This window comes from Sphingopyxis sp. HIX (assembly GCF_001468285.1).
GTDB lineage: Bacteria > Pseudomonadota > Alphaproteobacteria > Sphingomonadales > Sphingomonadaceae > Sphingopyxis.
Window position 1 is genome coordinate 56,474 of record NZ_LNSB01000013.1, and the last position, 43,007, is coordinate 99,480.

The following is a 43,007-nucleotide window of genomic DNA, read 5'->3' on the forward strand; positions in this document are numbered from 1 at the left end:
GGGAAGCTCCCGCCGCTACAGCAAAGCAGGCGAGCAGCACCACGGGTTGAGCGGTTGCAGGCGAATTGCACCTTGCAGACCCATACCATCGATATGCTTGAAAGATATCTGGTAGCGGAGGAGGGACTCGAACCCCCGACACGCGGATTATGATTCCGCTGCTCTAACCTGCTGAGCTACTCCGCCCCGAAAGGCCGCCCCTGCGGGCGAGCAGCGCCTATAGGCAGGCGGCGGGGTCTGGTCAATATCATCTGCGCGGCCCCCGGAAATTGCGGGCGAAGGCGCTTTCCCACGGGCCGCCGCGGTAGTGATGCGCGGCGAGTCCCGCGACGATCAGCGGGCGCGGGCGGAAATCGCGGGCGAGGTCGGCCTGCAAGGCATGCGCGGCCTTCGCCGTCACCTTGTTCTGGACGGTGATGTGGAGTTTGGGCGTGCCGCGGTCCTGCGCGGTGAGCATGCCGGCAAAATGGTCGGCGATGCGCGCACGGATTTCGAGCAGTTCGGGACTGTCGATGCGGAAGGCGGTGCCGTTCCCCAGCGAATAAACCTCGGCCAGCCGCGCCGCGGGCGGGGGCGTGTCGGCGGCGATGGCGCGGATCAGGCCTTCGAGCTCGGCGAGCGCCGAGGGCGGGAGCTGGTGGAAGAGCGTGATATGCGCGGCGAGATGATTACGCTCGGGCGGGAAATTTGCGGTGCGGAGCGTGTCGAAGAGATGCTGGTCGGCCGCACCCATCGTCGCAGTCACGATGATGGGCGCGGCGCCAGAGACCCGGTCGGGAGGGGGGATGACCGGATCGCCTGTCACGAGCAAAGATGGGCGCGGCAAGCGGGAGGGGGATGGCCGTCGTCCATGGGACACTCTGTCTCGCTCGCCACCCAAATGGCTAATCCCGCGGAAAATCGCCAATCGAAAAAGTGCATGACAATAATCGTATAAGGCGATGACATATTATTATCCGGGCCTTAGCCGCTGTTCCAATGCGCTTTCAGCGCCGCGGCGACCGCATCGGGGCGCTCGGCGATGGCCCAATGGCCGGCCTTTTCGATCACCGTCAGCGGCGTGCCGGTGTTCGCGGCATAGCGCTGCGCGACCGACAGATCGACATAGGGATCGCCCTCGCCCCAGATCAGTGCACCCTTCGCGGGGAGCTTCGCGATGTCGAGCGCCCAGTCGTGCGCGAAGCTCAGCCCCTTGGCCGAGCGGTAGAGCTTGAGGATCGCGCGGCGCTTGTCCTTGTTCGCCCATTGCGCCGCTTCCTCCTCTGCGATGTCGGCGGGCATGCCGGCGGCGGCGAGCCCCTCGGCGAGCTTGGCGGGCTTGCTCAGCGCCATGAACAGCTCGCCGAGGATCGGCGTGTTCCAGATGCGCGCGAGGCGGTGGCCGCGATAGTCGGGCTCGATCACCGCGTTCGAAATCGCCCAGCTGCGGATGAGGTCGGGGCGCAGCATCGCGACGCGCTGTGCGATCAGCGCGCCCCAGTCGTGGCCGACGATATCGATCGGCCCGTGCCGCGCGACCAAGGCCTCGGCCTGCCCCACCGCCCAGCCGGCATAGGCCTCCTTGGTTGCGGCAAAGCCCGCGGGGAGCGGGCCGGTGAAGCCGGGCAGCGCCGGAACCGCGACGGGCGTGTCGCCGAGCCCCAGCGCGGCAAGCAGGGGCTGCCAGATCAGCGGGCTGTCGGGGACGCCGTGGAGAAAGAGTTTCGCGGTGGTCATGGCGCTATCCCTTCGGCAGATGGACGATCCAGCTTTGCGCGGTCGGCTCGATCCGTCCCTCGCGATAGCCGCCCGCGAGCAAGGCGGTGTTCGCATCGGCGCGGACCAGCGTCATATAATTCCACTGGCCGCCGAGATCGTAATCGAGCCGCCGACCGGCGCCGGTCGCGATGTCGAAAATCTCGGGCGCGCTATCGCCCGCCGCGACGAGGACGCGGCCCCCGGGAAGCAGCAGCAGCCCGTCGCCGATCTTGAAGCGCGGATCGGCGAGATGGCCCGCGGGGACGAAGCGGCCCGCCGCGACGTCGTAGCGCTCGACCGAGCGGAGCTTGCCGCCATAGTCGCGGATGTCCGAGCCGCCGACAACGAGCACGTCGCCGTTCGCGAGGCGCACCGCGCCATGCTTGTAGCGGCCCTCGGCGAGATTCCCTGCCGCGGCGAAGCGCCCGGTTGCGGGGTCGAAGATCTCGGCACTGGCGAGGGCGCGGCGCGGTTCGCGGTCGGGGCGACCGCCGCCGACGATCAGGATACGGCCGTCGGTCAGCAGGGTGCCGGTCGCGCCGCTGCGCGCGGCAGCGAGCGATCCGGTGCGGGTCAGCTTGCCCGTCGCGGGATCGAAGATTTCGGCGTCGGTGCGGACGTCGCTGCCATCATAGCCGCCGGCGATCAGGATACGGCCGTCGGCGAGCGCGGCGACGGTCGGCGCGTTGCGCGGCGCGGCCAAGGCGGGACCGGCGACCGAGCGCCCGGTGGCGGGATCGAAGATTTCGGTCGCGGCGCTCACGCGGCCGTTCACCCAGCCGCCGAGGATCAGCACCCGGCCATCGGCGAGCGCGGCCGCCGAGGGCTGGATGCGCGGCGCGAGCAGGCGCCCGGTCGCTATGACCGCCATGCCCGGCGCTTCGATGATGTCGACGGTGGCGCTGGCGGGGCCGGCTTCGCAGCCCGCTTCGACGCAGCCGCCGATGGCGAGCAAGGTGCCGCCGCCCGCCGCGATCAGCTGGTGCGTCGCGCGCGGCGCGCCGAGGCCGGGGCCCTGCTCGAAACGGACGTCGCTCGCCGCCTTCTCGGCCGCGCCGCCGCCGCTCATGCAGGCAGCGAGCGCAAACGCCGCGGCGGATAGTCCCAACAGGCGTCGCATCGGCATCCCTCCCTCCGCGCGGCTACTCCATCTCCCCGCGGTCGCGGCGCAGCTGGTACCAGCGCTGGACATTGGCATTATGCTCGGACAGCGTCCGCGCGAAGATATGGCCGCCGTCGCCCTTGGCGACGAAGAAGAGGAAGTCGTTCGCCTCGGGGTCGAGCACCGCGGCAATCGACGCCTTGCCGGGGTTGGCAATCGGGCCCTGCGGCAGGCCCGCCATGCTGTAGGTGTTGTAGCCGTTCACCGCCTGGATCTCGGAGCGCAGGATGCGGCGGCCGAGCGGCTTGCCCTTGGTGATCGGATAGATGATCGTCGGGTCGGCCTGGAGCTTCATGCCGACGCCGAGGCGGTTGGTATAGACCCCCGCGACGGTGCGGCGCTCGGCGGCGACGCCGGTTTCCTTTTCGACGATCGAGGCCAATGTGATGGCCTCATTGCGATCCTTGACCGCGGTTCGCGCGGTGCGTTTCTTCCAGAGTTCGTCGAAGGCCTTGTCCATCGCGGCCTGCATGCGCTTGATCACCGCGGCGCGCGTCTCGCCAGTGGTGAAGGCGTAGCTGTCGGGCAGGATGCTGCCCTCGGCGGGCACGGGAATTTCGCCCTTGAGGCGCTTTTCGGCCATCAGCCGGTCCCAGACCATGATCGAGGGCATGCCCTCGGGGATCATCACGAGGCGCTGGATCGTCTTGCCCGACTGGAAGAGTTCCAGGATGTCGCCCGCGTCCATCCCCTTTTCGACCTTATACTCGCCGGGCTTGATCGGGTCCGACGAACCGAAGAAGCGCGCCTCGTTGCGGAAGCTCGAGGCCGAGACGAGCCCGGCCTTTTCGAGGATCTCGCCCGCTTTGGCTATGCTCGCGCCTTGCGGAATCACGACCTCGGCATCCTTCGGTGCGCCGCCCGAGCAGGCGGCGAGGAGGAGAGCGAGAATCGCCATCGTCAGCCAGCGGAACGGATGCACGCTAATCTCTCCAATCGGCGCTTAAGGAGACAAAGGATACGCACGCACGCATCGAAACTGTCTCCTTTGTCGCCTTAACGCCAGTCACCCGGCGGGTCGTGCCGAGGGGTAAAGCATGGCGGGATAATGTAGGAAAGAGGTTTTAATCCTCCCTGTGGCGAAGCCATGGGGAGGTGGCAGCGGCGCAGCCGCTGACGGAGGGGCGGTAGCGCTACGTCGCTGACCCCTCCACCATTCGCTTCGCGAACGGTCCCCCTCCCCACGGCTTCGCCGCGGGGAGGATTAAGTGTCAATCGACCGCCTTGACGATCAGGCTGGCGTTGGTGCCGCCGAAGCCGAAGCTGTTGTTGAGCGCGGCCTTGACCGTGCGCTTCTTGGCGACCTTGGGGACGAGGTCGGCGCCCTCGGTGCCCTCGTCGGGATTGTCGAGGTTCAGCGTCGGCGGGACGATCTGGTCGCGGATCGCGAGGATGCAGAAGATCGTCTCGACCGCGCCCGCGCCGCCGAGCAGATGGCCGATCGCCGACTTGGTCGAGCTCATCGACACATTGCCCATCGCATCGCCGAACAGGCGCTTCACCGCGCCGAGTTCGATCGTGTCGGCCATCGTCGAGGTGCCGTGCGCGTTGATATAGTCGATGTCGGCGGGGGTCATGCCCGCCTTCTTCAGCGCCGCGCTCATCGAGCGGAAGGCGCCGTCCATTTCGGGATCGGGCGCGGTGACGTGGTACGCGTCGCCCGACAGGCCATAGCCGACGACTTCGGCGTATATCTTGGCGCCGCGCGCCTTGGCATGCTCATATTCCTCGAGCACGACCACGCCCGCGCCCTCGCCCATCACGAAACCGTCGCGGTCCTTGTCATAGGGGCGGCTCGCCTGCTCCGGCCGGTCGTTGTAGGTCATGTTGAGCGCGCGCGCCTGCGCGAAGCCCGCGATGCCGATCGGGCAGATCGTCGCCTCGGCGCCGCCCGCGAGCATGATGTCGGCATCGTCGTCGCGGATCATCCGCGCGGCGTCGCCGATCGAATGCGCGCCGGTCGAGCAGGCGGTGACGACCGCGTGGTTCGGACCTTTGAGGCCATATTTGATGCTGACCTGGCCCGAGATCAGGTTGATCAGGCGGCCGTGGACGAAGTGCGGGCTGACGCGGCCCGGGCCCTTTTCGGCGAGCAGTAGGCTCTCGCTCTCGATGCCCGGCAGGCCGCCGATGCCCGAGCCGATCGAGCAGCCGGCACGCACCTTCAGTTCCTCGGGCATGTCGGTAAGGCCGGCGTCTTCGAGCGCCTGGCCCGCGGCGTCGATGCCGAAGATGATGAAGGGGTCGACCTGGCGCTGGACCTTGTGGTCGACGCGCTTGCCGGGATCGAAACCATATTCATGGTCGGGGCCCTTCACCTCGCAGGCGATGGTGCATTTCTGGTCCGACGCGTCGAAATGGGTGATCGGGCCCGCGCCCGATTTCCCGGCGATCAGATTGGCCCAAGTGGTCTCGACGTCGCCACCCAGCGGCGTCACCAGACCCAGACCCGTCACCACAACCCGGCGCATAAACATTCCTTTCGTCGGTTCCCGCCCCCGCAGAAACCCGCATCACTTCGGTCGGCGCGCTTCTAATGAAGCTTGGCGCATAAAAAAAGCTTCCCGGTCTCTGCGCGCGAGCGCTCGGGACCGGGAAGCCGGAAACGCGTGGGCGGCGTCGCCGCCACGTCCGGCAACGCCGGACAGGGCGGATCAGCCCTTGTTCGCTTCGATATAGTCGATCGCGTCCTTGACGGTGGCGATCTTTTCCGCCGCGTCGTCGGGGATTTCGACGCCGAATTCTTCTTCGAACGCCATCACCAGTTCGACGATGTCGAGGCTGTCGGCGCCCAGATCGTCGATGAAGCTCGCTTCCTCGGTGACCTTGTCGGCTTCGACGCCCAGATGTTCGACGACGATCTTCTTAACCTTTTCGGCCGAATCGCTCATGCGCTATTCCTTTTCTGACTAAGCCGTGAATGTTGAAATTTGCCCTAGTGCGCGCCAGCGGGGCTGGCAAGAGGGCTGGCGTCGGGGTGCCCGGCGCGTGCGGTATCGACCAATGCCTCCTCTGCGGCGCTATGGGCCGACCGCTTCCCTTTCTGCCCCTCCGGCACCTGCGTGACGAAATAGGCAATGCCCTGCCCCGGTTCAAGATCGAACCGCCGCGGGCGGATGCGCCGTCAATCGGTCGCCTTGGCGGTCGCGGGGCGCGGGCCCACCACGCCGGATTCGCGCAGCGCCATCGAAGCGCGCGCGATCACCGCGGGCGTGATCATGAACTGACGCAGCACCGTCTCGGGTGGCGCGTTCGCAGGCTGGCCGGTATAGTCGAGCAGGCGCCGCCAGAGGCCGCGCGCCTGGTCGACCTCGCCCATCCGCGCCAGCACGATCGCACGCACCATCAGATATTGCGGCTCGAGGTTGCTGGGCGAGGGCATGCGGTCGAGCAACGCCAGCGCCTCGGCCTGCTCGCCGCGCTGCGAATGGATAAAGGCGAGCGTCACCGCGGGAACCCCCGCGTGCGAATCGTCGAGCATGACCGACCGCGTGAGCAGCGCCTCGCCCTCGTCCGCGCGGCCGCACGAGGTGTTGAATAATCCGAAAAAGCCCGTGAGGTCGGCATCATAGGGATTGAGCGCGAGCGCCGCGCCGCCCTGCCCGATCCCGCGCTGGCAGTCGCCTCCATAGAAATGCGCGCGCGACATCGCGAACAGCCCCGCCGCGCTGTTCGGCCCGACGCTATAGGCACGCCGCGCCAGTTCCTGCCCCTCGGCATAGGCTTCCTTGCCCTCCGCCGTCGCGCGGCGCTGCTGCCAGTCGCCGAAGCGGAGCAGCGACAGCGCGTTCAGCGGCACCGCATCCTGCGGCATGTCGGCGATCGTCGCGCGCAGGCAGCGGTCGACGCGCGCGGCGGTGGCGGGATTGCGCATCTGGCGCAGGCGGTTGAACTGCGCGAGGCAGGGGAAGCCGGTGGCATAATTGTCGGGCTCGCGCTGCAGCTGGTCGCGCACGATGACGCCATAGTCGCCGGCCACTCGGGCAATCGCGGGTTCGAGCCCGGTGAATTCGGGGATGTCGTCCGCGTCCACGCGGATCTGCTGCGACCAGATGGCGCGCTCGTCGGCGACGCGGTTGAGCACGAGGGTCACATCGACCGCGCCGCCTTCCAGCCGGCGCACGAGCAAGGCGTCGAGGCGATAGTCGGCACGCTGGCGCGGTCCCGTCGCACCGGCCGGACGCGAGGCGAGGAGCTGGACCAGCTCGAAGCGCCGGAAGCCGTCGCGCAATTTTCCGTCGAGCCCGCGCGCCATCGCCCGCGACGGCCCGCTGTCGCCCGACGCGGGCGCGCTGAGCTCGAGCGTCGGCATCGGCACGGAATCGCCGCCGAGCAACGGGCGGCCCGAATGCGCGAACCACCAGCCGGCGAAAGCCGCGAGCGCGAGCGCCGCGGCAAAGCCGAGCCACAGGAGCAGGCCGGGCTGCCGCGGCGCCCCCGCGGGACGCGCCGTGGAGGGCGGCACCGGTGTCACGCCGCCGGGCGCGGACGCACCGGCTTCGCCGGCCGGATGGCCTTCGCGCACCGCCTCGCCCGCGTCACCGCCGCGCGCCGCCGGCGGCGCGGCGCGATGCTGGACGACGATCTCGTAGCTGCCCTGCGGCACGCGCAGCCGGTGAAGCCATGGCGTCTCGGCATAATAACGGTCGAGCAGGTTGCGCAGCCGGCCGACCATGACGCGGGGGTAACTGTCCACGGCGGGGTCGAAATCGGCGCTACGTCCGAGCGCCTCGGTCGCGATCGCATAGGCCTTGGGCGCGGTGCGGTTGCCCTGCAGCCGATGGTCGGCGAGATATTGCAGCAGGCGTGTGAGCACCGGCGAACGCACGAACAGCGGCGAGTCGAGCAGGCGCGCGAGTTCGTCGGCTATGATCCTGTCGGCATCGCCTTCCTGCTGCTCAGCGCTCGGCTTCGTCCGGTCCATACTACCCCCAAATGCCCCCAAGCGAGCTGCTGCGCGGTAGATACGCCAATAACTGGGCGCGACCAGCCGTTGTCACTTCGTTGTAACGGTAACAACTGAGCCAGTCTTCATAACATAAAATTGCGTGAGCGCCAAATAGCGGCGCAAAAAGCGGAAACGAGGTTAATAATTTCCTAACGGATTGCGACAACCCGCTACGTGACCCGATGTAACTCATCTTGTTGTCCCATTTCGGGCATCCCTTGATCGTGGTGACGTCCTCGTGACGTCGCCGTCTGGTCCGGGCCTTGGTTCGGTATGACGAATTGAGGTCGGAAGGCCGACGGGTGCGAGCTGGTCCCTGGCACTTGTCGCATGGTCCTCCGGCTTCATACACAGCGACTTCGCCGGGCGGAAAAATGGCCCCACCCGTTTTTCCGCCCGGCAAGTCCACCGCCACCGCCATCCCGAAAATCGTCACGCACCCATCGCTGTTGCCGGCGCGTCAACGGCGCCCAAGCCGCGCATAGAGCCGCAGGCCGAGCGCGGCAAGGAAGAGCGGTGCCAATATGCGACCTTCGACGTGATAGGCCGGGTCGGCGTGCACCGCCCGGCTCGCATAGCTGATGGTGAAGATCAGCCAGATATAGTGGATGCCGATCCTGTGCAGCCATTTCCACCACCGCCCGAGCAGCCGCTGCGACGCGTCGTTCGAGGTGAGCGCCATCAGGTAGATCAGCGCATAGGCAAGCCCACCGCCGATCAGCGTTGCGGCGGGCCGCGGGCGGAAGGCAATGATGTTCACCAGCAGCGCCGCGAGATGGATGCTGTGCGCGAGCGCGAAGCCGAGCCCCCATTGGCGGCGGCGCTTGAGCAGCGCGGCGGTGAGAGCGCCCGGCCACAGCCGCCACAGGGTCGAGGCGAGATAGGCGACGAGGAAGACCGGTGCCGCGGTGCGCGCCGTCCAGCGCGCGGCGAGCAGGGCTTCCTGCGGCGCGCCCTGCCCCGCGACCAGCGCAGCCGCCACCGCGACCAGCCCCGCGGCGAGTCCGACGAGCAGCGGCGCCCAACGCTGCCCGATCCAGGCGGCGGCGCTCAGGCCGGGCCGATCCGGAAGGCGCAGAGCTTGTTGCCGTCGGGATCGCGGAAATAGGCGGCGTAAAAGGCCTGATCGCCCTCGTCGCCGCGCACCCCCGGCGCACCTTCGCAGCTGCCGCCGAGTTCGAGCGCCTTGGCGTGGAGGGCATCGACCTTGGCGCGCTCGTCGACGACGAGCGCCGCCATATGACCGTTGCCGCGATCCGCGGGCTGGCCGTCATAGGGCCGCGTCACCGCGATCCCCGGCTGGCCCCAGCCGGTGCCGTACAGCGTGAAGCCGTTGGCCTCGGTGTCCGACATGCGCATCAGTTCGCTAGCGCCGATCGTCCCGAGCAGCGCGGAATAAAATCCGCGTGCCCGGTCGAGGTCGTCGGCGCCCATGGTCACATAACCGAGCATGGGCGTTTCCGATCAGCTCTTGGCGGCGGGCGGGTTCGGCGGCGTGATGTCGTTCGGGCCGCATTCGCCCTTGCGCTCGGCGGTGATGCGCATGACCATCTCGCCTTCCTTGCTGCCGTCAGCCTTGTTGGCGAGGATCGTCATCGTGATGTCCTGCGCGGTGGCGCCGCTGGTGCCGGTCGCGCTCATCTTCATCGACTTGCCGCCATCGCCCTTGCAGGTGGCCGAGAAATCGACGGTCTTGCCGCTGAAGACCTTCTTGTCGAAGGTGCAATTCTCGCCCTTCGAGCCCATTTCGGACAGGTTCTTGGCCATGTCCTCCTGCTTCGCGGCTTCGGGGGTCAGGCAGACGGTCATGCCGCTGAGCATCGAGAACATCTGCTGCATCTGCGCTTTGGCCTCGGGGGTGACGTCGTCGCCCTCGAGCTTGACGATCTCGATCTTCTGGCCCCAGCTGCCCGGCTGGCGCAGTTCGGGGGGCTCGTTCGACGCCGTCTTGCCGGCCTCGCCGTCCTTTGCCGCCTTGTCGCCGCACGCGGCGAGGACGAGACTGCTCGCGATCGCCAGCATCAAAGTCTTTTTCATGGCATTTCCCCTGTCGAGTCCGATTGTGGACCGGCTCCATCCTCACCATATTGGCAGCAATGGCAATTCAGATTCGCACCTCGCTCGACGAAATCGACACCGCGGCCGATTATGTCCCCCACCGCCCCGCGCGCCCCGACAAGGTCGAGGGCGGCAAACGCTTCGAGCTGGTCAGCGACTATGAGCCCGCGGGCGACCAGCCGACGGCGATCAAGGAACTGGTCTCGACCGCGCGCGACGGCGAGCGCGACCAGGTGCTGCTCGGAGTCACCGGGTCGGGCAAGACCTTCACCATGGCGAAGGTCATCGACGAGCTGCAGCGCCCGGCGCTGATCCTCGCCCCGAACAAGATCCTCGCGGCGCAGCTCTATGGCGAGTTCAAGAGCTTCTTCCCGAACAATGCGGTCGAATATTTCGTCAGCTATTACGACTATTACCAGCCCGAGGCCTATGTGCCGCGCAGCGACACCTATATCGAGAAAGAGTCGAGCGTAAACGAGGCGATCGACCGCATGCGCCACTCGGCGACGCGCGCCTTGCTCGAGCGCGACGACGTCATCATCGTCGCCTCGGTGTCGTGTCTCTACGGCATCGGCTCGGTCGAGACTTATTCGGCGATGATCTTCGACCTCAAGAAGGGCCAGGTCGCCGACAATCGCGAGATCATTCGCAAGCTCGTCGCGCTCCAGTACAAGCGCAACGACCAGGCGTTCGCGCGCGGCAATTTCCGCGTTCGCGGCGACAGCCTCGAAATCTTCCCGTCGCACTATGAGGACATGGCGTGGCGCGTCAGCTTCTTCGGCGACGAGATCGAGGAGATCACCGAGTTCGACCCGCTCACGGGCAAGAAGATCGCGAGCCTCAACTATATCCGCATCTATGCGAACTCTCACTATGTGACCCCGGGTCCGACGCTGAAGCAGGCGACCGAAGCGATCCGCCACGAGCTCGCCGAGCGCCTCAAGGAACTCGAGGCCGAGGGCCGGCTGCTCGAGGCCCAGCGGCTCGAACAGCGCACCAATTTCGACCTCGAAATGATCGCCGCCACGGGCAGCTGCGCGGGCATCGAGAATTACAGCCGCTTCCTGACCGGCCGCCTCCCCGGCGAGCCGCCGCCGACCCTGTTCGAATATCTGCCCGACAACGCCCTGCTCTTCGTCGACGAGAGCCACCAGACGATCCCGCAGATCGGCGCGATGTCGAAGGGCGACCATCGCCGCAAGATCACGCTTGCCGAATATGGCTTCCGCCTGCCCTCGTGCATCGACAACCGGCCGCTGCGCTTTTCCGAATGGGACATGATGCGCCCGCAGACGGTGAGCGTCTCGGCAACCCCCGGCACCTGGGAAATGGACCGCACGCAGGGCGTCTTCGCCGAACAGGTGATCCGCCCGACCGGCCTCATCGACCCGCCGGTGTTCATCAAGCCCGTCGAGGAGCAGGTCGACGACCTGATCATGGAGGCGAAGGCGACCGCCGCGGCGGGCTACCGCACCCTCGTCACCACGCTCACCAAGCGCATGGCCGAGGACCTCACCGAGTTCCTGCACGAGGCAGGGCTCAAGGTCCGCTACATGCACAGCGACGTCGAGACGCTCGAACGCATCGAGATCATCCGCGACCTGCGGCTCGGGGTATTCGATGTGCTCGTCGGGATCAACCTGCTGCGCGAAGGGCTCGACATCCCCGAATGCGGGCTCGTCGCGATCCTCGACGCCGACAAGGAAGGCTTTTTGCGCAGCGAGACCAGCCTCGTGCAGACGATCGGCCGCGCCGCGCGCAACGTCGACGGCCGCGTGATCCTCTATGCCGACCGCATCACCGGCAGCATGGAACGCGCGATGCGCGAAACCGACCGCCGCCGCGAAAAGCAGGAAGCCTATAACGCCGAGCACGGCATCACCCCGACGACGATCAAGCGCAACATCGGCGACATCATCGCGCATGTCGCATCAAAGGACGGCGTGACGATCGACATCGGCGAGGACAAGCCCGCGCATATGGTCGGACACAACCTCCGCGCCTATATCCAGGAGCTCGAAAAGAAGATGCGCGACGCCGCCGCCGACCTCGAGTTCGAGGAGGCCGGGCGCCTGCGCGACGAAATCCGCAAGCTGGAGGCCGACGAACTCGGCCTGCCCCCCGACGAGCAGGTCGCACCGCGCGTCGGGCGCTCGAACGAAGGCAAGCCGGGCACCCGCAAAGGCCGCTTCGGCAAGCAGAGCAAGACCAAATGGGGACGGTGACAGCGCGATGACCCTCGTCCGCTGGGGGATGATCGGCTGCGGCGACGTGACCGAGCGCAAGAGCGGCCCCGCCTATCGGCAGGTCGAGGGCTTCGCGCTCCACGGCGTGTTCAACCGCACTTTAACGAAGGCCGAGGATTATGCCGCGCGCCACGGGGTGCCGCATGTCTTCGCCAGCGCCGGGGCGCTGATCCATTCGCACGACATCGACGCCGTCTATATCGCGACCCCGCCCGATAGCCACGAGGCCTATGCGCTCGAGGTCGCGCGCGCGGGCAAGCCCTGCTGCATCGAAAAGCCGATGGCGCCCGACCACGCCGCCTGCGTCCGCATCCGCGATGCCTTTGCGGCGCGGGATTTGCCGCTCTTCGTCGCTTATTATCGCCGCACGCTCCCGCGCTTCCGGCAGGTCAAGGCCTGGCTCGACGAGGGCGCGATCGGGGCCGTGCGCCACGTCCACTGGACGCTGACCAAGCCCGCCAGCCCCGCCGATGTCGAGGCGACCAACTGGCGCGTCGACGCCGCGATCGCGCCCGGCGGCTATTTCGACGACCTCGCAAGCCACGGCCTCGACCTTTTCGGGTGGCTTTTCGGCGAGGTCAGCGACGTCGCAGGTTTCGCGGTCAACCAGCAGCGCCGCTACAGCGCCGCCGACGCGGTGACGGGCTGCTGGCTGCATCGCGGGGGTGTGACGGGATCGGGCGCCTGGAATTTCGGCGCCGCCGAGCGCGAGGACCAAGTCGAGATCATCGGCAGCAGCGGCCGCATCCTCTTTTCGATCTTCGACGATGCCCCCTTGCAGCGCGTGCGCGACGGCGAGGTCGTCGAAACCGCGGTCGAGCATCCGCCGGTCATCCAGCATTTCCACGTCGAGGCAATGCGCGATCATCTCGCGGGCAGCGGCGTGCATCCGTCGACCGGCGAAAGCGCGGCGCATACGGCGTGGGTGATGGACCGGATATTGTCGCGGCGCTGACGGAGCCAGTTCGGCGCGCTGGCCAGGTCAAATGGGAGCGTCGATCGCATCCATTTGGGACCAGTCGGACGCGCTGCCGGCTAGCTAGCGCCGACAACAGCCGCCAGAATTCCAGGGCACGCGATCCGCGGAAGGATCACCGCCCATGGACGAACCGATTGACGATCCTTCGCCTGTCCTTTATACAGGACATATTGAAATTCTGCAGACGATCCAATTCGACAGATGGATCGTCGGCTTACGCGACCGGCGGGTTCGGCTACGTATTGACGATCGGCTGAGGCGCCTTGCGTCGGGCAATGCGGGAGATACGAAGCCTGTCGGCGATGGTGTTCAGGAACTGCGGCTGGCTTTCGGGCCCGGTTACCGTATCTATTACATCTGGCGAGGCAGCACGCTCGTCCTGCTGTTGAACGGCGGCGACAAGGATAGTCAGACTCGCGACATCGCGAAAGCCAAACGACTGGCAAAGGAAGCAGACGATGGCATTGAAGACATTAGCTTTTGACCCGGCCAATCATATCGAGACCCCCGAGGACATCCGCTTCTATCTGGAAGCCGCGATGGAAGGGAATGACCCGAAACATATTGCTCGGGCACTCGGCGATGTCGCACGCTCGAAGGGCATGAGCGAGTTGGCGCGTCAAACAGGCCTGGGCCGGCAGGCGCTCTACACGGCGCTTTCCGAAAATGGCAATCCGACCCTGGAAACGCTGATGGCCGTGCTGGATGCACTGGGCCTGCAACTGTCGGTGCAGCCGAAGGCGGCATGAGGCATAGCGCGAGCGAGAGGTAGCGGAACCCGTCGAACGAGCATAGAATGACGTCCTTCGGGTGAGGGTTCTCGGTATGAAGCGGGCGTGGCGGCTATTCGCGCTTATTCCCTTGGCGGCGACCGCTGCTCCGGATGCCCGCGCGCAGCAATTGCGGACCCCGGCGGAGCTCGCGGCGATCGAAGCGAAGACACCGCGCCAGCCCTGGTACCCGCCGGGCTATTATGAAGCGCGGCTCGGGGCCGAAGCCTATGTCGCCGAATATCCGCGGCCGCTCGACGAGATGCTCATACCTTCGCCGAACGGAAAGGGCGAGGTCTATGACGTCACCGACGCGGAAAAGCAGGGCTGCGTGCTGCAACCCGACTATTATGACGACCTCGATCCCGAGACGCAGCGATGGGGCGAACTGGCGCTGGAGGTGGCGCGGCTGCGCGCCGAGATGGCGCGGCTCGGCTATCCCGAAGCCGTCTATGCCGAAACGCTCGCGGCCTATGAACGCGAAAGGATCGAGGAGCATGGCGATGCGGCGAGCGCGGCGGCGCCCGAGCCGCCCTCGCTCGCCGACCCCGACGCCGAGGCGCTCGGTGCGACCGCCGAAAACGGCTATCTCGACCTCGGCCTGACGCAGCGGCTGAACGCCGAACGGCGCAGGCTGGCGCCGAAGAAGCCGCCGATCGTCGCGTCGATGACGATATGCGCCGACGGGCGCGAGGACGTCCGCCCGACCTTTCGCACCAGCCCCGACGGCGGCGAAATCTGGATGATCGACGCCTTTGCGTTCAACGTTTGCCTGCGCAAGCAGGGCGATCCGTGGGACCGGACGGCGTGCCGCTGGAACGAGGTCCAGACCGGCACCGCCTTCCCCTATGCCGGGCGCTTCGTCTATCAGGTGCTGTGGCCCGACGGCGCGACGAAGCGTGGCACCCGCCACATCAGCGACCAGCCCGGCGCCAGGACCGCGCCGGTGATCGTCTTTCGCAAGACGGGCAGCTGACCGCTTCGACCAATAGTCTTTCGAGACCGACCAGCGCCCTTGCCCCCTCCCCTTGCGCGGCCTAGCGTCCGCGCCTCAACCGGGGAGAAATATCCAATGAAATCGGGTCCGTCGCTCATCACCCTGGCGCTTGCCTTCGCCGCGCCTGTCGCCGTCCACGCGCAGGATGCGCCTGCCGACGAGGCGAAGGCCGAGAAGCCCGCCGACGTTAGCCCGCAGGTCCGCACCACCAAGCTCAGCGGCACCTTCGGCGGCCAGCGCATCAACTATGCCGCGACGATCGGCGAGACGATCATCAAGAACAAGGACGGCGTGCCCGAGGTGGCGGTGGTCACCACCTCCTATGTCAAGGAACCGCGCGACCCGAACCGGCCGGTGACCTTTCTGTTCAACGGCGGCCCGGGCTCGGGCACCGTGTGGCTGATGATGGGCGCCTTTGGGCCCAAGCGCGTCGCGATTCCCGGCACCGGGGTCGACGACGGCGCCCCGCCATACCCCATCGTCGACAATCCCGACGCCTTGCTCGACGTCACCGACGTGGTGTTCATCGACCCGCCGGGCACCGGCTTCTCGCACCTGATCGGCAAGGCCGACCCCAAGGATTATTACGGCGTCACGCAGGACGCGAAGCTGGTCGCGCAGGTCATCCGGCTGTGGCTCAACGACAATGGCCGCTGGAACAGCCCCAAATATCTCGGCGGCGAAAGCTATGGCACCACCCGCTCGGCGGCGGTCGCCAACGAGCTGATGAACGACACCTATAACGATGTCGCGCTCAACGGGATCATCCTGATCTCGACCGTGCTCGATTTCGCGGCGGGCGCCGACACCCCGGGCAATGAACTGTCGCCGATCACCAACCTGCCCTCGATGGCGGTCACCGCGCTCTACCACGGCAAGGCGCAGGGTTCGTCGCCCGAGGCCTTTGCCGAGGAAGCGCGGCAATGGGCGATCGGCCCCTATGCCACCGCGCTGCTCAAGGGCCAGAAATTGCAGGGCGAGGAACGCGCCGCGATCCGCCGCGACCTCGCGCGCTTCACCGGCCTCTCCGAAACCTATCTCGAACAGGCCGACCTGCGCGTCACCCCCAGCCGCTTCTACAAGGAACTGCTGCGCGACCGCGGGCTGACCGTCGGGCGCCTCGACAGCCGCTATACCGGCAAGGATTATGACAATGCCGGCGAAGGCCCCGACAACGACCCCAGCTTCTATGGCATCGACGCGTCGTATACGGCCGCGATCAACAGCTGGAGCCGCGACGGCCTCGGCTTCAAGACCGACCGCGAATATCAATCGATCGGCGGCATCGGCGGGCAATGGGACTGGCGTATCGGCGGGCGCGACACCAACGCGTACCTCAACGTCGCGCCCTATATCGGGCAGGCGCTGCGCGAGAATAGCGGACTGAAGGTGCTGGTCGCGCAGGGCTGGTACGATTTCGCGACGCCCTTTTTCGCCGCCGAATATGCGCTCTCGCGCACCGGCATCCCGCAGGACCGCATCCACTACACCTACTATGGCGCGGGCCACATGATGTATATCCGCGACGAAGACCGGCATAAATTGTCCGAGGACGTGCGGGCGTTTATCCGGGCGCGGTGAGCGGAGAGCGAGCCGCCCTCCTCCCCCTTGCATTTCGCGCCCATCCGCGGACAATGGCCCCTCATCGCGCCGGGGGGCCCGCATGCACGACGACCTGATCGACCGGATCTACGAATGCTCGGTGGTTCCCGAGGCATGGCCGACGGTGCTCGACGATGTCGCGGCGCTCGCGCAGTCGACCGGGGGGCTGCTCTTCTCAGCGCGCAAGGCGCTGCACTGGACCGCGTCGGAGAGCGTCGCCGACGCCTTCGACGCCTATGTCAACGACGGCTGGTTCGGGAAATGCAGCCGCCGCGTCTGCATCATGAGCCAGGAGGCGCCGTCCTTCTTCGTCGAGCATGATTTCTGGGATGAGGAGCAGCTGAGCGCCGATCCGGTGTACCGCGACTTCTTTCGCCCGCGCGGGCTCGGCTGGTCGGCGGGAACAGGGCTGCATTTGCCCACCGGCGACAATATCGTCTTCAGCGTCGAACGCGCGTTCGACGGCGGGCCGATCGAGCCCGAGAATGTCGCGCGGCTGAACGGCATCCGCCCGCATCTGGCACGCAGCGCGCTGGTCAGCGCGCGCCTGCAGCTGAAGCGCGCGCAGGGCGCGACCGAGGCGCTCGCGGCGCTGCAACTGCCCGCCTTCCTGCTCAGCGACGCCGGCGAGGTGGCCGAGGCGAGCGCCATGACCGACGCCGTCGCCGGGCAGATCGTCTGGGGTGCCAAGGGGCGGCTGCGGCTGAACGACAGGAAAGCCGATGCGATCCTGACCGACGCGCTCGCGGGGCTGGCGCAGGGCGGTGAGAGCATAGTGCGGTCCTTCCCGATCCGCGGCGCGTCGGGGCAGCCCGAGCTGGTCGCGCATATCGTCCCGGTGCGGCGCAGCGCGCACGATGTGTTCGGCGACTCCTACGCCTTGATGCTGCTGGTCCCCGTCGCCTCGGAGCGTGCGCCGTCGGCGACGCTGATGCGCTCGCTATTCGACCTGACCCCGTCGGAAGCGCGCGTCGCCACGGGGATCGCGGGCGGCGAAACCCCCGAGGCGATCGCCGCGGCGGGCGATGTCGCGATCAGCACGGTGCGCAGCCAGCTGAGCCGCGTGCTCGAAAAGACCGGCTGTACGCGGCAGGCCGATCTCGCGTCGCTGCTCGCGCGGATCGCGGTCACGACGCCGCACTGAGAAATCGCGATCCATCCTCCATATGAAGGATGCGGGCAGCGTCCAGGGCATCGATAAGGCCTGCAACTGCCGGCCCTTCTGCGACCCTGGGACGTCAGTCAGCGGCACTCCGGCAGCGATGCGGGGGTGCCGCTTTTCGTTTCGGGCACGCGGAAATCGCGCCGCCCCTTCCCTCGGCTGTCGAGTTAATTTACAGTTTACCATAAGCCCGCGGCGGTGAATCCCCGATTTGCGTCACTGGCACGGCTCTTGCTGGATAAATGGTGATGCTGAAGAAAATCGGACGCCTGTTCGTCATCAAGACCAAGTTCGAGGCTTGCCTCATCATCTATGCGCTCGGCGTCGGCGCGATCGCGCGCGGGATGATCTATATCGACGAATATCCAGGGTTCGGCGGCAAGCTGCTGCTGCTCGCGTGCAGCGGCTCGGTGTTCCTGGCGGGGGCGAAGATCTTCGACTGCCTGCGCTACGAAAAGGCCGAGCGCGAGGCGGCGGCGGCGCAGCAGCCCGCCTGACGACCAAAGCGGACTTTCGCCGGTCACCAAAAACTGCCAAGGCACGGGCCATGAGCAGGATCAGCGGCAAGCCCGTCCTCAGCACAGAACATGTCTATGGCCTGACGCTGCGCGTCGCGCGCTGGCGCGTCGGGGCGCCGGGCACGCCTTTGCTGTTCCTCAACGGCATCGGCGCCGATATCGGCGCGGCGGCGCCGCTGCTCGCACAGATCGTGGGGCGCGAGGTGTGGACGCTCGACATGCCCGGCGTCGGCGGCTCGCCCGACGCCCTGATCCCCTATGGCGCGCCGACGATGGCCGCGGTGGTGATGGAAATCGCCAGCCGAATGGGCCAGCAGCAGGTCGACCTCGCGGGGTTCAGTTGGGGCGGCGCGTTGGCGCAGCAGATTGCGGTGCAGTTTCCGGGGCGCGTGCGCCGGCTGGTGCTGATGGCGACGACGCCGAGCGTCGCGGCGCCGGGGATCGGCTGGGCGGCGCTGCTCGACGACGACATGCTGGCGAGCGGGCTCAAGCTGCCGACCGCGACGCCGCTGGGGCTCGCCTATCAGAGCATGGCGATGGCGGGCTGGACGAGCGCGCCGCTGCTGCCGCAGCTGAGGGGCGTGCCGACTCTTATCCTGATGGGGCAGAATGACGGCGTCGTGCCCGCGTGCCACGGCCAGACGATCGCCGAATTGATCGACGGCGCGGAGCTGGAGGTGGTGCCGGGGTCGCACCTCTTCCCCTTCACCCATGCGGCGGCGATTTCGACGCGGATCAGTTCGTTTCTGGACCAGCCGGCGCGGGCACAAGCCGCCGCTTGAGGAAGTCGGCGATCGCCGCGGCGGTCGCATCGGGGGCTTCCTCCATCGGCAGATGACCGATGCCGTCGAGCAAGACGACTTCCGACCCCGCGATCCGCTCGTGGAAGGTCTGGGCGGCGGTCGCGTTGATCAGCTTGTCCTGCTTGCCGAAGAGGATCAGCGTGGGCGCCTTGATCTCCCCCACCCGCGCCGCCATCGCGGGTTCGCGGTCCAAACGCGCGCGCAGCACCGTCGCCTCGCGGTTGCCGGGGAAGCGGAGCAATTCCCAATAGCGGTCGATCATCGGCTCGTCGACGATGCCCTGTTTTTCGACCGAGCCGCGCAGCGACTGTTCGACGAGCATGCGCGGGGTGATCCGCGTCGCGAGCCAGCGGCCGAGCGGATATTCGAGCACGCGGAAGCCGATGTTCGATTCGGGGCGCTTCTCGCCCTTGCGCAGCGGCATGCCGCTAGCGTCGAGCAGCAGCAGCGCGTCGACGCGGCCCGGATGGCCGAGCGCATAGCGCCACGCGACCCAGCCGCCCATCGAATTGCCGCCGAGGACGAAGCGGTCGAGCCCGAGCTTCGCCGCGACGACGTCGACCGCCGCGGCCATGCCGTCGGCGCCATAATCCTTGTCGGGGGTGCCGCCGGTGAGGCCGTGGCCGGGCAGGTCGAGCGTGACGACCCGGTAGTCGGCGCCGAGCCGCTTCACCAGCGGCTCCCAGGTGTGGAGGCTGGCGTTCGAGCCGTGGAGCAGGATGATCGCGGGGCCGTCGCGCTTGCCCTGATCGCGGTAGTGGATGCGCTGGCCGGCGGGGCCCGCGACGAAGGTCGCCGCGGGGCCGCCATATTTGGCGATCATCGCGTCGCGGTCGGTGTCGGGCGTGCGGAGCCACAGAAAGGCGGCGAGGAGCGCGAGCAGCAGCCCGAGCGGGATCAGCACGCGCTTGCGCCGCATCATCGGGCGCGGCGGCAGCGGCTCATATTCGTCGTCGTCGCTCATCGTGCCTCCCCAGACCCTGGGGAGACACTAAGGACCGGAGGCGGGGCGCGTCAACCGACGCGCTTGACCGCCCCCTTGTGCGCACCGACCTTGCCGCCGCGGGGGCGGAAGCGCCGCTTGCGCTGCGGCTGGCCGTCGGCGGCGCCGTCGCGGCGCGGGCCACGGTCGCCGCGCGGCTGACCGTTGCCACGATTGCCCTCGCCGCGCCCGGCGAGCGCGTCGTCGCGCTGGCGCTGCGGGTTGCGGCCCTTGCTGCCGGTGTCGCGCGGCGGGGCCGCGGGCTTGGGCAGGTTGCGCACGAGTTCGTTGAAACCCTCGGGCAGCGCCATCGGTTCGGACTTGGTCCGGGTGACGCGCTCGATATCGCGAAGATAGGTGCGCTCGTCGGGGGCGACGAAGCTGATCGCGATGCCCTCGGCACCGGCGCGCGCGGTGCGGCCGATGCGGTGGACATATTGTTCGGGCACGTTCGGGATCTCGAAGTTGATCACATGGCTGACCCCCGACACGTCGATGCCGCGCGCGGCGATGTCGGTCGCGACGAGCAGGCGCACCTGGCCCGAGCGGAAGGCCTGGAGCGCGGTGGTGCGCTGCGCCTGGCTCTTGTTGCCGTGGATCGCATAGGCTTCGATGCCCGCACCCTTCAGGTGGCGGACGACGCGGTCGGCACCATGCTTGGTGCGCGTGAAGATCAAGGCACGGTCGATGTCCGACGTCTTGATGACGTGGTGGAGCAGCGCCTGCTTTTCCTTCTGTTCGACGAAGGTCGAGAACTGGCGGATCTTTTCGGCGGTGGTCGCCTGCGGCGTCACCGACACGGTCACCGGATCCTCGAGGAACTGTTCGGCGAGATGCGCGATTTCCTTCGGCATCGTCGCCGAGAAGAACAGATTCTGGCGGCGCGACGGCAGCAGCTTGGCGATGCGGCGCAGCGAGTGGATGAAGCCCATGTCCATCATCTGGTCGGCCTCGTCGAGGACGAAGATCTCGACATCGTCGAGGCGCAGCGCGCGCTGGTCGATCAGGTCGAGCAGGCGGCCCGGCGTGGCGACGAGGATTTCGACGCCCTGGCTAAGGTCGCGGATCTGCTTGTTGATCGGCACGCCGCCGAAGACGGTCGAGACGCGCAGCTTGGTGAAGCGGCCATAGTCGCGGCAGCTCTGCGCGATCTGCGCGGCGAGTTCGCGCGTCGGCGCGAGCACGAGCATGCGGCAGCTGCGCGGGTTGGTCTTGTGCGGATAGGTGATCAGGTGATGGATCGAGGGCAAGGAAAAGCCCGCGGTCTTGCCGGTGCCGGTCTGCGCGATGCCGCACAGGTCGCGGCCCTTCATCAGCGGCGGGATCGCCTGCATCTGGATCGGGGTCGGCTGGGTATAATCCTTGGCGGCGAGCGCACGGTTGATGTCGGCGTGCAGGCCAAAGTCGTTAAAAGTCGTCATAAGATACTCACAATGGGCGACGCGCACAGCGTCCGTTCGCGTCGAACGGACGGCGCACGGCCGCGGGTTCGAAACGACCCGCGTGAAAGGGTGCCTCTGGGGACAAAGCGCCGGTCCGGCTCGTCCCGCACCTGAAAGCGGGCGGGAAAATCACGCTGCCGGTGGTTGCGGCGGGGAAGCCCGCCATGCTGCGCTGCACAACATATGGCATGGGTTGCGCGAAATTGCAAGATTATTGCTTGGGTATCACGGGAAGAAGGAAAAGGATTCGCGCAAAGGCGCAGAGCTCGCCGAGATTTGGTTCACGCGGAGGCGCGGAAAAAAGGGCTGATTGGCGGCTTTGCCGCTATTTTCTTTTCCCTCTGCGATCTGTGCGCCTCTGCGCGCAATTTTCATCCCCGCGTCTCCGCGCCTCCGCGTGAACCCTTGTCCTGACCCAACGCCTTTGGCAGACACTCCGGCAAAGAGAGGGGATGTGTTTTGGCCGAAAAGATCATCGTCATCGACGAGGGCACGACCTCGACCCGCACGATGCTTTTCGGCGCCGACGGCACCCCGCTCGGCAGCGCGCAGCGTGAGTTCAAACAGCATTATCCGGGGCCGGGGCTCGTCGAGCATGACGCGGCCGAAATCTGGGACGCGACGCTCGCCTGCACGCGCGAGATGGTGGCGCAGGCGGGCGGTGCCGACGCGGTCGCGGCGATCGGGATCACCAACCAGCGCGAGACCGTGGTGTTCTGGGACCGCGCGACCGGCGAGCCGCTGGCGCCCGCGATCGTGTGGCAGGACCGGCGCACCGCCGCCGACTGCGCCGCGCTCAAGGAGGCTGGCCACGAGGCAGCCGTTCAAGCGAAGTCGGGACTGCTGCTCGACCCTTATTTTTCGGGCAGCAAGATCGGCTGGGCCCTCCGGAACTGGCCGCAATTGCGCGAGGCAGGCGACCGGCTCGCGGTCGGGACGATCGAATCCTATCTCGTCTATCGCCTGACCGGGGGGGTGCATGTCAGCGACGCCAGCAATGCGTCGCGCACATTGCTGATGGACATCAACGGCAGCGGGGGCTGGGACGGCGAGCTTTGCGACCTGCTCGGCGTGCCGATGGCACTGCTGCCCGAAATCACCGGCTGCACCGCGACCGTCGGCACGACCGACCCCGCACTCTTCGGCGGCGCGATTCCGATATCGGGCATGGCGGGCGACCAGCAAGCGGCGGCGATCGGCCAGGCGTGCCTCGCGCCGGGCCAGACCAAGGCGACCTTCGGCACCGGCGCCTTCATCCTGTCGGCGAGCGGCACCACGCGCCCCGTTTCAAACAACCGCCTGCTTGCGACGGTGCTGGTGCAGGAAGGCGATGTCCGGTCCTACGCGCTCGAGGGGTCGGTGTTCGTTGCGGGGAGCCTGATCAAATGGCTGCGCGACGGGCTGGGGCTGCTCGCGAGTGCGGGCGAGAGCGAGGGACTCGCGCGCTCGGTCGACGACAATGGCGGGGTCTATCTGGTCCCTGCCCTCGCCGGGCTCGGGGCGCCGCACTGGCGGCCCGACGCGCTCGCGGCGCTGTCGGGCCTCAGCTTCGCGAGCAGCAAGGCGCATGTCGCGCGCGCCGCCCTCGAGGCGCAGGCCTATCAGGCGCACGACCTCAAAGCCGCCTTCGCCGCCGACGGGGTCGACTGGGCGGAACTCCGCATCGACGGCGGCATGGCCGCGAACGACTGGATGGCGCAGGATCTGGCCGACATGCTCGATCTGGTCGTCGAGCGGCCGGGCTTCGTCGAGAGCACGGCGTTGGGCGCGGCGATGCTGGCGGCGACGGGGGCCGGGCTCTATCCCGACTTAACGAGTGCGGCGCAGGCAATGCGCGGCACCGCTACGCGCTTCACGCCCGCGCTGGAGGCCGGGAAACGCAAAGCGCGCCTTGCCGGGTGGCAAAGCGCGCTTGCAAAGGTCCTCGGCTGACGCCGAAGCGCTAATTAACGCTTGAGGGTGAGACCACCGAAGCGCTTGTTGAACTTCGCGACCTGACCGCCGGCGTCGAGCAGACGACCGGTGCCGCCGGTCCAGGCCGGGTGCGCCGTGGGGTCGATTTCGAGCGTCATCACGTCGCCCTCTTTGCCCCAGGTCGAGCGCGTCTGATATTCGGTGCCATCGGTCATCTTGACCGTGATCATGTGATAGTCGGGGTGAATGTCTTTTTTCATGTCCTGGGCTCCTGTGCCGCTGGTTTCCGACCAGCAGCGTGAGTCGATGCTTCCCCGCCAAGGGCCGCGAAGCGGCGTCCCCTAACGGCGAAAGCTGGATTTGGCAAGTGGTGGTTAGTCGCTCGGCGGGTCGGCGATCATCGCGGTGAACTGGCATTCGGTCGCGAGGCTGTCGCCGAGCATGGCGCGGCCCTCGAACTTGCAGATGTTGCGCTTCGCCTGGAGAATATTGACGTGGAGGTCGAGCAGGACGCCGGGTTCGACCGGCTTCCGGAACTTCACCCCATCGATCCCCATGAAATAGACGAGCTTGCCCGAGCCGCCGAGGCCGAGCGATTCGACCGCGAGGATGCCGCCGGCCTGCGCCAGCGCCTCGACGATCAGGACGCCGGGCATGATCGGCCGGCCAGGGAAATGCCCTTGGAAAAAGGGCTCGTTCATCGTCACCGCCTTGACCGCGTGGATCGAGGTGTCCTTCACCATCGATTCCACCCGGTCGACGAGCAGCATCGGATAACGATGCGGCAGCAGCGTCAGGATCCGGCGGATATCCACCGGACCCATGGCGCCGTCCATATTTTCCCCGTCCGCCACGATCTTAGCGGGTGGTCGGCGCGCTGCCGGTCGGCGCCGGGGCGGCCGGGGTGCCCTGCGCCGCGCGGGCGGCGTCCATCAGCTGCTGGTTGCGCTGCTGGACGAGCTGGCCCGGCTGATAACCCGCGGGCACCGCGATCGAGACATTGGGCAGGATGCGGTTGATTTCGGTCACCACCGCGTCGGTGATGTCGACATTATTCTCGCGCGCGAGAACGGCATCGGGGTTGAGCAGCAGGTCGATCTTCTTCGCGGTCATCGCGGCCTTGATCGCCTCGTTCATGCGGACGCTGATCTGGTCCTCGACATAGGCGACGGCGAGTTCGACGGGGGCGCCGATCTGGCCGAGCTCGGTGCTCGCGGCCTGGCGCTTGTCCTGCACGGCCTTGGCCGCCGCCTGGAGCGCGGTCTGGTTCTGCGGGCTCTTCTTCGCTTCCTCGTTATATTTGGCGATGAGGACGTTGACCTCTGCCTGCAGCGTCTGCGCGCGCGTGTTCTGCTGGTCGATCTGCGCCTTGTAGGTCGTTTCGATCTGCTGCGACGCGGTGGTGAAGGCGTTCGAGCGGGCGGCGGCGACGCGGACGTCGGCGACGGCAACGCCCTTCGCCTGCGCGAAAGCCGGGGCGGCGAGCATCGGCGAAACCGACAGCGTGGCGATCGCCAGCGCCGATGCAACAAGAATTTTCTTCATTAGAATTGGGTTCCTACGTTGAATGAGAAGCGTTTGGTGTCATCGCCCTCTTCTTTGCGAAGGGCGTAAGCGAAATCGATCCGGAAAGGACCGAATGGAGAGTTCCAGTTGACGCCGGCGCCGATCGCGACGCGCGGCAGCCAGGTGTCGCCGAAGAAGCGTTCCTCGAACGGATCGAGACGCGTGAAACTGGTCGGACAGGTCGTATATTGCCCCGTTCCGGTCGTGACCCCGTTGACCGTGGTCGTCGTTTCGGTCGCGAACTGCCGGGTCCCATTGGCCGCGTTGCGGCAGAGCGACTTGGTCAGGCCGAAACCGGGCGCGTTGGGATCGGTTTCCCTGAAGTCGGCGAGCGTCGTCAGCGACGGGCGCCGCACCCCGAACACCGAGCCGACGTCGAGGAAGATCGACGGCCGCAGCCCCAGTTCCTTCGCGCCCGTTCCGAGCGGAATGTCGAGTTCGATCCGGCCCTGGTAATAGGCACGGCCGCCGAGCGCGTCGTCGATCTGTCCGCGATTGTCGGACTCGGTGATGACCACCGGGGCGGCCGGATTGGTATTGTCCACCGAATAGCGGATCACCCGCGGTCCGACCCCGCGGATGTCGAAGCCGCGCATCTGCGGCTCGCCGAGGAAGAAGCGATCGGTCAGGCGAACCTTGTCGCTCGTCGGGGTCGGGCGACCGCCGAAGGGATAGATATAGCCGCCCTCGGCCGAGAAATTGAGGATGAAACGGCTGCCGAGGTTGAAATGCTTCGACGCGTTCGCGCGGGTGCGGACATATTTGACGCTGCCGCCGAGGCCGGCAAAATCCTGGCTGAGCGAAAGCGACTGGCCGCGCGTCGGGCGCAGGCGGTTATCGCGATCGTCATAGGCGATGGTGTAACCGAGCAGCGAGGTCGTGCGTTTGCCGATCGCGTCGCACAGATAGCGGCCCGCTACGAGCGGGTCGCACTCGCCGCCGAAATAATAGAGCGAGCGGTCGAGCGTGACATCGTCGAAATTGAGGCTGTAGCGGCCGAATGCCGACAGATATTCGGTGAGCGGCACGCCGACGGTAACCTGCGCGCCGGTCGTCACCTGCTGGAAGGTCGTGCGGCGGTCGTTGTCGATGAAGTTGAACGAGTTCAGGTCGCGGCGATAGACGCTGCCGCCGATCGAGATGTTGCGGTCGAACAGATAGGGTTCGGTGAAGCCCAGCTCGACCGATTTCGAATAGCTCGAATAGTTGACCGACGCCTGCAGCTGCTGGCCGAGGCCACGGAAGTTGCGCTGGCGGACCGACGCCTGAAGCAGGAAATTCTCGATCGACGAGAAACCAGCCGACAGCGAGAGTTCGCCCGTCGGCTTTTCCTCGACATTGGTTTCGAGGATGATGCGATCGGGGGCGCTGCCCTCCTTGCGCTCGATCTCCAGATTTTCCTGGAAATAGCCGAGGCTGTTGATGCGGTTCTCGGTGCGCTTGACGCCGAAGCTGTTGAAAGCGTCGCCCTCGTTCAGGCGGAACTCGCGGCGCACGACCTTGTCCTGCGTCAGCGTGTTGCCGTTGACGTCGATGCGCTCGACGTACGTCCGCGGGCTCTCGGCGACGTTGAAGGTGATGTCCATCGTCCGCGTTTCGGGATCGCGGCGGAATTCGGGGTTGATGTCGGCAAAGGCGTAGCCGAACAGGCCCGCGGTCTCGCTGAGGCTTTCGACCGTATCCTCGACCTGCTTGGCGTCGTACCAGTCGCCTTCCTTCATCGGCAGCAGCGTCTTCAGCGCCTCCGGCCGGAAATCGCGCAGCTCGCTTTCGACGTCGACCTTGCCGAATTTGTAGCGCTCGCCTTCCTCGACCACATAGGTGATGATGAAGTCCTGCTTGTTGCTGGTGAGTTCGGCGACCGCCGAAATCACGCGGAAGTCGGCATAGCCGTTCGACAGGTAGAAGAGACGGATCTTCTGCTGGTCATAGGCGAGGCGGTCGGGATCGTAGCTGGTATTCGACGACAGGATCGTCAGCAGCCCCGATTCCTTGGTCGCCATCTCGTCCTTGAGGTCGCCGTCGCTGAACTTCTCGTTGCCGATGATGTTGATCTGGCGGACCTTCGACTTCGGCCCCTCGTTGATTTCGAAGACGACGTCGACGCGGTTCTGGTCGAGCGAGACCATCTTGGGCTCGACGGTCGCGGCGAAGCGGCCCTGGCGCTTGTAGAGCTCGATGATGCGCGCGACATCGGCGCGGACCTTCGAGCGGGTGAAGATCTGGCGCGGCGCGAGCTTGATCTCGGGCCGGATCTTGTCTTCCTTGAGGCGCTTGTTGCCCTCGAGGATGACGCGGTTGATCACCGGGTTTTCCACGACCTGGATCGTCAACGCGCCATTGTCGTCGTTGATCTGGAAATCCTTGAACAATTCGGTCGAGGCCAGGTCCTTCAGCGCCTGATCGAGCGTCGCGCGGTTATAGGTCTGGCCGACGCGGAGGCGGAGATAGGACAGGATCGTCTGCGCCTCGAGCCGCTGGTTGCCGGTGACGGTGATCGAGCGGACGGTGGTCGCCGCGGGGACGGCCTCGGCTGCGGGCGCCGGAACCGTCGGGGCGGGCACGACGGGAGGCTGGACGCCCTGCGCCAGCGCGGGGCCCGCGAGCATCGTTCCAGCCATGAGGAACGCAGCCAAACGCGCCTGCGCCGAAAATTTGTGTGAAGCCACGCTGTTCATCCCGCAAAAATACTCAAAAAAGCGACGAACCCGCTTGCCCACGGGTCCGCGCGCACTCCTGCCCCAGTCCGCTTATCCAATCAAGCGCGCGATCCGGTCCCAAACCCCGATTGAGCCCAAATCGTTGAAAGTCACGACCAGCATCAGCGTGACGATCGCCGCAAAGCCGAAACGAAAGGCCCATTCCTGAGCCTGCGGTGGCGCCGGCCGCCGCCGCACCGCTTCATAGCCGTAAAAAAGCAAATGGCCACCATCGAGCATCGGCAATGGCAAGAGATTTATGAACCCCAGATTGATGGAGATGAGCGCGATGAAGTAGATCAGCACCTGCGGCCCCAGCGACGCCGCCTCGCCCGACACCTTGGCGATCTTGACCGGGCCGCTGAGATCCTTGATCGAACGGTTGCCGGTGAGGAACTGGCCGAGCACGTCGAGCGTCTGGCGGACGATCTGGACCGTCTGGCGCACCGCCACCCGGGGCGCCTCGACCAACGGCACGGGTTCGAACACCGGCGGCCCCGGCGAAATGCCGATCACGGCGCGTTCGATGTCGTTGCCGAACGGATCCTTTTCCTTGATCAGGCGCGGCGCGAGCCGGATCGTCCGCTCGGCGCCCGCCCGATCGATCCGGATGTCCATCATCTCGCCGGGCCGGTGCTCGACGGATTTCTGGATATCGGTGAAGCGCTCCATGGCGCGGCCGTCGATCGACAGGATGCGGTCGCCCGATTGCAGCCCGGCGGCAGCGGCCGCCGACCGGGGCTCGACGGTGCCGATCAGCGCGGGGTTGGTGGCAACCCCGCCGACCCAGGCGAAGCCCGCGAGGATCAGGATCGCGAAGAGGAAATTGGTCACCGGCCCCGCGGCGACGATCAGCGCGCGCTTCCACACCGGCTGGGCGGGAAAGGTGTGCGACCGTTCTTCGGCGGGCAGCGACTGCCACTCGGCATCGGGCTGGCTGACCGCGTCGCGGTCGCCCGCGAACTGGACATAGCCGCCCAGCGGCAGCCAGCCGATCTTCCATTCGGTGCCGCGCTTGTCGGTCCAGCCGAGGATGCGGCGGCCGAAGCCGATCGAGAAGGTCTCGGCCTTCACCCCGCACCAGCGCCCGACGATATAATGGCCATATTCGTGCACGAACACGAGCGGCCCGAGCACGACGAGGAAGGCCAGCACGGTGAAGAGGAAACCCGGAGACTCAAGCATGTTCGTATCGGTCCACAAAATGCTGCGCGGCCGCGCGCGATGACGCATCGACGCTGAATATGTCGTGAAGCGATGCCGGGGCGGCGGGCGCTTCGGCATCGAGCACGCGCCGCACCGTATCGACGATCGCGGGGAAGGAAATACGGCCCGCGAGGAAGGCGGCGACCGCCACCTCGTTCGCGGCGTTGAGCTGCGCCGGGCGCGCGCCGCCCTCGGCAATCGCGGCGCGGCAGAGCGCGGTCGCGGGGAAACGCAGTTCGTCGGGCGCCTCGAAATCGAGCCGCGCGATGCTGGCGAGGTCGAGCGGCGCGCAGGGCGTCGCCATCCGGTCGGGCCAGGCGAGCGCGCTGCTGATGGGAATCCGCATGTCGGGTGAGCCCAGCTGCGCGAGCGTCGAGCAGTCGACATATTCGACGAGGCTGTGAATCACCGATTGCGGGTGGACAAGGATCTCGATGCGGTCGAGCCCGACGGGGAACAGGTGGAACGCCTCGATCAGTTCGAGGCCCTTGTTCATCATCGTCGCTGAATCGACGCTGATCTTTGCGCCCATCGACCAGTTGGGATGCGCGACCGCCTGTGCCGGGGTCACGCGCGCCATGTCGGCGGCGCTCATTGTGCGGAAGGGGCCGCCGCTCGCGGTCAGGATGATGCGGCGCACCTGCTCGATCCGGCCGCCCGCGAGGCACTGGAAGATCGCGTTATGCTCGCTGTCGACCGGCAGGATCGGTGCGCCCGAGGCGCGCGACGCGGCGGTCATCAGTTCGCCGGCAGAGACCAGAGCTTCCTTGTTGGCGAGCGCCACCGGGGTGCCCGCTTCGAGCGCGGCCATCGTCGGGGCGAGCCCCGCGCAGCCGACGATCGCCGCCATCACGAGGTCGGTGGGCGCCTGCGCCGCCGCGACCAGCGCGTCGGCGCCCGCGGCGGCCTCGATCCCCGTCCCCGCGAGCGCCTCGGCGAGGTCGGCGTAGCGCGCCTCGTCGGCGATCACCGCGATTGCGGGGCGGAATTCCTTGGCAAGCTTTGCCAGTTCGGCGACGTCGCTGTTCGCGGTGAGCACCGCGACCTGCCAGCTCTCGCCGTCGCGGCGCACGAGGTCGAGGGTCGATTGCCCCACCGATCCCGTCGCACCGAACAGCGAGAGGCGGCGCGTCATGTCAGTGCGCCGTCCGCACGATGAGGTCGCCCGCGAAGGCGAGGCCGCCGAGGATCAGCGCAACCGGCAGCAGCCCGTCGACGCGGTCGAAGACGCCGCCATGACCCGGAATCAGCTTGCCCGAATCCTTGACCCCGGCGCGGCGTTTCATCCAGCTCTGACCGAGATCGCCGAGCTGCGCGAGCAGGCCCATGATCAGGCCGATCCACAGCGGCACACCGATGATGCCCGCGCGATCGCCGAGCGTCGCGCCCGCGACGAGCGCGGCGATCATGCCGCCGAACAGCCCAGACCAGGTCTTCGACGGGCTGATTTTCGGCGCGAGCCGCGCGCCGCCGAAGGCGCGCCCGGCGAAATAGGCGCCGATGTCGGTCGCCCACACCATCGCGAACACCCAGAGCGCCGCGGTCATGCCGAGCGTGTCGCGGATGAACCAGAGGCCGCCGATCGCGCCGATCGTCAGCACGGGGCCGAGGATCATGAGCGCGCCCTTGGCGCCGCCCGAAAGCGTCATCGCGCGCACCAGCGCAAACCATTCGACGAGCAGCAGCGCCGCCCCGACGAGCAGCAGCAACGCGAAGGCGATGCCGCCGAACCACAAAGCCGCGCCCGCGATCGCGAGCAGCACGACCGCCGATCCGACGCGCACCATCAGGTCCGATTTGCCCGCCGCCATAATCTAAAGTCCCCCGTAGCGGCGTTCGCGCCGCGCAAATTGGTCGAGCGCCGCCTGCAGATCGGCGGGTGCGAAATCGGGCCATAGCTTGTCGGTGAAATAAAGCTCGGCATAGGCCGATTGCCACAGCAGGAAGTTCGACAACCGCACCTCGCCCGAGGTGCGGATGAGCAGGTCGAGCGGCGGCATGTCGGCGGTGTCGAGATGCGCCTCGATCGCCTCGGCGGTGATCGCACCCGCGGCGGCGGCTGCACTCGCCGCGCGCACCAGTTCGTCCTGCGCGCCGTAATTGAGCGCGACCGCGAGCGTCGTGCGCTTGTTGCCCGAGGTGCGCTCGAGCGCATTGTCGATCATCGCGACGACGTCGGGCGCGAGCGCGCGCCAGTTGCCGATGACCTTCAGCTTCACGTCGTTCGCGGCGAATTCGTCGAGGTCGGAGAGGATGAAGCGCTTCATCAGCCCCATGAGGTCGCTCACCTCTTCCTCGGGCCGTTTCCAGTTCTCGGAACTGAAGGCGTAGAGCGTCAGCGCCTCGAGCCCCATGTCGCCCGCGGCGCGGACGATCGTGCGCACCGCCTCGACCCCGGCCTTGTGCCCGGCGACGCGCGGCAGCAGCCGCTTCTTCGCCCAGCGGCCGTTGCCGTCCATGATGATTGCGACATGGCGCGCGCCTTGGGTCATCGGTTTAGCCCAGGATTTCCTTTTCCTTGGCGGTCGCGGCGGCGTCGATCTCGGCGATCGTGCTGTCGGTCAGCTTCTGGACGTCGGTTTCCGACCGCTTGCGCTCGTCCTCGCTGATTTCCTTCTTGTTCTCGTCGGTCTTGAGATTGTCCATGCCGTCGCGGCGGACGTTGCGGACCGCGACGCGCGCCTTTTCGGCATATTGCCCGGCGAGCTTCGACAGTTCCTTGCGGCGCTCCTGCGTCATTTCGGGGATCGGCAGGCGCAGGGTCTGGCCGTCGACGATCGGGTTGAGGCCGAGGCCCGCCGAGCGGATCGCCTTGTCGACCGGGCCGACGTTCGACTTGTCCCACACCTGCACCGACAGGAGGCGCGGTTCGGGCGCGCTGACCGAGGCGACCTGGTTCAGCGGCATGTGGCTGCCATAGACCTCGACCGTCACCGGATCGAGCAGCGCGGTGTGTGCGCGGCCGGTGCGCAGGCCCGCGAGGTCGCTCTTCAGCGATTCGACCGCGCCGTGCATGCGGCGCTCGAGATCGGCCTTGTCATATTTCGCCATGATGTCTTCCTCTCTTATGCGTTTCCGGCGGCGTCGCTGACGACGGTCGAGACACCCTCGCCGGCCAGCACGCGCGCCAGATTGCCCGGCTCGCGGATGTTGAACACCACGATCGGGATATGATTGTCGCGGCACAGCGCGACCGCGCTGGCGTCCATCACCTTCAGATTGTCGGCGAGCACGCGGTCGTAGCCGAGCGTGTCGTAACGCACCGCGGCCGGATCCTGCTTGGGGTCGGCGTTGTAGACGCCGTCGACGCTGGTGCCCTTGAGCAGTGCATCGCACTTCATCTCGGCGGCGCGCAGCGCGGCGCCGCTGTCGGTGGTGAAATAGGGCGCGCCGACGCCCGCGGCGAAGATCACGACGCGGCCCTTTTCGAGGTGGCGTTCGGCGCGGCGGCGGATCACCGGCTCGCACACCTTGTCCATCTCGATCGCCGACTGGACGCGCGTCTGGACACCGAGCTGTTCGAGCGCATTCTGCATCGCGAGCGCGTTCATCACCGTCGCGAGCATGCCCATATAATCGGCCTGCGCGCGGTCCATGCCCTTGGCGGCGCCCGCCATGCCGCGGAAGATGTTGCCGCCGCCGATGACGAGGCAGATTTCGAGCCCGCTGTCCTTGGCCTGCTTGACCTCGGCCGCCATGCTCGCGACCGTCTCGGGGTCGATGCCGAAGGGGGTCGAGCCCATCAACGCCTCGCCCGACAGCTTGAGCAGAATGCGTTTCATGCCGGGCAATGCCATGTCGGGGGGAACCTCTCGCTACTCTATATATGCGAATGGCGCGCACCCTAGAGCGGGCACGCGCCATTGCCAAGCGGACTGCCGCGCCAAGGCGCAGCAATCCCGCGTTTCTTTTTAGACGCCGGCGACCGCCGCGACTTCCGCCGCGAAATCGCTTTCTTCCTTCTCGATGCCTTCGCCGAGCTGGAAGCGGGTGAAACCCTTGAGCGTGATCGTCGCGCCGACGTCCTTGCCGGCAGCGGCGACGACTTCGGCGACCGGGGTCTTGCCGTCCATCACGAACAGCTGCGACAGCAGCGCATTTTCCTTGCGGAACTTGGCGATCGAGCCGTCGACCATCTTGGCGACGATGTCGGCGGGCTTGCCCGACTGCGCGGCCTTTTCTTCGGCGATCGCACGTTCGCGCGCGACGAGGTCGGCGTCGAGGTCGTCGCCGTTCAGCGCCAGCGGGTTGGCGGCGGCGACGTGCATCGCGAGCTGCTTGCCGAGCGGTTCGAGGACGTCGGCGCCCGCGGTCGATTCGAGCGCGACGAGCACGCCGATCTTGCCCATGCCCGGCGCCGCGGCGTTGTGGACATAGGCGGTGACGACGCCCGAGTTCACCGACATCACGGCCGAACGGCGCAGCGACTGGTTCTCGCCGATGGTGGCGATGTTCTGCGTCAGCGCTTCGGCGACCGTGCCGCCGGCCGGGTAAGCGGCAGCGGCGAGCGCTTCGATGTCGGTGATGCTGCCGGCGAGCGCCACGCTGGTGACGTCGCGGACGAAGGTCTGGAACTGCTCGTTCTTGGCAACGAAGTCGGTTTCGCTGTTGACCTCGACCATCGCACCGCGGGTGCCGTCGGTGGCGACACCGACCAGGCCCTCGGCGGCGACGCGGCCGGCCTTCTTGGCGGCGGCGGCGAGGCCCTTGGTGCGCAGCCAGTCGATCGACGCTTCGATGTCGCCATTATTCTCGGCGAGCGCCTTCTTGCAGTCCATCATGCCCGCGCCGGTGCGGTCGCGCAGTTCCTTGACGAGAGCGGCCGTAATCTCAGCCATGGGATAATCCTTTCCATAGGGGCGAGCCGATAGGGCCCGCGGGACGCCCGCGCGCATGGCGGGGCGATAAGTCAAACCGATGACAGGGACGGCGCGAGCGTGCTGTCGCGCCGTCCCGTCATGCGAGCGCGCTTAGGCGTCGCTCTGGCGTTCGGTTTCGGCGGCGGCTTCGGCCGGGACCTGTTCGTCCTCGGTCACCGGAGCGGCGGCTTCTTCGGTCAGCGCTTCTTCGGCGACGGGCTCGCCGGCCGCGCCCAGGTCTTCGCCGCGGTCGGCGCGGGCCTGCTGGCCGCCACGCGTCGCGGCCTGGGCCACGGCGTCGCAGTAGAGGCGGATGGCGCGCGCGGCGTCATCGTTCGCCGGAACCGGGAAGGCGATGCCGTCGGGCGAGACGTTCGAATCGAGAATCGCGACGACGGGGATGCCGAGGACATTGGCTTCCTTGATCGCCAGCTCTTCCTTGTTCGCGTCGATCACGAACATCACGTCGGGAATGCCGCCCATGTCGCGGATGCCGCCGAGGCTGAGCTCGAGCTTGTCGCGCTCGCGGGTGCGGTTGAGCACTTCCTTCTTGGTCAGGCCCGAGGTGTCGCCGGCGAGCTGCTCTTCGAGCGTCTTGAGGCGCTTGATCGAGTTCGAGATCGTCTTCCAGTTGGTGAGCATGCCGCCCAGCCAGCGGTGGTTGACGAAGTGCTGACCCGACGCGCGAGCCGCATCGGCGATCGGGCCCTGCGCCTGGCGCTTGGTGCCGACGAACAGCACCTTGCCGCCGGCGGCAGCCGAGGCCGACACGAATTCGAGCGCGCGCGCGAACAGCGGCACGGTCTGCGACAGGTCGAGGATGTGGATGCCGTTGCGCGCGCCGAAGATATACGGCTTCATGCGCGGGTTCCAACGGTGGGTCTGGTGGCCGAAGTGGGCGCCAGCTTCGATAAGATTCTGCATCGTGACGACAGGGGCCGCCATGGTCTTTCTCCTTCCGGTTGGTCCTCTGGAAAGCAAGAACCGGGGTCCGCAAGCGGATGACCCGGCACCGGTTTATGTGCGCCTTCCATGTGGAATGGGCGGGCCGTTAGCGGCAGCCGCGGCCAAAAGCAAGGGCCAAGCGGCACTTTTCGTCGCATCGGCACCCATCGCCCGCGACGCGGACGGACTCGTCCCGGCGACAAAATGACTCCATTCGTCGCAAAGGGCTTGAGAACAAAACAGGAACATGGAACGATTTGCGTAACGAAACCGTCACCGATGGGCATGGTTTCGCACAAAGAAACCGGAAGGACAAGATGATGGTTCAGGTCGCTGCCGCTCTCCTCTTCGCCATTGCCGCCGGGCTGGGCATCACCGTCATCCTGGCGATGCTCAAGACGAACGAGAATGCGATTCTCTCGTCGCTGCTCGGCGAAGGCGCCTTTCCGATCCAGAACACCCCGCATCCGGGACCCGCGGCCAACGTCGTCAAATTGCGCCAGCGCGGCGATCGCCGCGACGCGCCCCGGACGGTGCGCTTGACCGGCCGCGCCGAGCCGCAGCTCAGCCGCGCCGCCTGACCCGCGCGTAGCTCGCGATGCCGAAGGGCAGCAGCGTCAGATAGACCGCGCACACCCCGAGCAGCGTCCACCAAGGCGCGGTCACCAGCGCTGCGCCGAACAGCCCGACCCCGGCCAGCGCGAACAGCCTCCACGAGCGGCGCAGGCGGAACGACGACCAGCTGTAGGTCGGGATCGCCGAGATCATCAGCATCGCGACGCCGATCGCCCAGGGCATGACCACATACCATTCACGGAACAGGTCGTTCTCGGTCACCAGCCACAGATAGACCGGGACGAAGGACAGCCCGGCCCCCGCGGGCGCCGGGATGCCGGTCATGAAACCCGCCGACTTGTGCGGCTGGAAATCGGCATCCATGCGCGAATTGAAGCGCGCGAGGCGGAGCGCGCAGCAGACCGCGAGCGCGAGCGCCGCGGTCCAGCCGAATTTCGGCGCCTCGTCGAGCGACCAGAGGAAGAGGATCATCGCCGGCGCGACGCCGAAGGCGATCACGTCGGACAGCGAATCGAGCTCGGCACCGAATTTGCTCTGCGCGTTGAGCAGGCGCGCGATGCGCCCGTCCATGCCGTCGAGCACGCCGGCGAGCACCACCGCGCCCACCGCATATTCGAACTGCCCGCCGATCGCGAAGCGGACCCCGGTCAGTCCGAAGCAGAGCGCGAGGACGGTGATCGCGTTGGGCGGAAAGGCGCGCAGGCTGATCCCGCCGATACGGCGCCCCGCGGCATCCGCCGGAACCTCCTCGCGCTCGGCCATATTATTGCCCGATGCCGTCGATGACCCCGGCGGTGCCGATCCGCGCAACGACGGTCTCGCCCGCCAGCGTGCGCTGGCCGAGCAGCACCTGCGGCGTCGTGCCCGCGGGCAGATAGACGTCGACGCGGCTGCCGAAGCGGATCAGCCCGATGCGTTGGCCGGTCGACACCTCCTGCCCCATGCTGACGAAGGGCAGGATGCGCCGCGCGACGAGCCCGGCGATCTGGGTGAAACCGACACGCAGGCCATCGGCGCGCTCGACGACGAAATGCTGGCGCTCATTCTCCTCGCTCGCCTTGTCGAGGTCGGCGTTGACGAATTTGCCCGGGATATAGACGATCTTGCGCAAGGTGCCCGCGATCGGGGTGCGGTTGATGTGGACGTCGAACACGCTCATGAAGATCGAGACGCGCAGCATCGGCGCGGCGCCGAGCCCGTCGGCGCCCGCGATCTCGGGCGGCGGCGACACTTCGGCGATCTGCGTGATCAGCCCGTCGGCGGGCGCGACGATATACTCGCTGCCGACCGGGGTGACGCGCACCGGATCGCGGAAGAAGGCCGCGACCCAGACGGTCACGCCCAGCATCAGCCAGGGCACGATCGGCCAGCCGAGCAGGAAAAAACAGAGGGTGACGATCGCCGCGATCAGGACGAATTTGCGCCCCTCGGGATGGATCGAGGGCCAGTGCCACTTGATACCGCCACCGGGGCGGTTGGAAGAGATGGAAGACATGGGGGCTTCTTCTAGGGTCGCGATCTCCTACTGACAACGGAATAAGCCGCGCGACGTTCCCTCGATGAGCCACCGTGGCGTTTGACCAAAGCCTCGGCTTTGCCTAAGGCCCGCTGCAAATCGACTCCCCAAGGAAAAGGCACGCATATGGGCAAGATCAAGGTAGCGAACCCGGTCGTCGAACTCGACGGCGACGAAATGACGCGGATCATCTGGCAGTGGATTCGCGAGCGCCTGATCCTCCCCTATCTCGACGTCGATCTCCATTATTACGACCTCGGCATCGAGGAACGCGACCGCACCGACGACAAGATCACCGTCGAAGCCGCCAACGCGATCAAGAAATATGGCGTCGGCGTGAAGTGCGCGACGATCACCCCCGACGAAGCCCGCGTCGAGGAATTCGGCCTCAAGAAGATGTGGAAGTCGCCGAACGGCACGATCCGCAACATCCTGGGCGGCGTCGTGTTCCGCGAGCCGATCGTGATGAAGAACGTACCCCGGCTCGTCCCCGGCTGGACCGACCCGATCGTCGTTGGCCGTCATGCCTTCGGCGACCAGTATAAGGCGACCGACTTCCGCGTCCCCGGCCCCGGCAAGCTGCGCCTGGTGTTCGAGGGCGAGGACGGCACGCTGATCGACGAGGAAGTGTTCCAGTTCCCTTCGGCGGGCGTCGCCATGGGCATGTACAACCTCGACGATTCGATCCGCGACTTCGCGCGCGCCAGCCTGAACTACGGCCTCGCCCGCGAATGGCCGGTGTATCTGTCGACCAAGAACACGATCCTCAAGGCCTATGACGGCCGCTTCAAGGATCTGTTCGAGGAAGTGTTCCAGGCCGAATTCAAGGCGAAGTTCGACGCGCTCGGCATCGTCTACGAACACCGCCTGATCGACGACATGGTCGCCTCGGCGCTCAAGTGGAGCGGCAAGTTCGTCTGGGCCTGCAAGAATTACGACGGCGACGTCCAGTCGGACACCGTTGCGCAGGGCTTCGGCTCGCTCGGGCTGATGACCAGCGTGCTGATGACCCCCGACGGCCAGACCGTCGAGTCCGAAGCGGCGCACGGCACCGTCACCCGCCACTATCGCATGCACCAGCAGGGCAAGGCGACCTCGACCAACCCGATCGCCTCGATCTTCGCCTGGACCGGGGGCCTCAAGCACCGCGGCAAGCTCGACGACAATGCCGCGCTGGTGAAGTTCGCCGACGACCTCGAAAAGGTCTGCGTCGCGACGGTCGAGAGCGGCAAGATGACCAAGGACCTGGCGCTGCTGATCGGTCCCGATCAGAACTGGCTGACCACCGAGGGTTTCTTCGAGGCGATCGTCGAAAATCTCGAAGCCAAGATGGGCGCCTGACAAACAAGCAAAAAGCTTGAGATAGCTATCTAGCCAAGGGGGGCCGGCCTGCATAAGGTCGGCCCCTATGGTATCGGAAACCGACACTTCGGCCATCGGCAACGCGCTGGTGGTCCTCGGCGCCGCGGGCGTCGTCATCCCCGCCTTCGCGCGCTTCAAGATTTCGCCGGTGATCGGCTTCATCCTCGTCGGGCTGCTCGTCGGCCCGTCGGGGCTGGGGGCGCTCGCGGGCGATTATCCCTGGCTCGAACATGTCACCATTGCCTCGACCGAGGATATCGCGCTGTTCGGCGAGCTCGGCATCGTGCTGCTGCTCTTCTCGATCGGGCTCGAGCTGTCGTTCCGGCGCCTGTGGCAGCTGAGGAAACTGGTGTTCGGCATCGGCGCCGCCGAACTGTTCCTGGCGGGCGCGATTCTCGGCACCGCGCTTCTCCTGTTCGGCAATCATTCGACCGCGGCGGCCTATGGCCTCGGCATCGCGCTGGCGCTTTCGTCGACCGCGCTGGTGCTGCCGATCGCGGGGACCAAGTCGGCGGTCGGGCGCGCGAGCTTCTCGATGCTGCTGTTCGAGGATCTCGCGCTCGTCCCGATCATCTTCGTCCTCGCCGCCCTGTCACCCACCGCATCGGGGGACAGCGCCGAACTGCTGTTTACCACGCTATGGCAGGGCGCGGCGGTGGTCGCGGCGCTGGCGATCGGCGGCTGGTTCCTGCTGCCGCGGATCTTCGCGCAGGCCGCGCGCGCCAAGGATCCCGAGCTGTTCCTCGCCGCGAGCCTGCTCGTCGTCATCGTCGCCGCGCTCGCGACCGCCGCGGTCGGGCTGTCGCCGATCGTCGGCGCGCTGCTCGCGGGGCTGATGATCGCCGAGACCGAATATCATGAGGAGGTCGAGGCGATCACCGCGCCCTTCAAGGGCCTCGCGCTCGGGGTGTTCCTGATCAGCGTCGGCATGGGGCTCAACCTCAAAACGATCGCCGCGCAATGGCCCGCGCTGATCGGCGCGGTGGTCGGCGTCGTGCTGGTCAAGGCGTTGGTCACCGCAGCGCTGCTGCGCTTTTCGGGCGCGGCGCGGCGCGGGACCGCCGCCGAGGTCGGCCTGCTGATGTCGAGCCCGTCGGAAACCACCCTCATCGTGCTCGCGACCGCGCTGCAGGCGCAGCTGATCAGCCGCGACACCGCCGAATTCTGGCAGATCGTCACCGCGATCGGGCTGACGATCACGCCCTTGCTGGCGCGCGTCGGCCACGACATCGCGCGGCGGATCGAGATGCGCAGCGGCGAGAGCCAGGACGAGGAAACGCCCGAGGGGCGCACCGTCGTCGTCGGTTTCGGCCGCGTCGGCCACACCGTCGCGCAATTGCTGCGCGAGCATGGCCGTCCCTACATCGCCGTCGACGCCGACATCGACACCGTCGCGGCGGCGCGGCGCGAGGGGTTTGTCGTGCGCTTCGCCGACGTCGCGCGGCCGGGCAGCCTCGACAAGCTGGGTATCGAGAGCGCGCATGCGATCGTGCTCACGATGGACGATCCGGTCCAGCAGCTGCGCATGACCAAGGCGATGCGCCGCAAATATCCCGACCTGCCGATCATCAGCCGCGCCCGCGATTCGGACCATGCCGCCGCGCTCTACCAGGCGGGCGCCACCGACGCGGTGCCCGAAACGCTCGAAAGCTCGCTGCAACTCGCCGAGGCGGTGCTGATCGACCTCGGCGTCGCGATGGGACCGGTGATCGCCTCGATCCACGACGTGCGCGCCAAGATGCGCCACGACATCATGACCAAGGGCGCGTTGGAACGCGAGCCGCGCATTCGCCGGGTGCGGCGCCCGGTCGAGGGCAGCGACCCCGGCTAACTCGGAGGCTAGCGGCCGCCCGCCGCCCCCGCGGGCTTGTTTTGCGCCGACGCCTCGGCGAGCGTCATGCCCGCGGGCAGGATCGCGAGCGACCATTGTTTCGCGGGTACCAGATATTGCTTCGCGAGCCGCTGGATGTCGGCGGCGGTCACCGCGGCGATGTCCTGCTCCATCGACAGCGCCGAGGCGGCGACGCGCGGGTCGCGCGTCGCGCCCTCGAGCAGGTACATCCAATAGACATTGCCCGTCGAGGCGCGCGTCACCTGTTCGCGGATCGGTCCGGCGTTGCGCGCGAGTTCGTCGGCGCTGACCGGATTGGCGGCGAGGTCGGCGGCGATGTCGCGTGCGATCGCATAGAAGCCGTCGATGTCCTTGGGCGCGAGCAGGCTGCCGACGAGCAGGTAACCGCCCGTGTCGAAGCCCGTCGGCCAGTGATTGTCGACCACCGGACCATAGCTCGCGCCCTGATCGGCGCGGAGGCGGTCGAACAGCCGGTCGTTGAAGATCGCGCCGAGCACGTCGAACGCGCGCGCGTCGCGCGGATTGGCGAAGCCGCCGCTGGTCGGCCAGGCGGTCATCGCCGCCGCCTGCCCCTTGTCGCCGCGGTGATAGGCGAGCGCGGGGGTGGCGACGTGCGGCGCGAAGGCGACCGTCTGGCCGCCCGCAGGCAGGATCGCCTTGCGCGGCGCCAGCGCACCGAGCGTCTCGGAGAGGATTTTCCGGTAATCGACCGCCGACAAGTCGCCGAAGACCTGCACCTCGATCGGCCCGCTCGCGAGCCGCGGCTCCCAGAAGGCGCGGAAGGCGGCCGGGGTCAGCGCTTCGATCGCCGCCTTGTCGGGGGGCGACCAGCGCTTGTCGTCGGCGGTGAGCCAGCCGCGCAGATTGCGATCGAGCACCGCGTTGGGGGTCGCATCGTTGAGGTCGTAGCCGGTGAGGTAGCCGATGCGCAGCCGCTCGACCGGCGCCGCGTCCCAGCGCGGGCTGGCGAGCTTCGCCGCGATCAGCCGCAGCTGATCGTCGAGATCCTCGGGCTTGCTTTCGGCCGACAGTTCGAAGGCGTCGTCGTCGATCGCGAAGTTGAGCTGGATCTGGCGCCCGTTGGTGATCGCGTCGATCTCGTTCTGCCCCCACGGGCCGACGCCGCTCGCGACCACGGCATAGTCGCCGGTCCAGAGCAGGTTGGGCTCGTTCGCCGCAACGCTGCGGTTGCCGGTGCCGAAGCGGACATTGACGCGCACCTTGCCCGGCTCGACCATATTGTTCGAGACGAGCGCGGTGACGCCGTTGCCGAATTCGAGCCGCTCGGCGCGCAGCCCCAGCAGCCGCTCGGTCTTGACGACCGGGGTCGGGGTACCGAGCGCGGGGAGTTGGTTGAAATTGACGTCGGCAGCGGCGAGCCGGTCGTCGCGGATCACCGCGGGCGCCTTGAGCGCGGCGAGCAGCGCGGGCTGGCCGCCGGCGATCGGGGTCGGAGTGGTCAGCACGACGCGCGTGGCTTCGCCCGAGAAGATCGCCTTGCTGATGTCGAGCATGACCGCAGGCGTTGCCGAGGCGCGGATTGCGGCGAACATGTCGACCTGTCCCTGCGGGCTGGTCACCGTCTCGCCGATGTCGACCGCGCGCACCATGTCGTCGGCGAGCCGCGCGCCGGGTTCGTTGCGGGCGTTCTGGAGCTCCTTGACGAGGAACGCCTGAATCTCGTTCGCCTCGCGGTCGATATCGGCCTGCGAGGGCGGGTTCTGCGTCGCGTCGGCGATCACCCCGCGGACGTCGGCGAGCGCCGCCTTCCAGTCGCCGAGCGGCACGATCTGCGCCAGCGTGACGTCGGCGCTACGGCTGACATATTGCTGCTCGGCGGTCGCCACCAGATAGCTGCCGCCCGCGCGCGCGCGATTCTCGAGCCGCCGGTTGACCAGCGCGATCGACAGGAATTCGAGATAGAGCCGCCGCGTGTTCTCGACCGTGTCGATGCGCTTGATCCACGGGCGGACCATCGCCAGCGTCAGCGCCGGGGGCTGGTTCGCCTCGACGATCGACAGCGCGGCGGGCGCCTTCGGGTCGGGCTTGCCGAAATCGGGCTGCTTGGGCGCCGGACCATCGGCTTTCCAGTCGCCATAATATTTGGCGATCAGTCGTGCGAATTCGGCAGGGTCGCCGTCGCCGACGATGACCACGACGGCGCGGTCGGGGCGATACCAGCGATCGTGGAACGCCTTGACCGTATCGGCGCGCGCGGCGGCGAGCGATTCATAGGTGCCGATCGGCGAGCGGTCGCCGAGCAGCTGGCCGGCGAAGAGGTGCGCGTTGGTCGCGTCGGCGATTCGCTTTTGCGGCCCGTCCGATTCGCGCAATTCGGACTGGACGACACCCCGTTCGGCGGCGACGGCGGCGTCCGAGATCAGCGGCTCGCGGACCATGCCCGCGAGCAATTTCATGCTTTCGTCGAGCGTCGCCGGGGTCGCACTCGGCAGGTCGAGTTGATAGGCGGTCTGCGTCGGGGTGGTCTGCGCGTTGCTGTCGCTGCCAAAGCTGACCCCGAAGCGCTGCCAGATGCGCTTCGCCTCGCCGTCCGGAATATGCTCGGACCCGCGGAAGGTCAGATGTTCGAGCAGATGCGCAAAGCCGCGCTCGCCCTCGGTTTCGAACATCGAGCCGACGTCCATGCGCACGCGGATCGACACCTGCCCCGGCGGCACGCCGTTGTTGCGCACCGCATAGCGCACGCCGTTGGGCAGCTCGCCGAACTGCCACGCAGTGTCGCGCGGGATGTCGCTGCCTTCGTAGAGCCAGCTGTCGGGCTGGACCTGGACGGTGCCGGCCCCCTGCTGCGCGAGCGCGACGGGCGACGCCGACAGCAGGGCGGCGGCGATGCCGGCGGAAAGGAAGGAACGGGCGAAGCGCGGGGGCGGCGCGGACAGGCTGGACATTGCCCCATCTTAACGCGTGTGAACCTTGCTCGCCACTGAACTGTCACGCGGCTTGCTCTCTTCGCCGCATCTGCCTTAGGGTCCGTACCCCATTAGAGCGCCGTCGAGGTTTGAAGCAAAATGGCCCAGTGCGAGGAGAGAAGGCGAAGACATATGTCGATATTTCGAGACTTCTCGACGAAGCAATGGGCCATTTT

At 67.1% G+C, this 43,007-nt stretch carries 41 protein-coding genes and 1 tRNA gene; 13 read left to right on the plus strand and 29 right to left on the minus strand.

Going from position 1 to position 43,007, the window contains the following annotated elements; translation table 11 throughout:
- Positions 1 to 109: 109 nt before the first annotated feature.
- The 11 genes from ATE62_RS08300 to ATE62_RS08350 form a co-directional block, all read right to left on the minus strand.
- Positions 110 to 186 (minus strand) — tRNA-Met (locus ATE62_RS08300).
- 61 nt (positions 187 to 247) lie between these two features.
- Positions 248 to 733 carry a 2'-5' RNA ligase family protein gene (locus ATE62_RS08305; RefSeq protein ID WP_058806328.1) on the minus strand — a complete coding sequence of 162 codons (486 nt, stop codon included), beginning with the start codon at positions 731 to 733 and terminating at the stop codon, positions 248 to 250.
- Positions 734 to 963: 230 nt separating this feature from the next.
- Positions 964 to 1,716, minus strand: coding sequence for an alpha/beta fold hydrolase (locus tag ATE62_RS08310; protein WP_058806329.1), 753 nt, complete (start codon positions 1,714 to 1,716; stop codon positions 964 to 966).
- A gap of 4 nt (positions 1,717 to 1,720) precedes the next feature.
- Entirely contained in the window at positions 1,721 to 2,857 is a 1,137-nt protein-coding gene (locus tag ATE62_RS08315) for a Kelch repeat-containing protein (RefSeq protein ID WP_156420386.1), read from the minus strand.
- A gap of 22 nt (positions 2,858 to 2,879) precedes the next feature.
- Positions 2,880 to 3,797 (minus strand): endolytic transglycosylase MltG, encoded by a 918-nt coding sequence (mltG, locus tag ATE62_RS08320; protein ID WP_082662685.1) that lies wholly within the window; start codon positions 3,795 to 3,797, stop codon positions 2,880 to 2,882.
- 313 nt (positions 3,798 to 4,110) lie between these two features.
- Positions 4,111 to 5,370 (minus strand): beta-ketoacyl-ACP synthase II, encoded by a 1,260-nt coding sequence (gene fabF / locus ATE62_RS08325; RefSeq protein WP_058806410.1) that lies wholly within the window; start codon positions 5,368 to 5,370, stop codon positions 4,111 to 4,113.
- 183 nt (positions 5,371 to 5,553) lie between these two features.
- Complete coding sequence (locus ATE62_RS08330; protein ID WP_003039428.1) at positions 5,554 to 5,790, minus strand: acyl carrier protein; 237 nt, start codon at positions 5,788 to 5,790, stop codon at positions 5,554 to 5,556.
- A gap of 233 nt (positions 5,791 to 6,023) precedes the next feature.
- A complete protein-coding gene (locus tag ATE62_RS08335; protein ID WP_058806332.1) occupies positions 6,024 to 7,823 on the minus strand; it encodes a tetratricopeptide repeat protein in 1,800 nt (599 codons plus the stop codon).
- A gap of 484 nt (positions 7,824 to 8,307) precedes the next feature.
- Positions 8,308 to 8,829: a hypothetical protein gene (locus ATE62_RS08340; protein WP_058806333.1), complete on the minus strand. Its 522-nt coding sequence runs from the start codon at positions 8,827 to 8,829 to the stop codon at positions 8,308 to 8,310.
- A 68-nt stretch (positions 8,830 to 8,897) separates the two neighbouring features.
- Positions 8,898 to 9,299, minus strand: a complete 402-nt coding sequence (locus ATE62_RS08345) for a VOC family protein (RefSeq protein ID WP_058806334.1) — start codon at positions 9,297 to 9,299, stop codon at positions 8,898 to 8,900.
- Between the two features lie 12 nt (positions 9,300 to 9,311).
- Positions 9,312 to 9,884: a DUF3617 domain-containing protein gene (locus ATE62_RS08350; RefSeq protein WP_156420387.1), complete on the minus strand. Its 573-nt coding sequence runs from the start codon at positions 9,882 to 9,884 to the stop codon at positions 9,312 to 9,314.
- A gap of 59 nt (positions 9,885 to 9,943) precedes the next feature.
- Between ATE62_RS08350 and uvrB the strand changes: the two genes are divergently transcribed.
- From uvrB to ATE62_RS08390, 9 genes are all read left to right on the plus strand, one after another.
- The gene (gene uvrB / locus ATE62_RS08355) at positions 9,944 to 12,130 is read left to right on the plus strand and encodes an excinuclease ABC subunit UvrB (RefSeq protein WP_058806335.1); all 2,187 of its coding nucleotides are present in this window, start codon (positions 9,944 to 9,946) and stop codon (positions 12,128 to 12,130) included.
- Between the two features lie 7 nt (positions 12,131 to 12,137).
- Positions 12,138 to 13,106, plus strand: coding sequence for a Gfo/Idh/MocA family protein (locus tag ATE62_RS08360; RefSeq protein ID WP_058806336.1), 969 nt, complete (start codon positions 12,138 to 12,140; stop codon positions 13,104 to 13,106).
- A gap of 145 nt (positions 13,107 to 13,251) precedes the next feature.
- Positions 13,252 to 13,614: a type II toxin-antitoxin system RelE/ParE family toxin gene (locus tag ATE62_RS22830; RefSeq protein ID WP_058806337.1), complete on the plus strand. Its 363-nt coding sequence runs from the start codon at positions 13,252 to 13,254 to the stop codon at positions 13,612 to 13,614.
- On the plus strand, positions 13,589 to 13,879 hold the full coding sequence (locus tag ATE62_RS08365) for an addiction module antidote protein (protein ID WP_058806338.1): 291 nt from the start codon (positions 13,589 to 13,591) through the stop codon (positions 13,877 to 13,879). The genes ATE62_RS22830 and ATE62_RS08365 overlap by 26 nt, the downstream gene beginning before the upstream one ends.
- Before the next feature lie 112 nt (positions 13,880 to 13,991).
- Complete coding sequence (locus ATE62_RS08370) at positions 13,992 to 14,876, plus strand: hypothetical protein (protein ID WP_058806339.1); 885 nt, start codon at positions 13,992 to 13,994, stop codon at positions 14,874 to 14,876.
- A gap of 96 nt (positions 14,877 to 14,972) precedes the next feature.
- Positions 14,973 to 16,478, plus strand: coding sequence for a S10 family peptidase (locus ATE62_RS08375; RefSeq protein ID WP_058806340.1), 1,506 nt, complete (start codon positions 14,973 to 14,975; stop codon positions 16,476 to 16,478).
- A gap of 82 nt (positions 16,479 to 16,560) precedes the next feature.
- Positions 16,561 to 17,643, plus strand: a complete 1,083-nt coding sequence (locus ATE62_RS08380; protein ID WP_058806341.1) for a helix-turn-helix transcriptional regulator — start codon at positions 16,561 to 16,563, stop codon at positions 17,641 to 17,643.
- A gap of 266 nt (positions 17,644 to 17,909) precedes the next feature.
- A complete protein-coding gene (locus ATE62_RS08385; protein WP_058806411.1) occupies positions 17,910 to 18,158 on the plus strand; it encodes a hypothetical protein in 249 nt (82 codons plus the stop codon).
- Between the two features lie 50 nt (positions 18,159 to 18,208).
- Complete coding sequence (locus tag ATE62_RS08390) at positions 18,209 to 18,961, plus strand: alpha/beta fold hydrolase (protein WP_058806342.1); 753 nt, start codon at positions 18,209 to 18,211, stop codon at positions 18,959 to 18,961.
- On the opposite strand, the gene ATE62_RS08395 is transcribed toward ATE62_RS08390, so the two are convergent.
- The 3 genes from ATE62_RS08395 to ATE62_RS23585 all read right to left on the minus strand — a co-directional run bounded on the left by ATE62_RS08395 (position 18,915) and on the right by ATE62_RS23585 (position 21,781).
- On the minus strand, positions 18,915 to 19,946 hold the full coding sequence (locus tag ATE62_RS08395) for an alpha/beta fold hydrolase (protein WP_058806343.1): 1,032 nt from the start codon (positions 19,944 to 19,946) through the stop codon (positions 18,915 to 18,917). The two genes, ATE62_RS08390 and ATE62_RS08395, sit on opposite strands and share 47 nt — an antisense overlap.
- A 50-nt stretch (positions 19,947 to 19,996) precedes the next feature.
- Positions 19,997 to 21,385: a DEAD/DEAH box helicase gene (locus tag ATE62_RS08400; protein WP_058806344.1), complete on the minus strand. Its 1,389-nt coding sequence runs from the start codon at positions 21,383 to 21,385 to the stop codon at positions 19,997 to 19,999.
- 246 nt (positions 21,386 to 21,631) lie between these two features.
- Positions 21,632 to 21,781, minus strand: a complete 150-nt coding sequence (locus ATE62_RS23585; protein ID WP_156420388.1) for a hypothetical protein — start codon at positions 21,779 to 21,781, stop codon at positions 21,632 to 21,634.
- Between the two features lie 84 nt (positions 21,782 to 21,865).
- On the opposite strand from ATE62_RS23585, the gene ATE62_RS08405 reads away from it, so the two are divergent.
- Positions 21,866 to 23,338 carry a glycerol kinase gene (locus ATE62_RS08405; protein WP_058806345.1) on the plus strand — a complete coding sequence of 491 codons (1,473 nt, stop codon included), beginning with the start codon at positions 21,866 to 21,868 and terminating at the stop codon, positions 23,336 to 23,338.
- Positions 23,339 to 23,352: 14 nt separating this feature from the next.
- Here ATE62_RS08405 and rpmE read toward each other — a convergent pair whose 3' ends face one another.
- From rpmE to rpsB, 12 genes are all read right to left on the minus strand, one after another.
- Complete coding sequence (rpmE, locus tag ATE62_RS08410; RefSeq protein ID WP_058806346.1) at positions 23,353 to 23,580, minus strand: 50S ribosomal protein L31; 228 nt, start codon at positions 23,578 to 23,580, stop codon at positions 23,353 to 23,355.
- A gap of 114 nt (positions 23,581 to 23,694) precedes the next feature.
- Positions 23,695 to 24,156, minus strand: coding sequence for a 3-hydroxyacyl-ACP dehydratase FabZ (fabZ, locus tag ATE62_RS08415; RefSeq protein WP_058806347.1), 462 nt, complete (start codon positions 24,154 to 24,156; stop codon positions 23,695 to 23,697).
- Positions 24,157 to 24,178: 22 nt separating this feature from the next.
- The gene (locus ATE62_RS08420; protein ID WP_058806348.1) at positions 24,179 to 24,865 is read right to left on the minus strand and encodes an OmpH family outer membrane protein; all 687 of its coding nucleotides are present in this window, start codon (positions 24,863 to 24,865) and stop codon (positions 24,179 to 24,181) included.
- Positions 24,865 to 27,564 (minus strand): outer membrane protein assembly factor BamA, encoded by a 2,700-nt coding sequence (bamA, locus tag ATE62_RS08425; protein WP_058806349.1) that lies wholly within the window; start codon positions 27,562 to 27,564, stop codon positions 24,865 to 24,867. The genes ATE62_RS08420 and bamA overlap by 1 nt, the downstream gene beginning before the upstream one ends.
- Before the next feature lie 72 nt (positions 27,565 to 27,636).
- Positions 27,637 to 28,770, minus strand: a complete 1,134-nt coding sequence (gene rseP / locus ATE62_RS08430; protein WP_058806350.1) for an RIP metalloprotease RseP — start codon at positions 28,768 to 28,770, stop codon at positions 27,637 to 27,639.
- A complete protein-coding gene (locus ATE62_RS08435) occupies positions 28,763 to 29,926 on the minus strand; it encodes a 1-deoxy-D-xylulose-5-phosphate reductoisomerase (RefSeq protein WP_058806351.1) in 1,164 nt (387 codons plus the stop codon). Before ATE62_RS08435 ends, rseP begins: the two co-directional genes overlap by 8 nt.
- A 1-nt stretch (position 29,927) precedes the next feature.
- Positions 29,928 to 30,602: a phosphatidate cytidylyltransferase gene (locus ATE62_RS08440; RefSeq protein ID WP_058806352.1), complete on the minus strand. Its 675-nt coding sequence runs from the start codon at positions 30,600 to 30,602 to the stop codon at positions 29,928 to 29,930.
- 3 nt (positions 30,603 to 30,605) lie between these two features.
- Positions 30,606 to 31,283, minus strand: coding sequence for a polyprenyl diphosphate synthase (gene uppS, locus ATE62_RS08445; protein WP_058806353.1), 678 nt, complete (start codon positions 31,281 to 31,283; stop codon positions 30,606 to 30,608).
- Between the two features lie 4 nt (positions 31,284 to 31,287).
- Complete coding sequence (frr, locus tag ATE62_RS08450) at positions 31,288 to 31,842, minus strand: ribosome recycling factor (RefSeq protein ID WP_058806354.1); 555 nt, start codon at positions 31,840 to 31,842, stop codon at positions 31,288 to 31,290.
- 14 nt (positions 31,843 to 31,856) lie between these two features.
- Positions 31,857 to 32,588, minus strand: coding sequence for a UMP kinase (gene pyrH, locus ATE62_RS08455; RefSeq protein WP_058806355.1), 732 nt, complete (start codon positions 32,586 to 32,588; stop codon positions 31,857 to 31,859).
- A gap of 114 nt (positions 32,589 to 32,702) precedes the next feature.
- Positions 32,703 to 33,629, minus strand: coding sequence for a translation elongation factor Ts (gene tsf / locus ATE62_RS08460; protein WP_058806356.1), 927 nt, complete (start codon positions 33,627 to 33,629; stop codon positions 32,703 to 32,705).
- 132 nt (positions 33,630 to 33,761) lie between these two features.
- A complete protein-coding gene (gene rpsB / locus ATE62_RS08465; RefSeq protein WP_058806357.1) occupies positions 33,762 to 34,595 on the minus strand; it encodes a 30S ribosomal protein S2 in 834 nt (277 codons plus the stop codon).
- A 317-nt stretch (positions 34,596 to 34,912) separates the two neighbouring features.
- Between rpsB and ATE62_RS08470 the strand changes: the two genes are divergently transcribed.
- Positions 34,913 to 35,176 carry a hypothetical protein gene (locus ATE62_RS08470; protein WP_231736203.1) on the plus strand — a complete coding sequence of 88 codons (264 nt, stop codon included), beginning with the start codon at positions 34,913 to 34,915 and terminating at the stop codon, positions 35,174 to 35,176.
- Here the strand turns inward: ATE62_RS08470 and ATE62_RS08475 are convergent.
- Together ATE62_RS08475 and ATE62_RS08480 are read right to left on the minus strand one after the other, a co-directional pair.
- Positions 35,160 to 35,933 carry a CDP-alcohol phosphatidyltransferase family protein gene (locus tag ATE62_RS08475; RefSeq protein WP_058806358.1) on the minus strand — a complete coding sequence of 258 codons (774 nt, stop codon included), beginning with the start codon at positions 35,931 to 35,933 and terminating at the stop codon, positions 35,160 to 35,162. The two genes, ATE62_RS08470 and ATE62_RS08475, sit on opposite strands and share 17 nt — an antisense overlap.
- A gap of 1 nt (position 35,934) precedes the next feature.
- Complete coding sequence (locus ATE62_RS08480) at positions 35,935 to 36,666, minus strand: phosphatidylserine decarboxylase (RefSeq protein WP_058806359.1); 732 nt, start codon at positions 36,664 to 36,666, stop codon at positions 35,935 to 35,937.
- Between the two features lie 147 nt (positions 36,667 to 36,813).
- Between ATE62_RS08480 and ATE62_RS08485 the strand changes: the two genes are divergently transcribed.
- Both ATE62_RS08485 and ATE62_RS08490 read left to right on the plus strand, forming a co-directional pair.
- The gene (locus ATE62_RS08485) at positions 36,814 to 38,028 is read left to right on the plus strand and encodes an NADP-dependent isocitrate dehydrogenase (RefSeq protein WP_058806360.1); all 1,215 of its coding nucleotides are present in this window, start codon (positions 36,814 to 36,816) and stop codon (positions 38,026 to 38,028) included.
- A 67-nt stretch (positions 38,029 to 38,095) separates the two neighbouring features.
- Positions 38,096 to 39,880, plus strand: a complete 1,785-nt coding sequence (locus ATE62_RS08490) for a cation:proton antiporter domain-containing protein (RefSeq protein ID WP_058806361.1) — start codon at positions 38,096 to 38,098, stop codon at positions 39,878 to 39,880.
- Positions 39,881 to 39,888: 8 nt separating this feature from the next.
- On the opposite strand, the gene ATE62_RS08495 is transcribed toward ATE62_RS08490, so the two are convergent.
- Complete coding sequence (locus tag ATE62_RS08495) at positions 39,889 to 42,810, minus strand: M16 family metallopeptidase (protein ID WP_058806362.1); 2,922 nt, start codon at positions 42,808 to 42,810, stop codon at positions 39,889 to 39,891.
- Positions 42,811 to 43,007 lie beyond the last annotated feature (197 nt).

Excerpts from the sequence above, each read along its gene's own strand:
- rpmE (WP_058806346.1), bottom strand. The coding sequence starts at position 23,580 with ATGAAAAAAGACATTCACCCCGACTATCACATGATCACGGTCAAGATG.
- ATE62_RS08440 (WP_058806352.1), bottom strand. The coding sequence starts at position 30,602 with ATGGCGGCGGGCAAATCGGACCTGATGGTGCGCGTCGGATCGGCGGTC.
- ATE62_RS08360 (WP_058806336.1), top strand. The coding sequence starts at position 12,138 with ATGACCCTCGTCCGCTGGGGGATGATCGGCTGCGGCGACGTGACCGAG.
- ATE62_RS08350 (WP_156420387.1), bottom strand. The coding sequence starts at position 9,884 with ATGAAAAAGACTTTGATGCTGGCGATCGCGAGCAGTCTCGTCCTCGCC.
- ATE62_RS08395 (WP_058806343.1), bottom strand. The coding sequence starts at position 19,946 with ATGAGCGACGACGACGAATATGAGCCGCTGCCGCCGCGCCCGATGATG.
- rseP (WP_058806350.1), bottom strand. The coding sequence starts at position 28,770 with ATGCTTGAGTCTCCGGGTTTCCTCTTCACCGTGCTGGCCTTCCTCGTC.
- ATE62_RS08310 (WP_058806329.1), bottom strand. The coding sequence starts at position 1,716 with ATGACCACCGCGAAACTCTTTCTCCACGGCGTCCCCGACAGCCCGCTG.
- frr (WP_058806354.1), bottom strand. The coding sequence starts at position 31,842 with ATGGCGAAATATGACAAGGCCGATCTCGAGCGCCGCATGCACGGCGCG.
- ATE62_RS08490 (WP_058806361.1), top strand. The coding sequence starts at position 38,096 with ATGGTATCGGAAACCGACACTTCGGCCATCGGCAACGCGCTGGTGGTC.
- ATE62_RS08330 (WP_003039428.1), bottom strand. The coding sequence starts at position 5,790 with ATGAGCGATTCGGCCGAAAAGGTTAAGAAGATCGTCGTCGAACATCTG.
- ATE62_RS08485 (WP_058806360.1), top strand. The coding sequence starts at position 36,814 with ATGGGCAAGATCAAGGTAGCGAACCCGGTCGTCGAACTCGACGGCGAC.
- ATE62_RS08315 (WP_156420386.1), bottom strand. The coding sequence starts at position 2,857 with ATGCGACGCCTGTTGGGACTATCCGCCGCGGCGTTTGCGCTCGCTGCC.
- uppS (WP_058806353.1), bottom strand. The coding sequence starts at position 31,283 with ATGACCCAAGGCGCGCGCCATGTCGCAATCATCATGGACGGCAACGGC.
- ATE62_RS08305 (WP_058806328.1), bottom strand. The coding sequence starts at position 733 with ATGGGTGCGGCCGACCAGCATCTCTTCGACACGCTCCGCACCGCAAAT.
- ATE62_RS08420 (WP_058806348.1), bottom strand. The coding sequence starts at position 24,865 with ATGAAGAAAATTCTTGTTGCATCGGCGCTGGCGATCGCCACGCTGTCG.
- bamA (WP_058806349.1), bottom strand. The coding sequence starts at position 27,564 with ATGAACAGCGTGGCTTCACACAAATTTTCGGCGCAGGCGCGTTTGGCT.
- ATE62_RS08470 (WP_231736203.1), top strand. The coding sequence starts at position 34,913 with ATGATGGTTCAGGTCGCTGCCGCTCTCCTCTTCGCCATTGCCGCCGGG.
- fabF (WP_058806410.1), bottom strand. The coding sequence starts at position 5,370 with ATGCGCCGGGTTGTGGTGACGGGTCTGGGTCTGGTGACGCCGCTGGGT.
- rpsB (WP_058806357.1), bottom strand. The coding sequence starts at position 34,595 with ATGGCGGCCCCTGTCGTCACGATGCAGAATCTTATCGAAGCTGGCGCC.
- ATE62_RS08495 (WP_058806362.1), bottom strand. The coding sequence starts at position 42,810 with ATGTCCAGCCTGTCCGCGCCGCCCCCGCGCTTCGCCCGTTCCTTCCTT.
- ATE62_RS08380 (WP_058806341.1), top strand. The coding sequence starts at position 16,561 with ATGCACGACGACCTGATCGACCGGATCTACGAATGCTCGGTGGTTCCC.
- ATE62_RS08435 (WP_058806351.1), bottom strand. The coding sequence starts at position 29,926 with ATGACGCGCCGCCTCTCGCTGTTCGGTGCGACGGGATCGGTGGGGCAA.
- pyrH (WP_058806355.1), bottom strand. The coding sequence starts at position 32,588 with ATGGCATTGCCCGGCATGAAACGCATTCTGCTCAAGCTGTCGGGCGAG.
- ATE62_RS08400 (WP_058806344.1), bottom strand. The coding sequence starts at position 21,385 with ATGACGACTTTTAACGACTTTGGCCTGCACGCCGACATCAACCGTGCG.
- ATE62_RS08385 (WP_058806411.1), top strand. The coding sequence starts at position 17,910 with ATGCTGAAGAAAATCGGACGCCTGTTCGTCATCAAGACCAAGTTCGAG.
- ATE62_RS08345 (WP_058806334.1), bottom strand. The coding sequence starts at position 9,299 with ATGCTCGGTTATGTGACCATGGGCGCCGACGACCTCGACCGGGCACGC.
- ATE62_RS23585 (WP_156420388.1), bottom strand. The coding sequence starts at position 21,781 with ATGAAAATTGCGCGCAGAGGCGCACAGATCGCAGAGGGAAAAGAAAAT.
- fabZ (WP_058806347.1), bottom strand. The coding sequence starts at position 24,156 with ATGGACGGCGCCATGGGTCCGGTGGATATCCGCCGGATCCTGACGCTG.
- ATE62_RS22830 (WP_058806337.1), top strand. The coding sequence starts at position 13,252 with ATGGACGAACCGATTGACGATCCTTCGCCTGTCCTTTATACAGGACAT.
- mltG (WP_082662685.1), bottom strand. The coding sequence starts at position 3,797 with ATGGCGATTCTCGCTCTCCTCCTCGCCGCCTGCTCGGGCGGCGCACCG.
- ATE62_RS08375 (WP_058806340.1), top strand. The coding sequence starts at position 14,973 with ATGAAATCGGGTCCGTCGCTCATCACCCTGGCGCTTGCCTTCGCCGCG.
- ATE62_RS08365 (WP_058806338.1), top strand. The coding sequence starts at position 13,589 with ATGGCATTGAAGACATTAGCTTTTGACCCGGCCAATCATATCGAGACC.
- ATE62_RS08480 (WP_058806359.1), bottom strand. The coding sequence starts at position 36,666 with ATGTCTTCCATCTCTTCCAACCGCCCCGGTGGCGGTATCAAGTGGCAC.
- ATE62_RS08390 (WP_058806342.1), top strand. The coding sequence starts at position 18,209 with ATGAGCAGGATCAGCGGCAAGCCCGTCCTCAGCACAGAACATGTCTAT.
- uvrB (WP_058806335.1), top strand. The coding sequence starts at position 9,944 with ATGGCAATTCAGATTCGCACCTCGCTCGACGAAATCGACACCGCGGCC.
- ATE62_RS08475 (WP_058806358.1), bottom strand. The coding sequence starts at position 35,933 with ATGGCCGAGCGCGAGGAGGTTCCGGCGGATGCCGCGGGGCGCCGTATC.
- ATE62_RS08335 (WP_058806332.1), bottom strand. The coding sequence starts at position 7,823 with ATGGACCGGACGAAGCCGAGCGCTGAGCAGCAGGAAGGCGATGCCGAC.
- tsf (WP_058806356.1), bottom strand. The coding sequence starts at position 33,629 with ATGGCTGAGATTACGGCCGCTCTCGTCAAGGAACTGCGCGACCGCACC.